The organism is Curtobacterium sp. MCSS17_006, assembly GCF_003234215.1.
Taxonomy (GTDB): Bacteria; Actinomycetota; Actinomycetes; order Actinomycetales; family Microbacteriaceae; genus Curtobacterium; species Curtobacterium flaccumfaciens.
On sequence record NZ_QKSO01000007.1, the window covers coordinates 109903 to 167573 of the forward strand.

Sequence of the window (57671 nt, forward strand, 5' to 3'; positions counted from 1 at the left end):
TGCGCCCGCGCGAGCGCCTCGAAGAACGGGCGCGTGGTGTCGTCGAGCGTCGCGATGTAGAACTCGACGTGCACGAACCGGCGGGACTGGTCGATCGCCCGGGTCATCTCGGCGATGGACTCCTCGGAGTCGGGGTAGAGCTCCGCGGAGTTGCCACCGACCAACGGCATCGCACCGAGTTCGCGGTTCAGCCGCGTGACGCTCTCGAGCCACGCGGGCCACGGGTGGTCACGGCGGACGCGCTCGATGCCCTCGGTCTGCTCGAGGATGTACGCGTTGATCTCGGTCTGCTTCTCGCGACGGGCGCGGGGGAGCTTCGTCGACCCGATGACCAGGAAGACGATGAAGCCGATGTAGGGGATGAGGAAGATCGCGAGCAGCCACGCCGTCGCGGTCTGCGGCTTCCGGTTGATCGGGACGTAGATGATCGAGAAGACGCGGATCGCCAGGTCCAGCAGGACGAGCAGGACGGTGATGACGACGCTGAGCCAGTGCTCCACGGGGTGCCGGTGTCGGGTGTCGTTCGCAGGGGCCGCTGGTCAGCGGAAGTTGATGAACTGCAACGGGACGTCGAACTCTTCACCCTTGAGGAGCTGGATCGTGTTCTGCAGGTCGTCACGACTCTTCGACGAGACCCGGAGCTCGTCGCCCTGGATCTGGCTCTTAACCGTCTTCGGGGCGTTGGCCCGCAGGAACGCGCCGATCTTCTTCGCCACGTCCTGCTCGATGCCGTTCTTGAACTTCACCTCGATGCGGTACTCCTTGCCCGAGGGGTACGGGTCGCCGGCGTCGAGGCTCTTCAGGCTGATGTTCCGCTTGATCGCCTTGCTCTGCAGCACGTCGAGAACGGCCTTGGCGCGCTCTTCCGAGTTCGCCTTGATGAGGACGTCCTCGCCGCTGAACGCGACCGAGGCGTCGGCGCCCTTGAAGTCGTACCGCTGCTCGATCTCCTTGGCCGCCTGGTTGAGGGCGTTCTCCGCCTCCATCTTGTCGACCTTGCTGACCACGTCGAAGGAACTGTCTGCCATGCGGAACAGCCTAACGGCGGACAGGAGGCGCGGTTCCGGTCGCGCGGATCGGCCCGCGGTGGTCACGACCACCGTCAGCCATCCGCTATGCTTTTGTGCGCGCCTTCGGTTGGTGATCACACCGGCTGGGTGCGCATGGCAAGTTACCCAAGCGGCCAAAGGGATCTGACTGTAAATCAGCCGGCGTAGCCTTCGGGGGTTCGAATCCCTCACTTGCCACCATCTGATCGGCCCCGTCCACTGCGGACGGGGCCGATGGTGTTTCCGGGAGGATGGGTGCATGGCATCCGACCTCACCCCGTCCCAGTTCGCCGACCTCGCCGAGTCGATCGCCCGTGATGCAGCGGCGCTGGCCGCACGGCGCCGCGCCGAGGGGGTCGAGGTCGCGGACCGGAAGTCGAGCATCGTCGACGTGGTCACGGCCGCCGACCGTGAGGTCGAGACACTCATCCGCGCCCGCATCGCCGAGGCCCGACCGGACGACGCCTTCCACGGTGAGGAGTCCGGGTCGGCCTCCGGCGCCTCGGGCATCACCTGGGTGGTGGACCCGATCGACGGCACGGTCAACTACCTGTACGGCAGCGCCGAGTACGGCGTGAGCATCGGCGTCGTGCGTGGAGCACCCGACCCGATGACCTGGGAGCCGATCGCGGGCGTCGTCGTGGCGCCGGCGACGGGCACCGTCTTCCGCGCGGCCGTCGGCCAGGGTGCGACCCGTGACGGGGAGCCGCTGTCCGTCGCCACGCCCGGTTCGCTCGCCGAGACGCTCGTCGCCACCGGGTTCGGGTACACGGCCGACCGTCGCCGCGAGCAGGTCGCGGTGCTCGCCGGGCTCATCGGCGAGGTGCGGGACATCCGCCGTGGGGGAGCGGCGTCGCTCGACTGCTGCGCCGTCGGGGCGGGCGTGGTGGACGCGTACTACGAGCGCGGGATCAACCCGTGGGACATGGCGGGCGGGGCCCTCGTCGCGCAGGAGGCCGGCGCGGCGATCCGCATCTGGGAGGCCGGGGGGACCCGCTCCTTCCTGTTCGCGAGCCCCGCCGTCGCCGACGAACTCGAGGCCCTCGTGCGTGGGCTCGAGGCCGGTGCACTCGGAGCCGTGCGGGCCTGAGGACGCGCCGAACCCCAGGTCCGGGGGTGCCGGGAGGACATGACCACGACTGGCGACCTGCGACGTCTCCTGCTAGCGTGCTCAGGTCCCGTTACCTGCTCGTTACCAACGAGTGAGCCCTTCTCTGATCAGGATCGCCACCGCACGCATGCCCCGTACTCCTCTGTCGTCCGCTCCCACCGACGGTTCCGTCGACGCCGCCACCCCGGTCGTCCACCAGACCCGACGCGCTCGGATCGAGGCAGAGCGAGCAGCGGCGAAGGGCGCGGTCGTGGTGCAGGAGGCGCCGGACTCGACGGGTCCGAGCTTCGACGACGTGATCGGTGCGGCCACGCCGGGAACCCCCGCGGCCCCCGTGTCACCGATCGACCTCGCACCGGCTTCGCCCGCGCGTCCGGCCTCCCGCATCGTGACGCCGCCGGCCCCCACCTCGCCCGTCGTGCACGCGCAGCCGGCCGCTCCCGCTCCTTCGGTGTCGCAGCCGCGGCGGGTCGCCGGGCAGGTCCCCGCGTCGCGTCGTCGCACCAGCCGTCCGGCGCCGAAGGCCCCGGTCGACCGAGCGACCCGGCACATCCGTTCCACCACCCCCGCCAGCGCACCGGCCCCGAAGCCTGGTGCGTCGTTCCGCCGGTCGGCCTCCCGTGTGACCGCGGTCGGTGCCCTGCTCTTCGCGGCCGGCCTGGTCGTCTCGACCTCGCTGCCGGCCCAGGCGCTCTGGGTGCCCGAGTCCGGCTCGACCGCGGCCCGTGCCAGCTCGGGTGCCACCCAGTCGATGCAGGTCGGTGCCGCTGCTGACGGGTCGACCGCGCGCGACCAGTTCACGGTCTCGGACGCCACGCAGTACGCGAACGTCGACTCCTCCAGCTTCACGAACGACCCGACCGGCACGATCCAGTGGCCGTTCCTGACGGGTGTCCCGATCACCTCGGGCTTCGGCGGACGCCAGGTCGCCGGGTGCTCGTTCTGCTCGACGAACCACATGGGCGTCGACTTCGCCCCGGGCGAGGGCACCCCGATCGGCGTCATCGCCGCCGGCACCGTCATCAAGGTGCAGGCGAACGACGGCGGCTTCGGCAACGACGTCTGGGTCGAGCACGACGTCGACGGCAAGCAGTTCGTCAGCGTGTACGGCCACATGGAGGACAACTCCTTCAAGGTGGTCACCGGCCAGCACGTCGAGGTCGGCGACATCCTCGGTCTCGTCGGCAGCACGGGCAACTCCACGGGCCCGCACCTGCACCTCGAGGTGCACGTCGACGGGGTCCCGGTGGACCCGCTGGCGTGGCTCAAGACCAACGCGAACTAGCGGCCCGCAACGCGGCACGCCCGGGCGTCTCGCCCGGTTCCGGAGCAGCGTCGGAGGTCTGCTATCCTCGTGTGGTGCCGTTCGCGGCACATCGCCCCGATAGCTCAGTGGTAGAGCACCTCCATGGTAAGGAGGGGGTCGTCAGTTCAATCCTGACTCGGGGCTCCGACCCGGTGCGCGTGCCGCTCCGGATCTCTGGCGGGGTAGCTCAGTTGGTTAGAGCACACGACTCATAATCGTGGGGTCGCGGGTTCAAGTCCCGCCCTCGCTACACGCAAGGCCCTCTCGTCCAGGATCCCCTGGGTCAGGGGGCCTTCTCTGTTGCCGGCCCCACTTCGACCGCTGGGCCCACCCGCCGCGCGTTCAGTCCGCCGCCTGCACATCGGCCGCGACGTTCTCCTGCGCGGCGAACTGGGTGCGGTGCAGCTCCTCGTACCGGCCACCCGCGGCCAGCAGCTCGTCGTGAGTGCCCCGCTCCACGATCGAGCCGTCCTCGACGACCAGGATCATGTCCGCGCTGCGGATCGTGGAGAGCCGGTGCGCGATCACCATCGCCGTCCGCCCCTCGAGCGCCTCGCCGAGCGCTGCCTGCACCGCGGCTTCGGACGTCGAGTCGAGTGCCGCCGTCGCCTCGTCGAGGATGACGACGCGCGGCTGGGCGAGCAGGAGCCGGGCGATCGTCATCCGCTGGCGCTCGCCCCCGGACAGCCGGTAGCCGCGTTCGCCCACCATCGTGTCGAGCTGGTCGGGAAGGGACCGGATGAGCGGCTCGAGCCGTGCGCGGCGGACGGCGTCCCACACCTCGTCGTCGGACGCCTCGGGCCGGGCGAAGCGCAGGTTGGCGCGGATGGTCTCGTGGAACAGGTGGCCGTCCTGCGTCACCATGCCCAGGGTGTGGCGCATCGAGGCGAAGGTGACGTCGCGAACGTCCGTCCCGGCCAGACGCACGGCACCGCTGTCGACGTCGTACAGGCGCGCGAGCAACTGCGCGACCGTCGACTTGCCGGCCCCGGACGATCCGACCAAGGCGACGGTCTGCCCCGGCTCGATCCGGAACGACAGGCCGTGCAGCACCTCCTCGCCGCCGCGGGTGTCCAGCGTGGCGACCTCCTCGAGCGAGGCGAGGGACACCTTGTCGGCCGACGGGTAGGCGAACCGGACGTCGTCGAACTCGACGGAGACGGGGCCGTCGGCGATGGTGACCGCGTCGGGCTGCTCCCGGATGAGCGGTTCGAGGTCGAGCACCTCGAAGACGCGCTCGAAGCTGACCACGGCGCTCATGATCTCCACCCGCGCGTTCGCCAGGCTCGTCAGCGGCGCGTACAGCCGGGTGAGCAGGAGCGCCAGGGTGACGACCTCGCCGGTGTCCAGCCGGCCGGCGAGCGCGAGGAAGCCGCCGAGCCCGTAGACCAGCGCGAGGGCGAGCGCGGAGACGAGCATCAGCGCGGTGAAGAAGACGAACTGCAGCATCGCGGTCCGGACACCGATGTCGCGGACCCGGGCAGCGCGGACGCGGAACTCCTCGGCTTCCTCGTCGGGCCGGCCGAACAGCTTGACGAGGGTGGCGCCGGGTGCCGAGAAGCGCTCGGTCATCTGGGTGCTCATCGCGGAGTTGTGGTCGGCGGCCTCGCGGCGCAGGGCGGCGAGGCGGCTGCCCATCCGGCGCGCGGGGACCAGGAAGACCGGGAGCATGACGACGGCGAGGACGGTCACGAGCCACGAGGTGCTGAGCATGACGATCAGGGTGAGGATCAGCGCCACGAGGTTCGTGACCACGCCGGACAGCGTGCCGCTGAAGGCCTGCTGGGCGCCGATCACGTCGTTGTTGAGGCGGCTCACGAGCGCACCGGTCCGGGTGCGGGTGAAGAACGCGATCGGCATCTTCTGCACGTGGTCGAAGACGGCGGTGCGGAGGTCCAGGATCACGCCCTCGCCGATCCGTGCCGAGTACCAGCGGGTGGTCAACGACACGGCGGCGTCGGCCACGGCCACCAGGGCGATGACCACGGCCAACCGGACGATCGTCGAGACCTCACCGCGGGCGACGATGACGTCGACGACCTGACCGGCGAGGACCGGCGTCGCGACCGCGAGGAAAGCACCGACGACGGACAGGCCGATGAACACCAGCAGCTTCGCCCGGTAGGGCACCGCGAACGTCAGGATCCGCCGGACGGACGCGCGGGAGAACCCGTGCTTGCCGCCCTGCGCGGACGAGATCTTGTACAGCGAGCTCCAGGCTGCGCTCTCCATGCTCATGGCGGTTCCTTTCCGGGCCCCGGGCCCAACCTAGATGGCTGGCCGGGTCCTCGGTGACCGCTCCCGTGATGGTGCGCCGCGCGGCCACCCGCCGGGAGGCCGTCGAACCCGTCTACTGCGTGCGGTGGGAGCCGGTGTCCGTCCGCGTCGCGAGCACCCCGGCCGCACGGAACGCGTCCTCGACCGCGGCGGTGACCTGCTGCCAGGCGGCCCGACGACGGTTCGCCCCGATGCTGCCGCCGGACACGGCCGTCCCGTGCCCGGCCCGGCGCAGGGTGATCGTGGTGGTGGCACCGTCCACGACGGTCGACAGCTCGTACCGGCGGTACTCCCGAGCCGGCTGCACGAGCGCACCGAGCAGGATCGTGAGCGTCCGGCTGCCCGCCGTCGCGGTCATCGTGCCACCCGTCGACTCGACGTGGTGGCCCGTGCGGCGCAGCGCAGCGGCCGCGACCTCCATGGCCGTGCACCGGTCTCCCGTGTGCACGGCGAACTCCGTCGTGGTGTCCATCGGCCCTCCCCGTCCCGAACGAACCCGTGCCGCACGGCACGCCCCGATTCCCCCGAATCGGTCTCAGACAGTCTAGCTGATGCGTTCTCATGGATCACAGGCCCCCGGACGGGCCTCGGTAGACTGCCGTGGTGTCAGTGAACCCCGAGCTCGTCGGCAGGACGTTCCCGCCGGCCCAGCCCTACCTGGTCGGCCGCGAGAAGGTGCGCGAGTTCTCGCGTGCGGTCTTCGCGACCAACCCCGTCCACCACGATCCGGACGCCGCACGCGCCGCCGGGTACGCCGACGTGGTCGCACCCCCGACGTTCGCCGTCGTCGTGCAGGAGGCCACGCTCGCGCAGCTCCTGAACGAGCCCGACGCCGGCATCGACTTCTCCCGCGTCGTCCACGGCGAGCAGTCCTTCACCTACGACCGGCCGATCGTCGCCGGTGACGAGCTCACCGCCACCCTGACGGTCACCAGCGTGAAGACCCTCGGCGGCAACGCGATGGTCACCGCCCAGAGCACCATGAACGACGCCGAGGGGGAGCACGTCGTCACGGCGACCTCCACCCTCGTGGTCCGAGGAGACGACGCATGACCGCCGCACCCGCCACCGCGCTCGAGGTCGGCACCGTCGTCGCCGAGCGCGACGTGCACATCACGCGCGACTCGCTCGTCCGGTACGCCGGCGCCTCGGGCGACTTCAACCCGATCCACTACCGCGACGACGTCGCCGCCTCGGTCGGCCTGCCCGGTGTCCTCGCCCACGGCATGCTCACGATGGGCATCGCCGTGCAGCCGGTCGCCGAGTGGCTCGGCGACAGCGGCTGGGTCGCGGGCTACGGCGTCCGCTTCACGCGCCCCGTCGTCGTCGACCCGGAGCAGGGTGCCACCGTCGGCATCGTCGCGAAGGTCGGCACCGTCGACGAGGACGGCCGGCCGAAGCGCATCGACCTCACCGTGACCGCCGCCGGGCAGACCGTGCTCGGCAAGGCGCAGGTCACGGTGATGTTCCGCTGACCGTGTCCGAGCCGGTGCTGGCCGACCTGACGACGCTCCGCGTCGGCGGGGCCGCCACCCGGCTGCTCACGGCCGAGACGACCGACGAGCTCGTCGCCCACGCGCTCGCCGCCTTCGACGACCACGAGTGGCTCGTCCTCGGCGGCGGCAGCAACCTGCTGGTCGCCGACCAGGGCTTCGACGGCACCGTCGTGCTGGTCCGGACGACGGGCGTCGACGCCGACCGCGACGCCGACGGCGTCACCGTCCGCGTCGCCGCGGGGGAACCGTGGGACCCGTTCGTCGCCACGACCGTCGCGAACGGCTGGACCGGCCTGGAGGCCCTCAGCGGCATCCCGGGCACCGTCGGTGCGTCCCCGGTGCAGAACATCGGCGCCTACGGGGTCGAACTCGCCGACGTGCTCACCCGCGTCGAGTTCCTCGATGCGGCCACGGGGGAGCGCGCGTGGGTCCCGGCAGCCGAGCTGGCGCTCGGCTACCGCACGTCGACCCTCAAACTCGGTCGGCGCGGTGTCGTGCTGACGGTCGAGTTCCGACTCGGACTCGCGGGCGAGCACGGCGTGCCCGTGCGGTACGCGCAGCTCGCCGGTTCGCTCGGGGTCGAGCTCGGTGCGCTCGTGCCACCCACGACCGTCCGCGACGAGGTCCTGCGGTTGCGTGGCTCGAAGGGCATGGTGCTCGACGGGGACGACCACGACACCTGGAGCGCCGGGTCGTTCTTCACGAACCCGATCGTCTCGCCGGCGTTCGCCGAGACCCTGCCGACGGATGCGCCCCGCTGGCCCGCGGGCGACAACGTCAAGCTCAGTGCCGCGTGGCTCATCGAGCACGCCGGCGTGCACCGCGGGTACGCGGTGCCGGGCTCCCGCGCGGCGATCTCGTCCAAGCACACCCTCGCGCTCACGAACCGCGGCGGGGCCACGGCCGCGCAGGTGGCCGAGCTCGCACGGTTCGTGCAGGTGACCGTCCTGAACCGCTTCGGTGTCTCGCTCGTCCCGGAACCCGTCGTGGTGGGGGACCTGCTCGGCTGATCGTCCGCGCGACGGGACGGACGAGCACGACGCGCCACGGGCCTCCCGGCACGCAGAACGGGCCACCTCGACGAGGTGGCCCGTTCTGTACCCCCGAGGTCTACGCGAAGAACGCCGCCAGCCGGGCGACGCCCTCGGCGATGTCGTCGTCGCCCAGGGCGTACGACAGGCGCAGGTAGCCGGAGGGGCCGAAGGCCTCACCCGGCACGACCGCGACCTCGGCGTGCTCGAGGATCAGGTCTGCCAGCTCGAGCGTGGTCGTCGGGGTGGTGCCGGCCCACTCGCGACCGAGCAGTGCGGTGACGTCCGGGTAGACGTAGAAGGCGCCCTGCGGGGTCGGCGTGCGGAATCCCGGGATCGCGTTGAGGCCGTCGACGATGGCCTTCCGTCGGCGGTCGAAGGCCTCACGCATGGCGGCGACGGGCTCCTGCGGACCGGTGAGGGCGGCGATCGCGGCGCGCTGCGACACGTTCGAGACGTTCGACGACAGGTGCGACTGCAGGTTCGACGCGGCCTTGACGGCGTCGGCCGGGCCGATGAACCACCCGACGCGCCAGCCGGTCATCGCGTAGGTCTTCGCGACGCCGTTCACCAGGATCGTGGTGTCGGCGAGGGCAGGGACCTCGGCCAGGATGCCGGCGAAACGGACCCCGTCGTAGACCAGGTCCTGGTAGATCTCGTCGCTGATGACCCAGATGCCGTGCTCGAGCGCCCACTCGCCGATGGCCCGGGTCTGCTCGGCGGAGTACACGGCGCCGGTGGGGTTCGATGGCGAGCAGAACAGCAGCGCCTTGGTCGCCGGGGTTCGGGCGGCCTCGAGCTGCTCGACGGTCACCAGGTAGTCCTGGTCGCTGCCGGCGAAGACCTCGACGGGCTCGCCGCCGGCCAACCGGATGGCCTCGGGGTAGGTGGTCCAGTACGGCGCGGGCAGCAGGACCTCGTCACCGGCGTCGACGATGGTCTGGAACGCCTGGTAGACCGCCTGCTTGCCACCGTTCGTGACGATGACCTGCGACGGCTCGACGGTGACGCCGGACACCCGGGCGGTCTTGTCGGCGATGGCCTGCTTGAGTTCGGGCAGGCCGGTCGCGGGCGTGTAGCGGTGGTTCTTCGGGTCCTGCGCGGCAGCGACGGCCGCGTCGACCACGTGCTGCGGGGTCGCGAAGTCGGGCTCGCCGGCAGCGAACGAGATCACCGGACGGCCGGCGGCCTTGAGCGCCTTGGCCTTCGCGTCGACCTTGAGCGTCGCGGATTCGGCGATGGCCGCGATGCGGGACGCGATGCGCGGACGATCGGCCGGTGCGGTGGCGAGGGTGTCGACGGACACGTGGGCGGTGGACTCGGGGCCTGGGGCTGCGGTGCTCACGGGGCCCAGCCTACCGGCGCGGCACGCCGTGGAAGGGGCCAAGTGGACACCGTGTGACGGACTCCCGTAGACTCGTCCACCGGAACGCGGATCGGTGACGAACCGTGTCCGAAGGGCGGTGGCTCAATTGGTAGAGCAGCGGTCTCCAAAACCGCAGGTTGCAGGTTCGAGTCCTGTCCGCCCTGCAACTCTGGAAGGGTAGAAGTTGGCGAGCAAAGACATGGAGACGACGGCGGACGACGTCGTCGCCAAGGCGAAGCAGGACCGGGCCGAGCGCCGCGGGCCCATCGCTGCCATCGTGCTCTTCATCCGCCAGGTGATCGGCGAACTGCGCAAGGTCGTGACGCCGACCCGCAAGGAACTCTTCAGCTACACGGGCGTCGTGCTCGTGTTCGTCGTCGTCATGATGATCCTGGTGTCGATCCTCGACTTCGTGTTCGGTCTCGGCGTCGGGTACGTCTTCGGCAACGGGCCCACGGCCTGACCCCGACCTCGACTGCCGTGTGCGGTCGTTCCGAGGAGTACGGTCGCCCGAGACGGCGTCGATCGTGACGGCGTCGCTCGTGACCATGAACGAACGCCACCCCGACCCGAACCACCGAACGGAAAGAATCGACTGTGTCTGACAACTCCCGCGATGACATCGACCTCGCGACGGCTGCCGAGCAGTCCTCCGAGGTCGAGGAGAACCAGGAAGGCGACGTCGAGACCGGCGAAGGACGCTCCGTCGAGTCCGCTGAAGAGCGTGCGATCTCGATCGAGGGCGACGACGACGAGTCCCTCGGCCTCAGCTCCGAGCCCGACGACGGCACCGTCGACGCCGGCCTCGACGAAGCACTGACGGCCCTGCAGGAAGCCCGCGACCCCGAGGCTGACGCCGTCGTGGACGACGCCCTCGAGATCGACTCCACCGACGAGGCCGAGGCCGCCGTCGAGGCCGTCGAGGACGAGGAAGAAGTCGAACTCGAGTCCGAGACCGCCGCCGAGGCGAACGAGACGCTCGCCGTCGACGAGGCACTCGACGCCGAGGACGAGGACGACGAGCCCGCCGAGGTCGACCCGTACGAGGCCTTCAAGGCCGAACTGCGGATGAAGCCGGGCAAGTGGTACGTCATCCACTCCTACGCGGGCTTCGAGCGCCGCGTGAAGTCGAACATCGAGAACCGCATGGTCTCGATGTCGATGGAGGACTACATCTACCAGGTCGAGGTCCCGATGGAGGACGTCGTCGAGATCAAGAACGGGCAGCGCAAGCTGGTCACCCGCGTCCGGATCCCCTCGTACGTGCTCGTCCGCATGGACCTCAACGAGGACTCGTGGTCCGTCGTCCGGCACACCCCGGGCGTCACCGGCTTCGTCGGCAACGCGCACAACCCGACGCCGCTCCGTTTCGACGAGGCGTTCGGCATGCTCAAGTCCCTGGTCCAGGTCGCCGAGGCTGCCCCGACCAAGGGTGGCGCGAAGGGCAGCGGCCTGCAAGCACAGCCCGCAGCCGAGGTCGACTTCGAGATCGGCGAGACGATCACCATCAAGGAAGGCTCGTTCGCGGGCCTGCCGGGTTCGATCTCCGAGATCAAGCCGGAGAGCGGCAAGCTCACCGTCCTCGTCTCGCTGTTCGAGCGCGAGACCCCGGTCGAGCTCAGCTTCGACCAGGTCACCAAGCTCTAACGACCACCCAGCTGTAGCGATCACCGAGATCGACTACACTGAACGGGTTTGGGCCCGCGCGCCTCGTGCGAGCGGGCCTTCACCGCTGTCCGGAACGGCCGGACCAGCGGGAGAGTGCACGGATCCCCGTGTGTTCGATTCCAGGAGGAAGACAAGTCATGGCACCGAAGAAGAAGGTCACGGGCCTGATCAAGCTGCAGATCAACGCGGGAGCCGCCAACCCGGCCCCCCCGATCGGTCCGGCGCTCGGTCAGCACGGCGTCAACATCATGGAGTTCTGCAAGGCGTACAACGCGGCGACCGAGTCGCAGCGTGGCAACGTCGTGCCGGTCGAGATCACCGTCTACGAGGACCGTTCGTTCACGTTCGTCCTGAAGACCCCGCCGGCCGCCGAGCTCATCAAGAAGGCTGCTGGTGTGCAGAAGGGGTCCTCGACCCCGCACACGGTCAAGGTCGCGAAGATCTCGATGGACCAGGTCCGTCAGATCGCCGAGACCAAGCAGGCCGACCTGAACGCCAACGACATCGAGCAGGCCGCGAAGATCATCGCCGGCACCGCACGCTCGATGGGCATCACGGTCGAGGCCTAAGCACCGATCGGGCTCCGGCCCACCACCAGACACCTTTCCGTGGGAGAGCCTCGCCGGCTCGCCAACCACGTATCTCGCAAGGAGACCACCATGGCGAAGAAGTCCAAGGCCTACCAGGCCGCGGCCGCGAAGATCGAGGCCGACAAGTTCTACACCCCGACCGAGGCCGTCGCCCTGGCCAAGGAGACCGGTTCCTCGAAGACCGACTCCACGGTCGAGGTCGCGCTGAAGCTCGGCGTGGACCCCCGCAAGGCCGACCAGATGGTCCGCGGCACGGTCATCCTGCCGCACGGCACGGGCAAGACCGCCCGCGTCATCGTCTTCGCGACGGGTGCGGCTGCTGAGGCCGCCATCGCCGCCGGTGCCGACGAGGTCGGTGGCGACGAGCTCATCGCGAAGGTCGCCGAGGGCTACACCTCGTTCGACTCCGCCGTCTCGACCCCGGAGCTCATGGGCAAGGTCGGTCGTCTCGGTAAGGTGCTCGGCCCGCGTGGCCTCATGCCGAACCCGAAGACCGGCACCGTGACCCCGAACGTGGCGCAGGCCGTCAACGACATCAAGGGCGGCAAGATCGAGTTCCGCGTCGACAAGCACGCCAACGTGCACTTCGTCGTCGGCAAGGCCTCGTTCACGCCGGAGCAGCTCGACGAGAACATCTCGACCGCGCTCGAGGAGATCAACCGCCTCAAGCCGTCGTCCTCGAAGGGCCGTTACGTCATGAAGGGCGCCGTCTCGACGACCTTCGGCCCCGGCATCCCGCTGGACGTCAACAGCATCTGAGTCCACTGACTCGTGAAAGGACCCGCACCGGCGACGGTGCGGGTCCTTTCCGCATGTGGGGCGCGTGTCCCGATAGCGTGGAGCCGTGCGCACCCTCGTGAACTCGCTCCGACTGATCGCCGTCATCGCCATCGTCGTCGCGGTCGTGGCGCAGTGGCTCGAGAGCTCGCAGACCCCGACCTACTCGTTCTGGAACTTCTTCGGCTACTTCACCATCCAGTCGAACCTGATCATCGCCGTGGCCCTCGCGGTGACGCTCGTCGCCGCAGCCCGTCGCAAGCGGGCGGACCTCGCCGTCTCGGTGCTCCGTGGCGCCGCGACGGTGTACATCGCGACGACCGGCATCGTCTACAACACGCTGCTCACGGGCGCGAACGTATCGGCCTCGGTGCCGTGGTCGAACGACATCGTGCACAAGATCATCCCGGTGTACGCGGTGCTCGACTGGTTGCTGTTCTCGGACCGCGCACGGCTGCTGCTCCGGCACGTGTGGTGGTTCCTGCTCTACCCGGCGGTCTGGACCACCGTGGTGCTCGTCCGCGGTGCGACCGACGGGTGGGTGCCGTACCCGTTCCTCGATCCGGCGCAGGGCTACGGCGTCGTCGCGATCTACGTGGTCGGGATCGCGGTCTCGATCACCCTGCTCGGTATCCTCGTCGTGGGGATGAGCCGACTGCGGCTGGTGAAGGTCTAGCCGGTGGCGGTCCGGCAGACGCTCTAGGAGCGGAAACCGCGGAGCTTGTCGAGCACCAGGTCGGCGAGCTGCACCAGCCCGCGGATCTGGTCGTCGTCGCGGTCGACCCAGCGGCACTCGGGTTCGTCGGCGACCGGCACGAACCCGTCGTGGCGTTCCCAGACGAACAGGGTGCGGTCGGCACCGAGCACGTACTGCTGCCACCAGATCTGCCGCAGGTAGTGCCGAGGGATGCTCCGCCACGCCTTGCCGGTGGTCTTGATCTCGGCGAGCACCACGCGGGACGACTCGTCGACCCCGACACCGTCCGGGGTGGCGAGGTGGGCGCGGTTCGCAGCGGCGTGGAACAGGTGCGCCGAGGGCTGGATGCCGTGGGTGGCGGCCACCCAGGCGGCGATGACCGGTTCGCGGTCCTTGCCGTGCTCGGTGAACGCGTTGCCGGAGAACCGGGAGCCGTAGCGCTTCTCGGTGACGACGGCCTCGACGGCGTGCAGTGAGGCGAGCCGGGCGACGTCGGTGGCGGTGATGCCCATGGCGCGGGCGCGGAGCCAGGCGACGCGGTCCGAGGAGTGCGCGACGATGCGCTCGGTGTGGCCACGCAGGGCGGTGAACGCATCACGCGCAGCCGGGACCGGCGTACCGGGGGCGGGATGCGCCTCCAGACCGGGGTCCAGGTCGCCCCACAGGGTGGGCTGCACGATCGTCACCCGACGATTGTCCCCCCGACCACCGGCAAGACCGAAACCGACGCGCTCACGCGACCGCGGGTGTGCGTCAGGAGACCAGTTCGCGCCCTTCGGCGAAGGCGACCAGCTCGTCGACCCCGGCGGGGGAGAGGGCGTAGCCGATGGCGAGGGCCGCAGCCCCCTGCAGCGCGGCGAGGGACCCGGCGCGGGATTGCACGATGACGAGGTGCTCACTGGCCAGGGGCATCGAGCGGGAGTAGACGACCTCGCGGACGCCGGCGAGCAGGTGCTCACCGGCCTGCGTGATCGATCCGCCGAGTGCGATGACGGACGGGTTGATGAGCGAGATGCAGGTCGCCAGGACCTCGCCGATGTCCCGACCGGCCTGTCGCACGGCGTAGATCGCGTCGAGGTCGGACCGGTTCACCAGGTCGATCACGTCCGCACCCGTGTGCGCGTCGTGCCCCTTCGCGCGGAGGGCGCGGGCGATGGCTGGACCGGAGGCCACGGCCTCCAGGCAGCCGGTGTTGCCGCAGTGGCAGGGGACGTCGCCGGCGCGGGAGACCCGCACGTGGCCGATGTCACCCGCGGTGCCCTGGGCGCCGCGCTGCAGCCGGCCCTCGGAGACGATGCCGGACCCGATGCCGGTGGCGACCTTCACGAACAGCAGGTGGTCGACGTCCGGCCAGCCGTGCTCCCGCTCGCCGAGGGCCGCGATGTTGACGTCGTTGTCGAGCAGGACGTGGGCGGCGATGTGCTGGCGGAGCCACGAGGGCACGTCGAAGCCGTCCCAACCGGGCATGATCGGCGGGTTGGCCGGGCGGCCCGTGGAGAACTCGACCGGTCCGGGGACGCCGATCCCGATCGCGATGACGTCCTGCCTGCTGCGCCCGACCTCGGCGAGCAGGTCGTCGATCGTCTCGACGAGCCAGGACAGCGTCGGTACCGGACCGGCGGCGATGTCGATCCGGGCCTCGCGGGTGGCGAGCGGTGCCGCGACCAGGTCGGTGACGGCGACGCGACCGTGCGAGGCGCCGAGGTCGGCGGCGATCACGAGGCGGGCGCGGGGCTTCAGCGCCACCTGGGCGGGCGGACGGCCGCCGGTGGAGACGGCGGTGTCCACGGCGCCGACCAGTCCGATGTCGATCAGGGAGTCGAGGCGCACGCCGATGGTGGAGCGTGCGAGTCCTGTCAGTGCGGCGAGCTCGGCCCTGGTGCGCGGCACGCCGTCGCGGAGGATCTGGAAGAGCTCGCTCGTCCCGACCGGAGGCGACGCTGCCGTCCGGTTCAAGTCGACCATGTGGGGAGTGAAGCACACATCGTTCGCGCCACGCAATGAAGTCCGTCGACATTCCTCGGACTTCTGCTTGACCGCCGACAAAAGTGCTCGTAGTGTGACGATCGGTCAGTGACGACCGCACCATCTCGACGAGGAGAACCCCTGGTGACCCAACCGCTCTCGGTCCAGCTCTACACGGTCCGCGATGCCCTCAGTGCCGATCTGCCCGGCACCCTGCAGCGCATCGCAGACATCGGCTACACGAACGTCGAGGCCTTCGGCTTCGTCGACAACGCCGACGAACTCGCCGCCGCCCTCCGCGACGCCGGCCTCGCCGCCCCGAGCGGCCACGCCCGTCTGCTGGACGCCGGCGAGCAGGACCTCGAGCGCATCTTCCACGCCTCCACCACCCTCGGCTTCGGGACCCTCATCGACCCGCACATCGACGAGTCCCGCTGGACCACCCGCGAGGACGTCGAGGCGATCGCCCGCGAACTCAGCGCCCTCGCCCCGCGTGCCGCCGACCACGGCCTGGTGCTCGGCTACCACAACCACGCGTTCGAGTTCTCGAACCGCATCGACGGCGTCAGCGCCTACGAGGTCTTCGCCGACGCCCTGTCCGACGACGTCGTGCTCGAGCTCGACACCTACTGGGTGCAGGTCGGCGGGGACGACCCGGTCGCGGTCATCGGCAAGTACGGCGACAAGGTCCAGTTCCTGCACGTCAAGGACGGCGACGGCTCGCACGACGACAAGCAGCAGGTCGCCGTCGGCAACGGCATCATGCCGATCCGCGACATCATCGCCGCCGCGCCCGACGCACTGCACGTCGTCGAGCTCGACGACCACGAGGGTGACGTCTTCCAGGCCGTCGCCGACTCCTACACGTTCCTCGAGGGGGCCCGCGCATGACCGACACAACCACCGCCGCTGCGACGGCGACCGACAGCACCACCCGCACCGGCCCGGTCGGCGTCGGCGTCATCGGCGCCGGGGTCATCTCGGACCAGTACCTGTCGAACCTCACCGTCTTCCCCGACGTGACGGTCCGCTTCATCGCCGACATCGACCTGCCGCGCGCCGCCGCCCAGGCCGAGAAGTGGGGCGTCCCCGGATCGGGCACCGTCGAGGAGCTCCTGGCCGACGACGACATCGAGATCGTCGTGAACCTGACGATCCCGGCCGCCCACGTCGAGGTCGCGCTGCAGGCCCTGGCCGCCGGCAAGCACGTCTGGGGCGAGAAGCCCTACGCCCTCGACCGTGCCAGCGCCGCGGAGCTCCGCGACGCCGCGGCCGCCGCGGGCAAGACCGTCAGCGTCGCCCCGGACACGTTCCTCGGCGCCGGCCTGCAGACCGCGCTCCGCACCATCCGCGACGGCCGCATCGGCACGCCCCTGAACGGCCTGACGCTCTTCCAGAGCCCCGGGCCCGAGTCGTGGCACCCGAGCCCCGAGTTCCTCTTCGCGTACGGTGCCGGTCCGCTGTTCGACATCGGCCCGTACTACATCACCACCCTCGTCCAGACGTTCGGACCGGTGAAGAAGGTCACGGCCACCGCGTCGAAGTCCCGCGCCACCCGCACCATCGGCTCCGGGCCGAAGGCCGGCTCCGAGTTCCCGGTGGACGTCCCGACGAACCACTCCGCGCTGATCGAGTTCGAGAACGGCGGGAGCGCGCAGAGCGTCTTCTCGTTCGAGTCCGACCGCGGCCGCACGGGCTTCGTGGAGATCGCGGGGGAGACCGGCACCGTCGTGTTCCCCGACCCGAACAACTTCGACGGCGACACCGAGCTGTACGCCCTCGGTTCCGAGGAGCCCGAGACGATCCCCGCGGTCGGCTCCACCTACTCGCGCGGCACCGGCGTGGTCGACCTGGCCCGCTCGCTGCGGGCCGGCGACGAGAACCGCGTCCCCGGTGCGCTCGCCTTCCACGTCCTCGACGTGATGGTCTCCATCGCCGAGGCGGCAGAACGTGGCGAGGCGGTGCTCGTCGAGAGCACCGTGTCGCCCTCCCCGACCCTCCCCGAGGGCTGGGACCCCGCGGAACGCACCCTGGCCTGACCGCCAGGGCGCTGCCCGCAACCCACAGCAGCACCCGACCAGCACCATCCGCAGCACCAGCTCCACCTCTGCACCATCCCCTGCACCATCTCAACGACGAGAAAGTAGAGAGTCATGCGCACTGCCATCCGCGCACTGGCCATCACCGCGGCCGCCGCACTCACCGTGTCCGGCCTCGCAGCCTGCTCCTCCGGATCGTCCGGCGACTCCGGCGACTCCAAGACGCTCACTTACTGGGCGTCCAACCAGGGCACGTCCCTGCAGAACGACAAGGAGGTGCTGACCCCCGTCCTCAAGAAGTTCACCAAGGAGACCGGGATCAAGGTCGACCTCCAGGTCATCGGCTGGAACGACCTGCAGAACAAGATCCAGACCGCCGTCACCTCGGGCCAGGGCCCGGACGTCGTCAACATCGGCAACACCTGGGCGACCTCGCTCCAGGCCACCGGCGCCTTCCAGGAGTTCGGCGACGCCGAGATGAAGGCGATCGGCGGTGAGGACAAGTTCGGCAAGGTCGCCCTGTCCACCGGTGGCGCGCCCGACAAGACGGTCACGAGCGTCCCGCTCTACGGCCTCGCCTACGGCCTGTACTACAACAAGAAGATGCTGTCGGACGCCGGCATCACCCCGCCCACCACGTGGGAGGAGATGGTCTCGGCCGCCGAGAAGCTGACCAAGGGTGACACCTACGGCTTCAGCCTCGCGGGCGGTTCGTACACCGAGAACTCGCACTTCGCGTTCATCAACTCGGCGCAGAACGGTGGCGAGTGGTTCGACAAGGACGGCAAGCCGACCTTCACCTCGAAGGCCAACGTCGACGGCATCAAGCGCTACCTCGACCTCATGCAGGACGCGAAGGTCGCCAACCCGTCGAACGCGCAGTACGACAACGCGACGCAGTCCACCACGGACTTCGCGAAGAAGAAGGCCGCGTTCATCCTCAACCAGAACAACGCGAACGCGACCATCGAGTCCCTCGGCATGAAGTCGTCCGAGTACGGCGTCGTGGCGCTGCCCGCCCCGAGCGGTGGCGAGCAGATCGCGTCGTTCCCGGCCGGCATCAACCTGTCGGTGTTCAAGAACACGAAGAACAAGGACGGCGCGCTCAAGTTCGTCAAGTACATGACGAGCATGGACACGCAGACGACGCTGGACAAGCCGTACTCGGCTCTGCCGGTGCTCGCCGAGGCTGCTGACTCCGTCACGGACGAGCAGACGAAGACGTTCCTCGACATCTACAACAACAAGGCGAAGCCGCTCCCGCTGGTGCCCGCCGAGGACCAGTTCGAGTCCACGGTCGGCAAGGCGATGAACGACATGTTCGCCAAGATCGCGACCGGTTCCAAGGTCTCCGAGGCCGACATCAAGTCGGCACTGCAGACCGCCCAGGACCAGGTGTCCCAGGCCGCCGGTTGATCCACGCTGGAGGCCCGGGTCGCGTCCGACGGACGCGCCCGGGCCTCCGCCCCTGACGTTCCAGGGCCGACCACCCGTCGGCCGTGAGGCACACGCCCCGGAGCCGACCACCCGTCGGCCGTGCGGCTGACGCCCCACGCACCCCGCGCCTCCCGGCCGCTGCCACGGCCGCGCGGACCGCACCTGCACGCCCCTCCTGCCGAAAGGCCCCACCAGATGTCCACGACGGTCCTGCCCGACTCGGAGCGCATCGACCTGACGCACACGAAGGCCCCGACGATGTCGGGCCGTCCGCCAGGTCGCAAGCGCAAGACCCACTGGCTGCCCTACGCGCTCGTCGCGCCGGCCATCCTGTTCGAGCTGCTCATCCACATCGTCCCGATGCTCACCGGCATCTGGATCTCGTTCATCCAGCTCACCAAGTACTTCATCGCGAACTGGGGTGCCGCGCCCTTCGCCGGGTTCCGGAACTACCAGGTCGTCGTCGACTTCGACCAGGCGATCGGCCGCGGGGTCCTCAACTCGTTCCTCATCACGTGCGCCTTCACGGTCCTCGTGGTCGGGCTCTCCTGGACCTTCGGCATGGCCGCAGCCGTCGCGCTGCAGAAGCCGTTCGCCGGACGCGGGCTCTTCCGCACCCTGTTCCTCGTGCCCTACGCGCTGCCGATGTACGCCGGCGTCATCACCTGGAAGTTCATGTTCCAGCGTGACTCGGGGGCCCTGAACCACCTGCTCGTCGACCAACTCGGGCTGTTCGGCGGCAACGCCCCGTTCTGGCTCATCGGCAACAACGCGTTCGTGGCCGTCGTCGTCGTGGCGATCTGGAAGACCTGGCCGTTCGCGTTCCTGATGCTCATGGCCGGCCTGCAGTCTGTCCCGAACGACGTGTACGAGGCCGCCTCGGTCGACGGCGCCAAGCCGTTCCGCCAGTGGCGCTCGATCACGCTGCCGATGGTCCGCCCCGTCAACGTGACGCTCGTGCTCGTGATGTTCCTGTGGACGTTCAACGACTTCAACACGCCGTTCGTGCTGTTCGGCTCGACCGCGCAGCCACCCGCCGCGGACCTGCTGAGCTTCCACATCTACAACGCGTCGTTCATCACCTGGAACTTCGGTTCCGGTGCCGCGATGAGCGTCCTGCTCCTGCTCTTCCTGCTCGTCGTCACCGGCATCTACCTCGCCGTGACCAACCGGAGGTCCGTCCGTGCGTGAGACAACTGGCGCCAAGTCCTTCAAGATCATCACCCTGGTCGTCCTGACGCTGTTCACGGTCGTGCCGCTCTACGTGATGATCACCACGGCCATCAAGCCCCTCGGCGACGTGCAGGACAACTTCACGTGGATCCCGTCGCGGATCACCTTCCAGCCGTTCATCGACATGTGGTCGACGGTGCCGCTCGGCCGGTACTTCATCAACTCGCTCGTGGTGTGCACGGTGGCGACGGTGTTCTCGCTGATCATCGCGACGTTCGCCGCCTACGGTGTCTCGCGCTGGAACTTCAAGGGCAAGAGCACCTTCACCACCGCGGTGCTCTCCACGCAGATGTTCCCCGGCGTGCTGTTCCTGCTGCCGCTGTTCCTGATCTTCACGAACCTCGGCAACACCCTGGGCATCCAGCTCGTCGGGTCGTGGCTCGGTCTGATCATCACGTACCTGACGTTCACGCTCCCGTTCTCGATCTGGATGCTGGCCGGGTACTTCGAGACCATCCCGCGCGAACTCGACGAGGCCGCGATGGTCGACGGTTCGGGCCCGATGGGCGCGCTGTTCCGGGTCATCCTGCCGTCGGCCCGTCCGGGTCTGGTGGCGGTCGGGATCTACTCGTTCATGACGGCCTGGGGTGAGGTCCTCTTCGCCTCGGTCATGACGAACGGCCTCGGCTCGACCCTGGCGGTCGGTCTGCAGCAGTACTCGACGCAGACGAACGTGTACTGGAACCAGGTCATGGCGGCGTCGCTCGTCGTGTCGATCCCGGTCGTGGCCGCGTTCCTCGTGGTCCAGCGCCAGTTCGTCGCCGGCCTGACCGCGGGTGCCGTGAAGTAGGCGGAGGCCCCCTTCCGCAAGACACCGGTGTTCGCGCTCGACGCCCCCGCATGACGCGGTGCGCAGCGTGGACACCGGTGTTTTGCCGTTCCCCACCCGACGACCCACCGACCCCGACCACCCGACGACCGACAGGATGGGACCATGAGCGACGAGACCCGCGGGCGGCAGCTGCTGCCCGGACAGACCAGCCGCGTGCACGTGTACGACGTCGAGTCCCGGACCTCGCGGCTCGTGTTCGAGTCGGCGACGGTGCTCGTCGAGGCGCCGAACGTCCTGGACGCCGAGACCCTGGTGCTCAACGGCGACGGCGACCTGTGGCTGCTGCGACTGCCGTCGGCCGACAGCGGCACCGTGCTCGACGAGACGGCGCTCATGCCGGTGCCGATGGACGGCGTCGACGAGATCAACAACGACCACGTGCTCGACCCGTCCGGCAGCTCCGTCGTGGTGAGTGCCCGCGACGGCGAGCTGTACCGCGTCCCGCTGCCCGAGGGTGGTCCCGCTACCCGGATCACCGACGTCGCCGCCGCTCTGCCCACCAAGCGGAAGTTCTACCTGCACGGCATCGCCCCCGACGGCAGCGCCCTCGCCGCGATCGTGGGGGAGCTGTCCGAGGACGGCGTCTGGACGACTGACGTCGCGATGGTCGACCCGGAGACCGGCGAGCCGACGTTCGTCACGCGGGACGAGCACCCCGACGACGGCTGCACCATCAGTCCGGCCGGCGGGATCCTGCTCTGGAACACGGAGCGGTTCACCCCCGGCACCGCGCAGCTGGCCGTGCGCTGGCCCGGGCACGACAGCCCCGTCCGCCTGACGAACGACGATCGGGTGAACTGGTTCCCGCACCTGTCGCCGGACGCCGCACACCTGCTCTACCTGTCGTACGAGCCCGGCGTGCAGGGCCACCCGGCCGACCACCGCGTCGAGCTCCGACTGCTGCCGGGGTCGCTCGTCCGGGGTGCCCGGATCGCGGTCCAGCCGGAGACCCTGGTGGCCCTCGACGGTGGGCAGGGGACGGTCAACGTGCCGCCGTGGGCCCCGGACTCGACGTGGTTCGCGTACTGCGACTACCCGGTGGCGGGGTAGCGGGAGCGGCACCGGTGGCGGGGCCCGGCGGCGTCCTCACGCGCTGAGCGACAGTCCACGCGCTCCTGGAGGCGTGGACTGTCGCTCAGCGCGAAACGTGAGCGGAGGCCCCGCCCGCGCCCGCCCCGCCGCCCCGCTAGACCTCGCGGACCTGCCCCTGCTTGATGTGCAGGCGCCGCTCGGCACGCTTCGCGACCCACGAGTCGTGCGTGACGATGACGACGGTCAGCCCGCGCTCCCGCCACTGCTTCTCGATGAGCGCCATGATCTCGTCGCGGGTCGACTCGTCGAGCGCACCCGTCGGCTCGTCGGCGAGCAGCACGCTCGGGTTCTTCACCAGCGCCCGGGCGATCGCCACGCGCTGCTGCTGACCGCCGGACAGCTCGGCCGGCAGGTGCTCCATCCGCTCACCCAGACCGACCTCGCGGAGGGCAGCGACCGCACGCTCGCGGACCTCGCTCCGCGACCGGTTCGCGAGCGACCCCGCGAACGCCGTCTCGACGTTCTCGAGCGCCGTCAGCGTCGGGATCAGGTTGAAGCTCTGGAACACGAAGCCGATCTCGGTCGCCCGCAGGTCGGTCAGCGCGCCGTCGCCGAGCTTCGCCACGTCGCGGTCGCCACCGAGGTGGATCGACCCGGCACTCGGCCGGTCGAGCGCTCCGAGCATCTGCAGCAGGGTCGACTTCCCGCCGCCGGTCGGCCCCTGGACGGCCACGAGTTGCCCCTGCGGGATCGTCAGGTGGACGTTCGTCAGGGCGGTGACGGTCCGGTTCTTCTGCTGGTAGGTCTTGCTGACGTTCGTCAGCCGGTACATCGGACTGGAGGCACGGCTCGCCTCCGCCTCGCCGGTCGCGGTGTCGGTGCTGGTCACGGTTGCTCCTGTCGTCGGTTCGGTCGTGTCGGTGCGGCCGGGCATCAGGCCACGCTCCGGAGCGCCTCGGCGGGACGGAGCCGGCTCGCACGCCAGCCGCCGAGCGCGCCGGCGATGAGGCCGCCGAGGATCGCGAGGCCGATCGCCAGCAGGATGATCTCGACGGTCACCGGGGCGTGCAGGACCACGTCGGTCGTCGACGCGGTGCTCGCGCCGCCGCCGAAGCCCCCGGCCGGTGCACCGCCCGTCGTGCCGCTGCCCGCGGCCGCGGTCGCCGCGCCGCCGGGCATGCCACCACCGCCACCGGCGCCGGCGCCGCCCCCGGTCGTGCTCGAGGCGCTCGCCGAGATCGTCGGACTGATGACGTTCACGACGAGGATGCCGATCAGGCCGGCCGCGGCGCCGAGCACGCCGCCGATCAGGCCCTGCACCAGGGACTCGCCGGCCACCTGTCGGGTGATGCGGCCGTTCGACCAGCCGATCGCCTTGAGGGTCCCGAACTCGCGGGTGCGGCGGGTCACGCCGGAGATCGTGAAGAGGATCGCGATGAGGAACGCCGCGGCGAGCACCACGATCGACAGCCACTTGCCGAGGTTCGAGACCAGGCTCGACGCGGTGCTGAGCGACCCGGACACGCTCGAGGCCAGGTCGGCCTCGGTGGAGACGGTGGCGCTCGTCAGCTTCGCCTGCAGTGCGGACTTGATCGTGCTGACGTCGGACGAGGACTCGGCGGAGACGTAGATCGAGGTGACCTTGCCGTCGAGGTCGGCCAGCGCCTGCGCGGTGTCGAGCGGGATGTAGGTGTTCGAGCCCGTGGTCGAGGCCGAGCCGGTGGAGCTGACGATGCCGATGACGGTGAAGTCGGTGCCGCCGATGTCGACGGTGTCGCCGACCGCCTTCGACTCGCTCTTCGCGTACGACGCATCGAGCACGGCGACGTCCTTGCCCGCGTCCTTCGCGGCGAAGGTGCGCCCCTTCGTGAGCTCGGTGCTCGTGAGCGGACCGACCGTCGCGCCGGACACCGGGATGCCGGTCACCGTGAACGAGTCGACGCTGAACGACCCACCGCCGAACCCGCCGCCACCGCCGGTGTCCCCGCTCGGCGGCCCCTGCTGGGTGGCGCTGTCGCTGCTGGAGTCGCTGCTGCTGTCCGTGCTGCTGTCGTCGGTCGACTGCTGCTGGACCTGGCCGGAGAACGTGCTGTTCTCGAGGGTCAGGACACCCGTCGCGGCCTTGACACCGTCGGTGCTCGTGATCGTGGACAGGTTCGCGGCGTTCAGGGTGCTCGTGCCGCGGGCGACCGCCAGTCGCGACTGCGACAGGTCGGTCGAGCCGCTATCGTCGTCGCTGTCGCCCTGGCTGCCGAAGTCGAAGCTCGGACGCCCGCCGTTCGTCGACGTCGTCGCGGTCTTGGTGACGGTGATGTCGGTGCCGACGCCGTAGACGGACTGCAGGACGCTCGACTGCGCTGCCTGCACGCCACCCGAGATCGACGACACGATCACCACGAGGGCGATGGCCAGGGCCATCCCGATCGCGATGATGACCGTCTGCTTCTTGCGGTTCGTGAGCTCGCGCCTGAGGTAGGTCAGGAACATGGTTCTCCTCGGTGGTGGCCGGCTGGGGTCACCGGCCGCGCAGAGCACGCGGCGGGGCCGACGGAGGAGAAGCTAGGCACGCTGTCGATGACCGACCCATCGCCCACCTATGAGACGACTAAGGCCGGGTCAGCCGACGTCGCCGTACCGCTGGCGCAGGTGCTCCGCGTAGCCGCCGGGGGTCCGGCCGGCGAAACGCCCGCTCGTCACCACCGGCAGGTCGACGGTGACGTCCACCCGGTAACCGAGCGCCCGCGCCCGGGCCACCAGCCGCGCGTCCTCGTGCTCGGGCACGGGGTCGAACCCGCCGAGGCTGACGTACGCCGCGGCGAGCACGCCGAGGTTCGCGCCGTGCACGTGGCCGAGGGCAGCACCGGGCGGGTGCGCCCGCGTCCAGCGGTCGAGCACCGCGGGCGCCAGGTCGTCCGGGTCGGGGACGACGGCACCGACGAGCACCTGCGCACCAGCGGCGAGGGCGTCGGACTGCTGGACGAGCCACCGTTCGTGCACGCGCGAATCGGCGTCGGTGTGGGCGAGCCACCGGGCAGCCGGGTCGCCGTCGTGCGCACGGAGTGCGTGCGTCGCCCCGATGGTCCGTGCCCGACCGACCCCGACGCGGTCCGTGGTCAGGACGTCGACCGCGTACCGATCGACCACCGAAGCGGTGCCGTCCGTGCAGCCGTCGAGCACCACCGTGACGGCCGCGTCGACCCCGGGTCGCTCCGTGCCGAGCCGGTCGACGGCCACCAGGAGCGCGTCGAGGCACGCGGCGATCCGGTCCGCCTCGTCGTGCGCGGGGACGACGACGTCGATGCGTGCACGCGGTTCCGGTCGGGTCACCGGATGATCCCCTCGGCCCGGGCCACCGAGGTGACCGCCGGGCCGGGCAGGACGCTCAGGACGAAGTCCTCCTCCACGTGCCGGAGCAGAGCGGGACGCGGCCACCGTTCGGTCAGCCGCGCGTCCACCGCGTCACCGCTCGACACGGCCTCGTCGTCGGGGTGCCGCCAGTGACAGGCAACGAGCACGCCGTCGTCGTCGAGTGACCCGAGCACCCGGTCGATCGTCGCGTCGAGGTCGGCTGGTGACAGGTAGTACCCGACCTCGGACATCACCACCAGGTCCCAGCGCCCGTCCGGCCACTCCGCCGGAAGGGCGGCCTGCACGAACCGCGCGGTCGGGGCGCGCCGGGCAGCGCGCTCCAGCGGCGCCGCCGAGATGTCGGTGCCGAGGACGTCGTCCGCGCGGTCGGCGAGGGCAGCGGTCAGGACTCCGGTCGCACAGCCGAGCTCGAGCGCCGACCGGAAGCGCGGGCGGGGGAGCGCCGCCAGCGTCACGGCCCGCTTGCGCTGCTCGTACCAGGACCCGTCGAAGTCCCACCCCTCGGGCTTCCGGTCGTAGTGGGCGTCGAACGACTCGCGCGACCGCGACGCGGCGGACCCCGGCGCGAAGAACCACTCCGTCGTCCGCAGGTGGTGGGCGGCGTGCCGGTCGTCGACGATCGCCTCGTCTCCCGGCGCGTCCGACAGGGGCCGGGTCTGCGACGGGTAGGCATCGAGGGCGGCACGCTTCCGGGCGACGAGGTCGTCGGGCAGCGACAGGGCCCGGACGTCGTCCCACGGGGCGAGGGAGTGGTCCGGGTCGTCCCAGTGCCAGGCCCAGATCGGGTACGCGAGCAGGTCGACGTCGGGGGCGCTCGCCGCAGTGGCCTGGGCGACCTCGCCCGCGATGCGGTGGTCGCGGTGCCCGTCCCCTCGCCACGGCGCGACGAGCAGCACGGGGCGGGCGGCGCCGGCGAGCACGGTGTCCAGGCTCTCGACGACACGGTCTCGGTGTTCGCGGGTCGCGCCGTCCGGGATCCCCACCGAGGTCGACGTCACGTCGGGGTGCAGGGTGCGCAGGGCCGCCACGAACTCCGCGTCACGGGCGGTGGCGAGTGCCTCCGGGGTCGTCGTGGGGGAGTCCGGGTGGGAGCGCTCGCCGCGGGTGAGGAGCAGCACGTGCACGGGGATGCCGACCGCTGCAGCGGCCGCGATCAGCCCACCGGCGCCGAGGGTCTCGTCGTCGGGGTGGGGCGCGACGACCACCACCGACCCGGTGCCGGACAGTTCGATCGCCGGTGTGTCCAGGCCGTCGAGGAACCCCGTCCACGCCGACGGGTCGGTGCCCGGCTCGCGGTGGTCGAAGCTCACCACGCGACGCCGCCCCGCTCGAGCACCATCCGGCCGATGCGGGCGAGGTCCCGCGCGCCGTGGTCCTGCAGGACGTAGAGCTCGAGGTCGGCGACCCGCGCGGCGACTGCGGGGTCGGCGGTCAGCGGTGCCGGGCCGATCGTCGAGACCACCCGCTCGCGCACGGCGTCGACCGAACGGCGCACCCGCGACCGGACGGTCTGGGCGAGCAGCCGCCAGTCGGTGTCGTCGGAGGCCGGGTCGGAGTCGTCGATCCGGGCGGCGGCGTCGGCGAGGGCGTCCTCGGCGTCGGCGAGGTCGGCCACGGTGGCGCCGAGTGCCGCCTGCAGCAGCTCGGACTCCGGGTGCGCCGCCGCGGTGTCACGCAGCACCCGGGCGAGCCCGACGGCACCGCCCCACCAGCAGGCAGCGACGCCGATGCCACCCCAGGCGAAGCCCGGACGCCGGAGGTACCAACCGGGTGCGCCGACGGACCAAGCGCGCACCCCCGCGAAGTCGACCGGACCGCTCGGCACGTCGGGCATGCCGCGTGCGATCCAGGCGTCGTCGTGCACGGTGACGCCGGGCTGTCGCAGGTCCACGGCGACGAGGACCCGCTCGTCGCCCAGGTGCGCGGTGACCAGGGCGTGCGAGAGCGTCGAGGCGAGCGAGCACCACGGCTTCGTACCGTGCAGCAGGACCGCGCCGTCGTCCTGCGGCGCGGCGTCGAGCCGGAGGCCCGGCCCCTCGGCGGCGAAGACGCCCCAGGTCGAGTCCACGGGGACCTCCGCTCCGGCCAGTGCGAGGATCCCGAGCGCGTCCAGGTGCGGTTCGACTGTGCGCGCGGTGGCGACGTCCGCGGCCGCGATCGCGGCGAGGGTCCCGAAGAACCCGCCGGCCGTCCCGGCGGACAGGGGTGGGGTGGTGGCGGCGACCGCCCGCGCGACCGTCAGGCGGTCCGTCGGTGGCGAGCCGGGCCTCCCGGTCGTCCGTTCGATCCGCGCGGTGTCCAGGTGCCGGGCCGACGGGGGCCAGGCTGCAGATCGCAACATGCTCCCAACGTACGGAGCGGCAGACGTGGACGTGTCCTCGATCCACAGAACGCACTGGGCCGCGCCACAGACGACTCATAGGAACTTCTCGATACTCGAAGACGTGACCATCTCCCAGCCCGCAGCAGCCCCGCGCCTCACGCGTGCCGACGGAACCCCGTTGCGCATCCTGGTCGTCGACGACGAAGCCAGCCTCACCGACCTGTTGTCCATGGCGCTCCGCTACGAGGGCTGGGACGTCAAGAGCGCGAACGGCGGGCAGGACGCCCTGACGACCGCGCGGGAGTTCAAGCCCGACGCGATGGTGCTCGACGTGATGATGCCGGACCTCGACGGGCTGCAGGTGCTGAGCCGGCTGCGGCAGAACAACGACGACACCCCGGTGCTGTTCCTCACCGCGAAGGACTCCGTCGAGGACCGCGTGACCGGGCTCACCGCGGGCGGCGACGACTACGTCACCAAGCCGTTCTCCCTCGAGGAGGTCGTGGCGCGGCTGCGTGGGCTCATCCGCCGCTCGCAGATCTCGATCTCCGAGGCCGGGGACTCCCGCATCGTGGTCGGCGACCTGGTGCTCGACGAGGAGTCGTACGAGGTGCACCGCGCCGGCCGCCCGGTCGAACTGACCGCCACCGAGTTCGAGCTGCTCCGCTTCCTGATGCGGAACCCCCGTCGCGTGCTCTCGAAGGCGCAGATCCTGGACCGGGTGTGGTCGTACGACTTCGGCGGCAAGTCGTCGGTCGTCGAGATCTACATCTCCTACCTGCGCAAGAAGATCGACGCCGGTGAGACCCCGATGATCCACACGGTGCGCGGCGTCGGGTACGTCATCAAGCCGACCTCGTGACCCTGCGGCGCCGGCTCGTCCTGAGCATCGTCGCCCTCGTCGTCGCCGTCAGCGCGGTGATCGGCGGGGCGAGCCTCATCGCGCTCTTCTCGATCCAGACCAGCGCGATCGACAAGCAGATCACGAGCGCCACCCACCGGGCGCAGCGGTACCTGCAGCAGAACCAGTCGGGGCAGCCGAGCATCGACCTGTCCCGGCCGTCCGGGCAAGCTGCCGGCACCCTGACGGCGTACTTCGTCGACGGGCAGGTCGTCATCGCGAACGTGCTCGACGACTACGGCCGCCCGAGCGGGATCCCGCAGGCCAGCGCCGAGGCACTGGGGTCCGTCCGTGTGGACGCCGACCCGGAGACGATCGACCTCGGCTCGGACGTCGGGCGGTACCGCCTCGCCGCCGTCAACGTCGGCCCGGCCGTCCTGGTCGTCGGGCTCCCGATGGCCCCCGTCTACGACAGCGTCTGGAAGCTCTTCGCCGGGGTCCTCTCGGTCCTGGCAGCCGCACTGGTCGCCGGTTCGGTCGTCGCCGCGTTCGTGGTCCGGCAGTCGCTCCGGCCGCTCGAGCGCGTCGCCGAGACCGCGTCCACCGTCGCGCGCATGCCGCTCGACCGCAGCGACGCCCTCGACGGTGTCCGCGTGCCCGACACCGACCCCCGCACCGAGGTCGGCCGGGTCGGCAGCGCGTTCAACCGCATGCTCGGGCACATCGGCAGTGCGATGCAGGCGCGGGAACGCTCGGAGCAGAAGGTGCGGCAATTCGTCGCCGACGCCTCGCACGAGCTCCGGACCCCGCTCGCCTCGGTGCGCGGGTACGCCGAACTCACCCGGCGCATGGGCGGCGACCTGCCGAAGGACGTCGTCTACGCCATGAGCCGCATCGAGTCCGAATCCATCCGGATGACCTCGATGGTGGAGGACCTGCTGCTCCTCGCCCGGCTCGACGAGGGCCGCGAGATCCAGTTCGCCGAGGTCGACCTGACCGGCCTGGTGCTCGACGCCGTGAACGACGCCCACGCCGCCTCGCCCGAACACCCCATCGAGGTCGACGTCCCGCCGGAGCCGGTCACCATCACGGGGGACGCCGCACGCCTGCACCAGGTCATCGTCAACCTCGTCACGAACGCCCGGACCCACACACCCGAGGGGACCCGCATCACGGTCGGCCTCGCCCCGGTCGACGGTGGCGTGGACCTGACCGTGCGCGACACCGGTCAGGGGATCGACCCGGAGTTCCTCCCGAAGCTGTTCGAGCGCTTCGCCCGGGCGGACAGTTCGCGGTCCCGCACGGTCGGGTCGACCGGCCTGGGGCTCGCCATCGTGGACGCGGTCGTGCAGGCGCACGGCGGCCGGGTCGAGGTCACGAGCGAGCCGGGGGACACCGTGTTCACGGTGCACCTGCCCCGCGACCCGGCTGCGGTTGCCGCCGCGGCCGGGGCCGGGGCCGTGGCTGTCGCGTCGTCGTCGGCTGACCCTGCCGGGTCCGCGGACTGGTCGGCGACACCCGCTGCGGTGGACCGCACCCACTGACGGTCGGGAGGCGCGGTGCGGGCCCGCACCGCGCCTCCCGACCGCTGTTTGGTGACGCCCACGGCGTCTGGTACAGTTCTCGAAGCCAAAGACCGCCGGATGTCGTGCTGCTCGCAACGTGTTTGTGAACATCGTGACCGAAGGTCCTCACTCGTGAGGCATCCCGCGCAGGTGTTCCGAACCACTCCCACCATCTGGTGAGAGCAGCTCCGAGCCTCTGCGCCGGAGCTTTTTTCGTTCGTGGACCTGGGGCTGCCGGCAAGACCCCCAAGGAGAACCATGGCGAACAAGGAAGCTGCGGTCGCCGAGCTCACGGAGTCCTTCCGTAGCTCGAACGCCGTTCTGCTCACCGAGTACCGCGGTCTCACGGTCGCGCAGCTCAAGGAGCTCCGCAACTCGATCCGTGAGCACGCCACGTACGCCGTGGTGAAGAACACGCTGACCAAGATCGCGGCGAACAACGCCGGCATCTCGTCGTTCGACGACGAGCTCGCCGGTCCGTCCGCTCTCGCCTTCGTCCACGGTGACACCGTCGCCGTCGCGAAGTCGCTGCGTGCATTCGCCAAGGCGAACCCCGAGCTCGTGGTGAAGGGCGGTTACTTCGACGGTAACCCGCTCACCGCGACCGAGGTGGACAAGCTCGCCGACCTCGAGTCCCGTGAAGTGCTGCTCGGCAAGCTCGCCGGCGCACTCAAGGCCTCGCTGTTCGGTGCTGCGTACCTGTTCCAGGCACCCCTCTCGCAGGCCGTCCGCACCGTGGACGCCCTTCGCGAGAAGCAGGAGTCCGCGGCCTGATCAGGCTCGCGTTCATCAACCACACGTACTAGCTAGTAGTAGGAGAAAATCATGGCGAAGCTTTCGCAGGACGAGCTCATCGAGGCCTTCAAGGAGCTCACGCTCATCGAGCTCTCGGACTTCGTGAAGAAGTTCGAAGAGGTCTTCGAGGTCACCGCGGCCGCCCCGGTCGCCGCTGCCGCCCCCGCCGGCGCAGCTGCTCCGGCCGAGGCCGCTGAGGAGAAGACCGAGTTCGACGTCATCCTCAAGTCCGCTGGTGACAAGAAGATCCAGGTCATCAAGGAGGTCCGTGGCCTGACGTCGCTCGGCCTCGGTGAGGCCAAGGCGCTCGTCGAGACCGCCGACGCCAAGATCCTCGAGGGTGCGAACAAGGAGACCGCCGACAAGGCGAAGGCGACCCTCGAGGCCGCTGGCGCCACGATCGAGCTCGCGTAGTCTCGACCGTTCGGTCACGAAGGCCGCTGCCCCTCGGGGCGGCGGCCTTCGTCGTGTGCGGGGGGTGTGCGGCGGCGCTGGCGGCGGCGCGCGGCGACGTTTCGCGCTGACCGACACTTCACGCGCGCACCAGTCCGTGAAGTGTCTGCCAGCGCGTGAGCTCGTACAGCTCAGATGAGGACGCCATGCGAGCGGAAGAGCGCAACGAGGCGGTCGGGCTCGATGAGGTGCCACCACGTCACACGGATGACGGCCCGCACTGCCGGGAGCGCGCGGAGCCGATCCTCACGACGTTTCTCCGCCCAGAGGACGTCCGCGGGATCGCGCCCCTGCAGCATCGACGGGTCGACGTACTTCTGCCGGCCGTCGAACTCGACGACGACGCCGAGCGACGGAAACCAGAAGTCGACGCGGTCGACCGTGCCGTCGGGGTGCCGGAACTCGACCTGCGGCTCACACGAAGGGAGCCCGACCTGCACGAACCGGATCGCCGCGAACGATTCGCCGACGGACTCGTGCCGTGCATCGAGCGCCGAGAGGACCATCTCGGCGTGCACTGAGCCGCGTGCAGGACGGACGGGGACCACGCCGCGGAGGTCGTCCAGCGCCAGCACCCCCTGACGGATGCCAGCATCGACGGCCACGGCGGCGACGTGGGGCGACCCTGTCGTGATGAGCGCCGTCGCGGTGTCCAGGGGAGCCGTGACCGGTACGCCGTCGAAGGCCGTGGTAGCGGTCCGCGGCGTCGGACCGCTCGGATGTCGGACGAGACCGGCTCGGTGCTGGATGACCGGGACAGCCGGGTCGATCACGTGGACTCGATCGGGTGCGTCCCCGACCAGTGGCCAGCCGTGGATCAGCGCAGCGGTGACGTGGGAGAACACCGAGCCACGACGCAGCCGTGGCGCGATCGCCCGTGCACGGGCGAGGTGCTGGCCGACGGAGCTCAGCGCGTCCCACTCCTCGGTCCCGATGTACACGCCCGCGAGCAGGCGGACCATCGCCCCAGAGGCGTGCCGACGTTGCAGGAGTCGCGCGTTGGTCGGGTCCTGTGCCGTGGCACGGAGCAGGCGCGGACGGTGGGTGCTCTCGTTCATGCCGTGATGTTCGTCGTCGTCCGCCGCCGACGGTGTCGCGACGGGACATCTGTGGACGACGTGGTCTCGACGTGGCAGCTGTGGACGAGGAACCGCGTCGCGGGTTCACGCGCTCAGCGACTGTTCACGGGGGACGGCGCGCGTGAAGTGTCGGTGAGCGCGCGAGGGCGAGGTCGGGGCGGGGCGGGGGCGGGGCGGCGGGGGCGTCAGCGCAGGGTGCTGTGGCGGCGGCCGTAGGCCAGGTAGAGCAGGGCGCCGGCGACCATCCAGATGCCGAAGGCGATCCAGGTGGTGGCGCCGAGGAACACCGCGAGCAGCACGCAGCTCAGGGTGCCGAGGATCGGCACGACGGGGAACAGCGGCACCCGGTACGAGCGCTCCAGGTCGGGCTGCGAACGGCGGAGCACGATGACGGACACGTTCACCAGGGCGAAGGCGACGAGGGTGCCGATGCTCGTGGCGTCGGCGAGCTCCCCGAGGGGCACGAGCGCGGCGACGATCGTCACGGCGATGCCGATGATGAGCGTGTTCGCGATCGGGGTGCTGGTGCGACGGGAGACCCGGCCGAAGACCTTCGGTACCAGGCCGTCGCGGGACATCGTGAGCAGGATGCGGGTCTGGCCGTACAGGACGGTGAGCACGACGCTGGCGATGGCGACGACGGCGCCGATCGAGAACACGAGGGCGACGAGCGGCTGCCCCGTGACGTCGACGACGATGCGGACGAGCGACGCCTCGGACGACGAGAACGCGGTCCACGAGCGGGCCCCGACGGCGGCGATCGCGACGAGGATGTACAGCGCGGTGATGAGCGCGATCGAGCCGATGATCGCCCGGGGCAGGTCGCGGCGGGGGTTCTTCGCCTCTTCACCGGCGGTCGAAGCGGCGTCGAAGCCGATGTACGAGAAGAAGAGCCGTGACGCGGCGGCGGTGACCCCGGCGGCACCCATCGGGGCGAGCGGTTCGAAGTTCTGCGCCCGGAACGCCGTGAACGCCACGACGACGAAGAAGACCAGCAGAGCGATCTTCACGATCACCATGACCGTGTTCACCCAGGCGCTCTCGCGGGCACCGGGCAGCAGCACGGCGGTGGCGAGCAGGACCAGGACCGCCGCGGGCAGGTTGACCACGCCGCCGTCGACCGGGGGAGCGGAGAGTGCGGTGGGCAGGTGCAGTCCGAACACGCGCAGGGTCTCGTCGACGTACTCGCTGGCACCCACGGCGACCGCGGCCACCGAGACGGCGTACTCGAGCACGAGGCACCAGCCGCAGATCCAGGCGATGCCCTCGCCCATCGTGGCGTAGGTGTACGAGTAGCTGGACCCCGAGGTCGGGACGGCGCCCGCCATCTCGGCGTACGACAGCGCGGACAGCAGCGCGGCGATCCCCGCGACGACGAACGAGATCCAGACGGCGGGACCGGCGAGCGGGACCGCGGTGCCGAGGACCACCAGGATGCCGGTGCCGAGCGTGGCCCCGACGCTGATCATCGTCAGCTGCCAGACCCCGAGCGACCGACGGAGCGGTTCCCCGTTCACACCGCGGGAGGCTTCGGCCTGCAGCTGCTCGATCGGCTTGCGGCGGGCGAGCTGCGCCCCCAGGGACGTGGGACGTGACGGCGCGGACGACATGGGACCTCGGTGGTGCGGGGACGGGGACGGCACATGCTCGCACGCCCCCTGAACGGGGTCAAATACTGCGGGGCTGTGGACAGGGCGGTCGATGTCCGAGCGCGGGGCTACGGTGGCTCCATGAGCATGGGACACGGCGGGCGAGGCGGCGGTCCGCGCGGGGGTGGGCGCATCTCGAGCGGCGACTTCCGCGCGCAGAAGGCCGCCAACGCCGAGGCGCCGAGGATCCCGCACCTGGTCCGGCGCATCGCCGCACTGTTCGAGCCGCACCGCCGGGCGATCCTGCTCACGGTCGTCCTCGTGCTGGTCGGCGCGGCCATCTCGGTCGTGCCGCCACTGCTCACCCAGCAGGCGTTCGACCGGGGGCTGTTCCCGCCGTCGGGTCGCCCGGACGTCCCGGTGCTGGTCGAGCTCGTGTCCGCGATGGTCCTGCTCTGGATCGCGAGCGCCGGGGTCGGCGTCTGGCAGACGTACCTGACCGCGACGGTCGGCAACAAGGTCATGGGTGCGATGCGGATGCGCCTGTTCGCGCACCTGCAGCGGATGGAGCTCGCGTTCTTCACCCGCACCAAGACCGGCGTCATCCAGTCGCGCCTGCAGAACGACGTCGGCGGCGTGGCGAGCGTGCTGAACAACACGATCTCGTCGGTGCTCGGCAACACCGTGACCGTGATCGCCGCCGTGGTCGCGATGCTCCTGCTGAGCTGGCAGATGACACTGGTCGCCGTGGTCCTGCTGCCGCTCCTCGTGATCGCGCAGCGCCGCGTCGGCCAGGTCCGGGCCCGCATCGCCGCGCAGACGCAGGAGTCGCTGTCCGACATGACGGCCATCACCCAAGAGGCGCTGAGCGTCTCGGGCATCCTGCTCGCGAAGAGCTTCAACCAGCAGGCCAGCGAGACCCGCCGCTACGGGGACGAGAACCGCAACCAGATCACCCTGCAGGTCCGGCAGCAGATGTCCGGGCAGTGGTTCTTCGCGATCGTGCAGATCTTCCTGTCGATCATCCCGGCGATCATCTACGTCGTCGCCGCGTACCTGATCATCGGCGACGTCCCGATCACGGCCGGCACGATCGTCGCGTTCACGACGGTGCAGTCCCGGCTGCTGTTCCCGACGGTCGGGCTGCTGCGCGTGGTCCTCGACCTGCAGACCTCCGGTGCGCTCTTCGCCCGCATCTTCGAGTACTTCGACCTCAAGCCGGCCATCACGGACTCGCCGACCGCACGGCCCGTGGACGAGTCGAAGGTCGGCCACGTCGCCTTCGAGGACGTCGTCTTCACCTACCCCGACGGCGAAGCGGACAAGCCGACCCTGCGCGGGGTGTCGTTCGAGCTCCGCCCCGGGCAGTTCGCGGCCTTCGTCGGCCCCTCCGGCGCGGGCAAGACGACGGTGTCCTACCTGGTGCCCCGGCTGTACGAGGCGACCGAGGGATCGGTGCGGTTCGCCGGGCAGGACGTCCGCGACCTGGTGCACGAGGACCTGATGCGGCACGTCGGCATCGTCAGCCAGGAGACCTACCTGTTCCACGCCACGATCGGCGAGAACCTGCGGTACGCCAAGCCCGACGCCACCGACGACGAGCTCGAGCGTGCGGCCCGTGCGGCGAACATCCACGACACGATCGCGTCGTTCCCGGACGGCTACGACACCGTCGTGGGGGAGCGCGGCTACCGCCTGTCCGGTGGCGAGAAGCAGCGCATCGCCATCGCCCGGGTCATGCTGAAGGACCCGCCGGTGCTCGTCCTCGACGAGGCCACCAGCGCACTCGACTCCATCTCGGAACACGTCGTGCAGACGGCGCTCGACACGGCGGCGGCCGGCCGGACCACCATCTCGATCGCGCACCGGCTGTCGACGATCCGCGACGCCGACGTCATCTTCGTCCTCGACCACGGGCAGATCGTCGAGCAGGGCACGCACGACGAACTCCTCGCCCTCGACGGCACGTACGCGCAGCTGCACCGGCAGCAGAACACCTCGGCGGACGTCGTCCGCCCCTGACGGTCGTGGTCGCGACCGGGCGCCGGACTGGAGGCCCGTGGCGGCGTCCGCACGGGCCTCCCGTCCGGCGCGCAGCGCGACCAGGGCGCGCCGCCCGCCGCGGGATCCCCGTGCGTTGTCCGCGCACGACACATCCCAGCGGGACGCGGGGACCGCGTCCTAGACTCGACGCCGTGCGTTACGCGAACTCCGTCGTCGACCTCGTCGGCGACACCCCGCTCGTCAAGCTCAACCGGGTGACCGAGGGGGTGCGGGCGACCATCCTGGTGAAGGTCGAGTACCTGAACCCCGGTGGGTCGTCCAAGGACCGCATCGCCACCCGGATCATCGACGCGGCCGAGGCCTCCGGCGACCTGCGCCCCGGCGGCACCATCGTCGAACCGACCTCCGGCAACACCGGCGTCGGCCTGGCCCTGGTCGCACAGCAGCGCGGCTACCGGTGCGTCTTCGTGCTGCCCGACAAGGTCGGCGAGGACAAGCGCAACGTGCTGACGGCGTACGGCGCCGAGATCGTCGTGACCCCGACCGCGGTCGCGCCGGAGCACCCGGAGTCCTACTACTCGGTGTCGGACCGGCTCGTGCAGGAGATCCCCGGCGCCTACAAGCCGAACCAGTACGCGAACCCGAACGGTCCCCGAAGCCACTACGAGACCACCGGTCCGGAGATCTGGCGCGACACGGAGGGGCAGATCACCCACTTCGTCGCGGGCGTCGGCACCGGCGGCACGATCTCGGGCACCGGACGGTACCTGAAGGAGGCGTCCGATGGCGGCGTCCGCATCGTCGGGGCCGACCCCGAGGGCTCCGTGTACTCCGGCGGCACCGGTCGCCCGTACCTGGTCGAGGGCGTCGGCGAGGACTTCTGGCCGAGCGCGTACGATGCCGGCGTGCCGGACGAGATCATCGCGGTGTCGGACGCCGACTCCTTCGCGATGACCCGGCGCCTGGCGCGCGAAGAAGGACTGCTCGTCGGCGGTTCGAGCGGCATGGCCGTCGTCGCGGCGCTCCGCGCGGCCCGTGACCTGACCGAGGACGACGTCGTCGTCGTGCTGCTGCCGGACGGGGGCCGCGGCTACCTCGGCAAGATCTTCAACGACCGGTGGATGCGCTCCTACGGCTTCGCCGAGACCGACGACGAGCGCACCGTCGGCTCGCTCATCGCCGGCAAGGACGGCCGCCTGCCCGACCTCGTGCACGCGCACCCGGCGGACACCGTGCGCGACGTCGTCGACATCATGACCAAGTACGGCGTCTCGCAGATGCCCGTGCTCAGCGCGGAGCCGCCCGTCGTCATCGGCGAGGTCGTCGGCGCCGTCGAGGAGAAAGCACTGCTCGAGCAGGTCTTCACCGGCACCGCGAAGATGTCGGACGCGCTCACCGGCTTCGTCGGCGACCCGCTGCCGCTCATCGGCGTCGGCGAATCGGTCTCCGCGGCGCGTCGTGCGCTCGAGTCGGCCGACGCGCTCCTCGTCGTCGCGGACGGCAAGCCCGTCACCGTGCTGACCCGGCACGACCTCCTCACCTACCTCTCCGAGTAAGGAACCACCGAGCATGACCGAGTTCAGCACCCGGGCCGTCCACGCCGGCCAGGAGCCCGACGAGACCACCGGCGCCGTCATCCCGCCGATCCACCTGACGTCGACGTACGTGCAGGACGGCGTCGGCGGCATGCGCAACGGCTACGAGTACTCGCGCGCCGGCAACCCGACGCGTGACTCGCTGCAGGTGCTCCTGGCCGACCTCGACGGCGGCGTCGCGGCGTCGTCGTTCGCGTCCGGGCTCGCCGCCGAGGACGCCCTGCTCCGCGCCGCGCTGGTCCCCGGTGGCCGCGTCGTGATGGGCAACGACGTGTACGGCGGGACGCACCGCCTGGTGAGCCGGCTGCACGTGCCGTGGGGCGTCGAGCTCGTCGTCGTCGACATGAGCGACCTGGACCAGGTCCGCGCTGCCCTGCAGGGCGCGCCGGCCACCACCGTGCTGTGGGTCGAGACGCCGACGAACCCGCTCATGAAGATCGCCGACATCGCCGCGCTCGCGACCCTCGGGCACGAGTCGGGCGCACTGGTGGTCGTCGACAACACGTTCGCGTCGCCGTACCTGCAGCAGCCGCTGTCGCTCGGCGCCGACGTCGTCGTGTACTCGACCACGAAGTACCTCGGCGGACACTCCGACGTCGTCGGCGGAGCCGTCGTGCTGGCGGACGAGGAGCTCGCGGCGAAGGTGCAGTTCCTGCAGTTCGGCGCGGGTGCGATCTCGTCGCCGTTCGACGCCTACCTGACCACCCGCGGCATCAAGACGCTCGCGGTGCGCATGGAGCGGCACTCGCGGAACGCGCAGGCCGTCGCCGAGGCGCTCGTCGTCGCGCCCGGTGTCGAGCGCGTCTACTACCCGGGCCTGCCCGACCACCCGGGGCACGACGTCGCCGCACGCCAGATGCGCGGCTTCGGCGGGATGCTCTCGGTCGCGCTGTCCGGGGGCGCCGAGGCAGCGAAGCGCTTCGCGGAGTCGACGGAGCTGTTCGCCCTGGCCGAGTCGCTCGGTGGTGTGGAGTCGCTCATCGGGTACCCGAGCGAGATGACCCACGCGTCCGTGAAGGGCACCGAGCTGGCCGTGCCGGAGAACGTCGTGCGGCTGTCGGTGGGCATCGAGGACTCCGGCGACCTGGTGGCGGACCTGGAGCAGGCGCTGGCGCGCTGAAGCGGGCCCTGCTGCCCTGCTGACGCGGGCCCTGCTGACGCGGGACTCGGGACTCGGGACTCGGGACTCGGGGCGCTGGACGGGGGTCGCGGGATGCGGGACGCGGGACGCGGGACGCGCCACCGTGTCGTCGGCGCCCGCCCCTACGATGATCGGGTGAGCACAACGGCGTCGCGGACCAGCCTGCTGAGCGGGCCGTACGCCCTCGCGACGATCGGCATGGTCGCGATCGTCGGCGTCGCGGCGTTCCAGAACCTCGCGATGACGACGATCATGCCGGTGATCAGCCGCGACCTCGACGGCGAGACCCTGTACGCCCTCGCCTTCGCCGCCCCGCTCGCCGCCGGGGTGCCCGGCATGGTGCTCGCCGGCAACTGGGCCGACCGTGCGGGCGGACGGATCGTTGCCTGGGTGTCGGCGGTGTTCTTCGCCGTGGGGACCGCCGTGGTGATGCTCGCGCCGACCATGGAGGTGTTCCTGGCGGGGCGGCTCATCGAGGGGTTCGGCGCCGGGGCGATCGACGTGGTGCTGTACGTGCTGGTCGCCCGGATCTTCCCCGCCGAGCTGCACGGACCGGTGTTCGCCGGGTTCGCCGCGGCCTGGGTCGTCCCCGCGCTGATCGGTCCCGCGCTGGCCGGCATCGTCACCGACACCTGGAACTGGCACTGGGTCTTCGCCGGGGCCCTGGTGATCGCGCTGGCCGCGTTCGTCCTGCTCGTGCCGACGCTCGGCCGGTTGCACGCCCCGGCCGCGTCGCTCCGCCCGCCGTGGCAGCGGGTCCGGATCGGGTGGTCGGTGGCGGCGGCCGTGTCGATCCTGCTGCTCAACGTGGCGCCGGACCTGACCCCGTGGGGCATGGTCGCGGCCGTCGTCGTCGGGCTGGTGGGCACCTGGTTCGCCCTGCGGCCGCTGCTGCCGACCGGGACGTTCCGGGCCGCGGCCGGGCTGCCGTCGGTCGTGCTGCTGCGCGGGCTCGTCGCTGCGTCGTTCTTCGGGAGCGAGGCGTACGTGCCGTTCCTGCTGCAGGCCGAACACGGGCTGTCGCCGTCGGCCGCCGGGCTCGCCCTGACGGTGGCGGCACTCAGCTGGGCCGCGTCGAGCTGGGCGCACGGCCGTCTGGGGGAGCGGCGGCTCAGTGCCCGGCGCACCTTCGGGGTGGGCCTCGCGCTGGTGCTCGTCAGCCTGGTGACCGCGCTCGCGGTCGCGACGTTCGACCTGTCGTGGTGGGTGCTGGTCGCCGGCTGGTTCGTCGGCGGTGCGGGCATGGGCGCGATCTACCCGCGCGCCTCGATGCTGACCCTGCGGTTCTCCGGCGAGGGCGACGACGGGTTCGCGAGCTCGGCCCTGACGATCGCTGATGCCGCGGGCAGCGTGATCGGTCTGGCGGTGACCGGCCTGCTCTTCACCGCGACCGGTGGCGCCGACGGCACGGTGTCGTTCCCCCTGGTGTTCGCGGCGATGATCGGTTTCGCCGCGCTGGCGATCGCGGCCGTCCGACGGCTCGGCCCCGTGCCTGCGCCGGCGACGACAGCCCCGGCAAGCCCGGGCGGAACAGTCCCGTCGCGGACTCCGTCGTCGCACGGCCCGGCCGCCGGGTAGCGTGGCAGACCGGACCGAAGAGGAGACCACCGTGCTGCGCATCGTCGCCGTGACCGTCGCCCTGGCGGCGGCCCTGACCCTGGCCGGGTGCCAGGGCACGACGTCGGCTGCCCCCACACCCGTGCAGAGCACCGACCTGACGAGCTCCGACGGGGGTTTCGACCAGCAGGCCGTGATCGGTGTCGTCCTGGTGCACGACGACGCGGCCCTCGCCGACCGGCTCCGAACCGACCTGACCGATGCCGGGTTCCGGCCGGACGTCCGGGTCGCTCCGGCATCGGGTGCAGCGGCGTCCCAGCGGACCGCGGTCGCCCAGCTCGTGCGGAAGGGGGCCAAGGCCCTGCTCGTGCACGCCGCCCGACCGTCCGCGCTGACCGGCGTGATCCAGACCGCCCACGACGCCGGGGTCGTCGTGGTGTCCCTCGGCGATCCGCTGCCCGCGACCGGCACCGGTGGCGACGGGGTGTCCGCCGACTACCGCGTGCCGTCGGAGGGCGACGACGCCGACACCGCGGCGACGGCGGTCGACGTCGTGCAGTCCCTGCAGCGCGGCGAGAAGCCGGAGAGCGACCCGACGGACGGCGACACGACGGACGCCGAGTAGGAACGGTCCGCTCAGCTCCACCACGCGGGGAACGACAGCGTGATCGTCTCGACCAGCGCCTTCCGCGACCGCCGGGGCCCGGCGAGCCAGGCCTCGATCGCCCCGACGAAGCCCTGCGCCACGAACCCCGCGGCGACGTCGTCGAGCAGGTCGGGCCGGTGGGCGGGGTCGAGCTCGCGGATGTGCAGGGCGCTCGACACCGTGAAGTGCTCGACGAGCAGCCGGTGCAGCGAGGCGTCGTTCGGGTCCGGCAGCGCCTTGCCGTAGATGTCACGGTGCGTCGTCACGTGCTCGACGACGGCGTTGATGCCGCGCCGGGTGATGGCCACGAGCTCATCGGCCCCGGCGCCCCGGTCGGCGGCGGCCCGGCGCTCGTCGGCGTCGTCCTGCCGGATGCGGTCGAGTTCCGGCGTCAGGACGTCGGCGAGCAGCGACCCGGGGGAGACGGCGTGCGAGTAGAACGTGGCCCGGTTGATGCCGGCGGCACGCGTGACGTCGGCGACGGTGATCTCCGAGACCGGTCGGTCCGCGGCGAGTCGCAGGATCGCCTCGCGCAGCGCTGCAGTGGTGTGCAGGATCCGGGCATCCACCATGACGCCCACCCCCTTCTGATCCGCTTCACCCGGAAGGCCCCCGAGCAACCCGACGCTACCGCATGGTCCGCGCCGGGCCGAGGGGCAGCACGAGCCGCTTCACGCGGGCGGCCGGCACCGGCGGCGCCGAGCAGGCACCGGCGACCGTAGGATGGTTCCGCGGACGAATCGATTCGATCGACCCGCGATCACCCCCCGCCCCCTCATCGTCGAAGGACTCCTGTCTCGTGACCGCGCCCGCCACCACCGGTTCGCTCCGGGTCGTCCTGCACCCGGGAGACTCGCTCTCCCGCGGGCAGCGACTCGTCTACGTCTTCGTCCTGGGCGCCCTCACGGCGCTCGGTCCGTTCACGATCGACCTGTACCTGCCGGCGTTCCCGGCGATCAAGGACCAGTTCAGCGTCACCGACGGCGCGGTCCAGCTGACGCTCACCGCGACGACGCTCGGCTTCGCCATCGGGCAGCTCCTCGTCGGCCCGTGGAGCGACAAGGTGGGCCGCCGACTGCCGCTGATCATCGCGACGACGGTGCACATCGCCGCCTCGATCGGTGCGGCGACCGCGCCGGACATCGAGCTGCTCGCGGTGTTCCGCGTGCTGCAGGGCATGGGCGCCGCAGCCGGTGGTGTCGTCGCGATGGCGACGGTGCGTGACCTGTTCGGCGGCAAGCCGCTGGTGCGCATGTTGTCCCGCCTGGCGATGGTGAACGGCCTCGCACCGATCCTCGCGCCGCTCATCGGTTCGCAGATGCTGCAGTTCACCAGCTGGCGCGGCATCTTCGTCTTCCTCGCCTGCTACGGCCTGGCGGTGGTCATCGCCTCGATCCTGCTCATCGTCGAGACCCTGCCCCCGGCCCGCCGGCACGAGGCCGGGCACTCCACCATCGGCCAGCGCTACAAGGCGCTGTTCTCCGACCGGATCTTCGTCGGCGTCGCGCTCATCGGCGCCATGGTGTTCAGCGGACTGTTCTCGTACCTCAGCGCGTCTCCGTTCCTGTTCCAGCAGGTCTACGGGCTCGATGCGCAGCAGTACGGGCTGCTCTTCGCCGTCAACTCCGTCGGGGTCGTCCTCGGCGTGCAGATCTCGTCGCGGCTCGCCCAGCGGGTCGGTCCGCAGTGGATCCTGGCGTGCTCGACCGCGACCCTGCTGCTGGCGTCGATCGCGATCATCGTCCTCGACCAGCTCGGGGCCGGTCTGGTCGGCGTGCTCGTCCCGCTGTGGTTCTTCATCGCCGCGTGCGGGTTCTCGTTCCCGCTCGTGCAGGTCATCGGTCTCGCCGCCCACGGGAAAGAGGCCGGGACCGCCGCCTCGGTGCTCGGCGCCCTGAACTTCGGCGTCGCCGGGCTCATCTCGCCGGTGGTCGGCTGGCTCGGCATCACGACGGCCACCCCGATGGCGATGGTGATGGCGTCGACCGCCGCCGTCGCGATCCTGATGCTCTGGTTCGTGGTCCGCCCGCGGACGGTCCCCGCGCTGACGCACTGACGACCCGGGCCGCCGCGGGCTCCGGTCCCTAGGCTGTGCCCATGAGCGACGCGACGGAGCGGGCACGGGCGGCTGCCGAGGCAGCGAGGCAGGCTGCGGACGAGGCACGTCGGCTCGCCGACGAAGCGGCGCGGCGAGCCGAGGAGCTCGCCGCCGCACTGGCGGCGGAGGAGCAGGCGGGCCGCACCGCGGACGCGGAACCCGCGGTCGTCGGGTCCCCGCCACCCACCGGCCTGGAGGCGCGGCTCACGCCCGACGCGGAGCCCGCCCCTGCGGCCGCACCGGCTCCCACCACCCCTGCCGCGGCGGTCGACGCGACCGCCGCGGATCCGGTGGCGACGGCGGCGACCGGCACCGTGCCTCCCGTCCGCGCAGAAGCCGGCCCGCTCGGACCGGACGCGGTCGCGGCCATCTGTGACGGCTACGCCGTCGACGGCGGCGCGATCGAACTCGGTGCCCTGGTCAACGGCGCAGCGGTGCCCGACGTGCAGGTCCGGATCCCGCTCGCGATGCTGAACCGGCACGGACTGGTGGCCGGGGCGACCGGCACCGGCAAGACCCGCACGCTGCAGGTGCTCGCCGAGCAGATCGCGGCGAACGGGGTGCCGGTGTTCGCCGCCGACGTGAAGGGCGACCTGTCGGGTCTGGCCGTCGCGGGGCAGGCGACCGACAAGCTGCTCGACCGCACCGTGGGCATCGGCCAGCAGTGGCAGGGTGTCGCGAGCCAGGCTGAGCTGTTCTCGCTGGGCGGGCAGGGCACCGGCGTGCCGATCCGCGCCACCGTCTCCGGGTTCGGGCCGCTGCTGCTGTCGAAGGTGCTCGGCCTGAACGACACGCAGGAGTCCTCGCTCGGTCTGGTGTTCCACTACGCCACGCAGCAGGGCCTGGCGCTGGTGGACCTCGACGACCTGCGGAGCGTGCTGACGTTCCTGGTGAGCGAGCAGGGCAAGGGCGAACTCGCCGAGCTCGGGGGCCTGTCGAAGCAGACCGCCGGGGTGATCCTGCGGGAGCTCGTCACCTTCGCCGACCAGGGTGCCGACCAGTTCTTCGGCGAGCCCGAGATCGACACGCAGGTGTTCCTGCGGACGGCGGCGGACGGGCGGGGGATCGTCAGCTTGCTCGAGGTGCCCGGTGTGCAGGACCGGCCTGAGGTCTTCTCGACGTTCCTGATGTGGTTGCTGGCGGACCTGTTCAACGAGCTGCCTGAGGTGGGCGACCAGGACGAGCCGAAGCTGGTGTTCTTCCTGGACGAGGCGCACCTGCTGTTCACCGGGGCGTCGAAGGACTTCACCGAGCAGATCGTGCGGACCGTGCGGCTCATCCGGTCGAAGGGCGTCGGGGTCTTCTTCGTGACGCAGACCCCGAAGGACGTGCCGAACGACGTGCTGGCGCAGCTCGGGTCGCGCATCCAGCACCAGCTGCGCGCCCACACGCCGGACGACGCGAAGGCGCTCCGGGCGACGGTGTCGACCTACCCGACGAGCGACTACGACCTGGGCGAGGTGCTCACGTCGCTCGCGACCGGCGAGGCCGTCGTCACGGTGATGAACGAGCGGGGCGCGCCGACCCCCGTCGCGTGGACCCGGCTGCGCGCACCCCAGGGGTCGATGGACCCGATGCCGGCCGACGAGATGGCCGCACGGGTGCAGGCCTCACCGCTCCTGGCGACCTACGGCACCCGCGTCGACCCGGACTCGGCGCGCGAGGTGCTCGCGCGCCGGATGGAGGCGGCGGCCGCTGCGGCCGACGCCGCTGCCGCAGCCGACGAGGCCGCTGCTACCGCGGCGGACGCGTCGGCGGATGCCCAGCAGGAGTACGAGCGGCAGCAGCGGGAGTTCGAGCGGGCCGAGCGAGCGTCGGAGGCGCGGCGGTCCGGTCGGTCCGGCTCCGGTCGGTCGGGCGGGACACGGCGGTCCGGGACGCAGCGGTCCGGGACGCAGCGGTCCGGGACGCGGCGAACTGCGGGGGACCCGCTGTCAGACCTGCTCGGCTCCGGGCTGGGCGGGACCATCGCGAAGGAAGTGGTGCGCGGGATCTTCTCGACGCTGCGGCGGCGGCGCTGACCGGTCCGCCGGTGGGTCAGCGGGCGTCGAGACCGGCGAACTCGACGGCGAGCAGCCCGCCGACGACCAGCACGACGAGGCCGCCGACGAGCAGGAACGCCGACCGCTGCTCGTACCAGGCGCGGCTCGTCGGGTAGCGCTTCGCGAAGGTGCGGGCGGAGACCGGTCGAGCATCCTCGACGACCTGCACGCCGAGCGCGTCGACGACCCGGTCGAGCCCGTCGTCCCCCCACACGTCGGCGCGGAGCCGGAAGAGGTGGGTGCCGGTCCGGTCGAAGGCGACGAGTTCCCGGACGGTCCGGTCCACCGACGAGCCGAAGGTCGTGGCGAGCACCAGGCTGTGCACGCGCTCGCGGGGGATCCGCCGGTGCGCCGTGAGGACCCCGCGGATCGTCAGGCCGTCGTCGTCGATCCCGATGAACGCGGTGTGCAGTCGGACGAACACGATGCCGACGGCCGCGGCCATCGCGACGACGATCCCGGCGAACACGGCCCACGTGCGGAACGGGAACGAGACCCAGACCAGGGCGACGGCGAGCGGCACGGCCGAGAAGGCGATGCTCAGCGCGGTGGAGCGGACGAGGGACCGGCGCGGACGGAGGACCGTGTCGAAGACGGCGGGCCGCACGGGTACTGCGGGCACGGTGGTGTCCCCCATGGCGCGTCTCCTCGTCCCCTCGGGTGTTCCGGGCACGCTGATCAGCACGCCCTCCGAACGACGCCCCTGCCGCTCGATGCACCGCGGTCGGCTCGTCCCGGAGCCGTTCGCTCGGCCAGCATAGGCGACCGACGGGTACCGGGGACAGCCCGTTCCACCCCTGGTCAGCGTTTCCCGGCCAACCGAGGGGGAACAGGGCACGCGCTCGTCCGCAGGGTGGGGGACCGCACGGTCGTGGAACGACGAAGGACCCGCACCGATCGGTGCGGGTCCTTCGTGGTTGTTCGGCCTTGCTCGCTGCGGAGAATGGGGGATTCGAACCCCCGAGGGCTTGCACCCAACACGCTTTCCAAGCGTGCGCCATAGGCCACTAGGCGAATTCTCCTGACACCGTCTCGCGACGGCGACACCCAATGGTACAGGTTCTCCGCGGTGCTCACGACCGCGTGTCGTCGGTGCCGGTGCTCCCAGATGTCGTGACATGTGCGGCGACTACCCTGGGCGTCGTGTCGACCCGCATCTACATCACGTCAGCAGAAGGGCACACGGGCAAGAGCACCGTCGCCCTCGGTGTCCTCGAGACCCTCGCCCGGTCCGTCGGCCGCGTCGGCGTGTTCCGGCCCGTCGCCCGCTCGGTCGTCGAACCCGACTACGTGCTCGAGCTGCTCCTGCAGCACACGGCCGTCGGCATCTCGTACGACGACGCGGTCGGGGTCACCTACGACGACGTGCACGCCGACCCCGAGGCGGCGCTCGGCACCATCGTCAACCGGTTCGCCCAGGTCGAGCGGCAGTGCGACGCCGTCGTGGTGCTCGGGTCCGACTACACGGACGTGGGCAGCCCCACCGAGCTGTCCTTCAACGCGAAGGTCGCCGCGAACCTCGGCGCCCCGGTGCTCCTCGTGCTGGGTGGCCGGGACGCCGCCGAACGTGCGGCCCGCACCCCCGAGGGCATGGCGCAGGTGGCGGACGTCACGACGAGCGAGCTGCGGGCGGCACACGCGCAGCTGTTCGGCGTCGTGGTGAACCGTGCCGACCCGGACGTGCTCGCCGCCATCGTGACGAGCGTCGAGCAGGCCGTGCACGACGACCACCCCGACGTCCCGGTGTGGGTGATCCCCGAGGACCGCGTGCTCGTCGCCCCGACGGTCCGCGCCCTGCTGCAGGCCACTGGCGCCACCCTGGTGCGCGGTGACGACGCCCTGCTCGACCGCGAGGCCCTCGGCACCGTCGTCGCGGGCATGAGCATGGAGAACGTGCTGCCCCGGCTGATCGAGGGCGGCATCGTCGTCGTCCCCGGTGACCGGAGCGACGTCCTCATCGCCACGCTGCTCGCCAACCAGTCCGAGACGTTCCCGAGCCTGGCCGGCGTCATCCTGAACGGCGGGTTCGAGATCGCCCCGCAGGTGTCGCGGCTGCTCGAGGGCCTGTCGAGCTCGCTGCCGATCGCGCAGAACGACCTCGGCACGTACGACACCGCACTCCGGATCACCCAGACCCGTGGCCGCCTGGCCGCCGACTCGCCACGGAAGGCCGACCTCGCGCTCGCCCTGTTCGAGCAGCACGTCGACGCCGAGGCACTGCGCGACCGCCTGCAGCTCGCCCCGTCCGGGGTCGTCACCCCGCTCATGTTCGAGCACGGCCTGCTCGACCGGGCGCGCAGCTACGGCAAGCGCATCGTCCTGCCCGAGGGCGAGGACGACCGCATCCTCCGCGCCGCCTCCACCCTGCTGCAGCGCCAGGTCTGCGAGCTGACGATCCTCGGCGACCCCGCGGCCATCCGCACGCGGGCGACCGAGCTCGGCCTCGACCTCGAGGCCGCGCAGCTCGTCTCGCCGTTCGACCCCGAGCTGCGTGAGCGCTTCGCCGAGGAGTACACCCGGCTCCGCGCCCACAAGGGGATGTCGATCGAGCTCGCCCGTGACACCGTCACCGACGTCTCGTACTTCGGCACGATGATGGTGCAGCTCGGGCTCGCCGACGGCATGGTCTCCGGCGCGAAGCACACCACCGCGCACACCATCCGGCCGTCGTTCGAGATCATCAAGACCCGTCCGGACACCTCGATCGTGTCGAGCGTGTTCCTGATGGCGCTCGCCGACCGTGTGCTCGTCTACGGCGACTGCGCGGTGATCCCGGACCCGACGAGCGAACAGCTCGCCGACATCGCGATCTCGTCCGCCGAGACCGCGACCCAGTTCGGCATCGACCCCCGCGTCGCGATGCTCAGCTACTCCACCGGCGACAGCGGCTCCGGCGCCGACGTCGACAAGGTGCGCGCCGGCACCGCGTTCGTGCGGGAACGCCGGCCCGACCTGCTCGTCGAGGGCCCGATCCAGTACGACGCCGCAGCCGACCCCACGGTCGCGTCGACGAAGATGCCGGACTCCCCGGTCGCCGGCCGCGCAACGGTGTTCATCTTCCCGGACCTCAACACCGGCAACAACACGTACAAGGCCGTGCAGCGCTCGGCCGGCGCCGTGGCGATCGGCCCGGTCCTGCAGGGCCTGCGCAAGCCGATCAACGACCTGTCGCGCGGCGCCCTGGTGGGCGACATCGTGAACACCGTCGCGATCACCGCGATCCAGGCCGGCACCGCGACCGACGCGGCCTGACCGCCCGACCCGCACCGCGCCTCCAGGCCCGACAGAAAGTGACCACCCCGTGACCGCAGCCCTCGTCGTCAACTCCGGCTCGAGTTCGTTCAAGTACCAGCTCATCGAACTCGAGGACGAGCGCACGCTCGCCTCCGGGCTCGTCGAGCGCATCGGCGAGTCCGCCGGGGCCTGGAAGCACACCAATGCGCTGACGGGGGAGTCGTCGTCGAACGACGCCGCGTCGGTGCCCGACCACGCCGCCGGGTTCCAGGCGATGATCGACGCGTTCGCGAAGGTCGGGCCGTCGTTCGACGAGCACCCGCCCGCCGTCGTCGGCCACCGCGTCGTGCACGGCGGCACCACCTTCGACCGTGCGACGGTCGTCACGGACCAGGTCGAGCAGCAGATCGAGGACCTCAACAGCCTCGCACCGCTGCACAACCCCGCGAACCTCGAGGGGATCCGGGCCGCGAAGCAGGTCTTCTCGGACGTCCCGCACGTCGCCGTGTTCGACACCGCGTTCCACCAGACGATGCCGCCGCACGCGTACACGTACGCGATCCCAGCCGACCTGGCCGCCGAGTACGGGATCCGCCGCTACGGCATGCACGGCACCAGCCACAAGTACGTCTCCGAGCAGGCCGCGGCGTTCCTCGACCGGCCACTCGCCGAGCTCAAGACGATCGTGCTGCACCTGGGCAACGGCGCCTCGGTCGCGGCGATCGACGGCGGCAAGTCCATCGAGACCTCGATGGGGCTCACCCCGCTCGAGGGGCTCGTCATGGGCACCCGCTCCGGTGACCTCGACCCCGCGGTGCTCATCCACCTGCACCGCGAGGCCGGGATGACCTTCGACGAGCTCGACACCATGCTCAACAAGCGGTCCGGTCTGCTCGGACTGACCGGCAACGGCGACATGCGCGACGTGCAGGACGCCGCGACCAAGGGCGACGAGCAGGCGGAGGCGGCGCTCGCCGTGTACCGCCACCGCATCCGTCGATACGTGGGTGCCTACACGGCGCAGCTCGGCGGGCTCGACGCGGTCGTGTTCACCGCGGGGGTCGGCGAGAACAACGCGCTGCTGCGGCGGCGCGTGCTCGCGGGGCTCGAGCACCTGGGCATCGAGATCGATCCGGACCGGAACGAGCTGGCATCGCGGGACGCCCGCCGCATCTCCACCGACGGCTCACGGGTCGCAGTGCTCGTGATCCCGACGAACGAGGAGCTCGAGATCGCCCGGCAGTCGGCTGCGGTCGCGCTCTGACGCGTGGCGTCGTGCCGCCGCGCGGCGCGGCGGTGCGGGGGCACGGTGCGGTGTTCGTGGGCTGGTGCGGGGTTGCCTGGTGGGTGCGCGCTTGCAGCGCGGCACGGGGCGCGGAAGTCCGCACGGGGTGAGTAGGTGCGCACGGTGCGGACGGGAGGCGCGGGGCGGGCTGGTTCCGTGCCTCCCGTCCGTCCGTGGGTCGCGTCCGGTGCACAGTGCGGGGATCGTCGGTGGGTGCGCGCTTGTGGCGCGGCACGGGGTGCGGAAGCTCGCACGGGGTGAGCAGGTGCGCACGGTGCGCGGCCCGGCACCTTCGGCGAGGAACTCGCACGGAGTGACGAAGCGCGCACGGTGCGCGCCGCGCGGGCGGGTCAGGTGAGCGCGTTCAGCGCCGCCGGGATCGGGGTGTCGCCGCTGGTGACCTCGAACTGCACGCCGACCGCGGCGTCGTCGAGCAGGGCGTGCAGGACGACGGTCGCGACGTCCGCGCGGGGGATCGATCCGCGCGGGACCGTCCGGCCGACGTGCACGGTGCCCTGCGGCGGCGTGTCGAGCAGGCCGCCGGGACGCACGATCGTCCAGCGGAGGCGTCGGGCCCGCAGGTTCGCGTCCGCCTCGGCCTTCGCCCGCAGGTAGACCTGGAACACCGCGGCGTCGTCCTGCGCGGGCACGACGGCGAGCTCGGGGTCGTAGGTGTCGGCCGCCATCGCGGAGATCATCACGTACCGCTGGATGCCGGCACGCTCGGCGGCGTCGGCGAGCAGGATCGCACCGTCACGGTCGACGGTGAGCTTCCGCTCGGCGCCGCTGTTCGGCCCGGCACCGGCGGCGAACACCACGGCATCCACACCGCGCAGGCGGAGCGCCAGGTCGTCGTCGCCGAGCTGCTCCAGGTCGGCGACGATCGCACGCGCCCCCTGTTGCTCGACGTCGGCCACGTGCGCGGGGTTGCGGACGATCGCGACGGCGTCGTGGCCGGCGTCGGTGATCTGGCGGGCGAGGAGCAGGGCGATCTGGCCGTGTCCTCCGGCGATGGCGATCTTCATGTGTTCGAGTCTGCCCGTTGCGTCCGGTAGACTTCTCGGCGGCTCCTCACGTGACGCCATCCAGGCCAACTCCCCCAGGGCGGAAACGCAGCAAGGGTAACCAGGCTCTGGCGGGTGCGTGAGGAGTCTTCTTCGTTCCGGGTCGAGTCGGCTCCCCGGTGTCCGCCCCCCGTTCGGGAGGTCTCGCGTCCTTTTTCGTCGATGCTTGCGGACAGCTTCCTGATCATGTGTAAAGATCTGCCTCAGGAATCCCCAACCAGGATTCCGACCCTCCACCGCCTCACCAGCGGTGGATTCCGAGGATCAGGTGGCGGGCGCGCCCGCCAGGAAAAGAGACACGCATGCGCAGGCACGCGTCGCTGCCCGGTACCCCCGTACCCTCCGCAGCGGACGAACGGACACGACGGATCACCCGCGCCGGCGGCCGAGCTCGAGGACGAGCGACGGACGACCGGCGGCTCCTCCTGCGCGGCGGCGTCATCGCCACGGTGACGGCGCTCATCGCCGCCACCGTGGCGATCCAACCCGCTGCGGCCGCCCAGACCGACGTCGCCGAGGCCGAGGGGCTGCTTCTGAGCGGCTCCGGCATCGTCAACGCCGACGCGGTCGCCCAGCTCGGCGGCGCGTACTCCGCGCGCGGCGCGACCTCGGGCGGCGGCACCACGAACCAGCCGCTCAACCTGACGGCGCTCAACGCGGTCGGGGTGAACCTCGGCAACGACGTCAACCTGCTCGGCCCGAACGGCATCCTGACCCTCGGCGTCGACGGTCAGTACGCCACGACCTCGGCCACGGGCGCGACCGCGTCGTCGGGGCTCCTGACGAACGACGGTGGCATCGGGGTCGGCACGGGGTCCGGCACCGGCGCGGCCACCGTGAACCTCAACCCGCTGTTCTCGCGCGTCGGCGCCGACACCACGGTGCTGTCGAACGCGCAGCTGCGGGTCGGGGCCCTGGCGTCCCGGATCCAGGCGACGCGCGGCACCACGGTCGGGACGACGACCGATTACCGGATCGCCGGCGCCGACCTGAACCTGACGAGCCCGGCGGTCGCCGGACTCAGCACCGCGCTGCGGAACGACCTGCGCACCCTGTCGGGCACGGTGAACTCCGCGGTCGGGGCGGGCGGCGCGCTGTCCGGCACGACCACGGCGCTGACGAGCGAGCTGCAGCGGCTCCTCCGCACGACGAGCCTCGGACTCGTGAACCTCAACGGCACGGCGGTCACCGCGACCGTCGACCTGAACCTCGACGACACCCTGACCCGCGTGCTGCAGCAGCCGCTCACGGACGGTGCGGTGACGATCACCCCCTCGACCGGTGCGATCACCGTCGACCTCGACCGGCTCACCACCCTGAACGGTCAGCCCGCGAACACGTCGGTGCTGACCGAAGCGGCCGTGAGCTCGATCAACCGGAGCATCACGACGATCCTCGGCACCCAGCTGCCGACGGCACTGCAGACCGCGGTCGTGAACACGATCAACTCGACCGCCGTGCGGGTGAACGTCACCGCGAACGTCAACCTCGCGGGCATCCCGCTCACCGCACTGGCCCTCCGCGCGGACACCACGCTCGGTGCCCTCGCCGGTACGTCGCCCGCCACCGCCACGGTGACGGCGACGGGCGGGCCCCTCGGCCTGAACGTGCTCGGCACCCTGCTCGCCCCGGCGGTCAACACCGTCGTCATCCCGGCGCTGCAGACCATCGTGCGTCCCCTGGTGACGGGCACGGCCCTGACGAACCTCGGCACGACGCTCACGGCGACGACCTCGGCCGTCTCCACCCTGCTGAGCCCCGTCGTGCTGCTGCTCCGTCAGGTCGTCGACCTCACCGTGAACGCGCAGGACACCACGGGCTTCCGCGACCCCCGCGGGTACGACACCGGATCGCGGAGCGTGCACGCCCTGCGGCTCTCCGTGCTCCCCGGGGCGAACGTCGCCACCGTTGATCTCGCCACCTCGACGGTGCGCGCCACGGCGTTCGCGGCTCCGACCATCACGGCACCCACGGCCGGACAGCAGTTCACCGTGCCGTCGGCGAGCTCGACCCGCAGCGTCGTCGTGAGCGGGGCCGGCGAGCCCGGTGCCGCCGTGGCCGTCAGCCTCGGCGGGGACCTGACCGGCACCGCGACCGTCGCTGCCGACGGGACCTGGACGACGACCATCGCGGACGTCCCCACCGGTGCGTACACCGCGACCGCGACCCAGACGGTCGGCGGCACCGCGGCCGGCACCGCGACGCAGGAGTTCTCCGTCGTCGCACAGCGCGCACTGACGATCACCACCCCGACGGCCGGTCAGACCTTCACCACCACGGGGGAGACCGCCCCGGTCACCCTGACGGGCACCGCGACGGCGAACGCGCGCATCGACGTCGACCTCGGCGGCGGCGTGACCGCGACGGGCACGGCGGACGACGCCGGCGCCTGGAGCATCACCGTTCCCGAGGTCCCGGTCGGCGAGCAGACGGCGAGCGTCACGCAGACCGTCGGCGACACGACCTCGGCACCCGTGACCCGGTCCTTCCGGGTCGTGGCCGCAGCCGGCCTGACCGTCGACACCCCCACGGCGGACCAGGACTTCCCGCTCGCTGGCGACACCCGGTCCGTCCCGTTCTCCGGCAGCGCACAGGCCGGTGCCCGCGTCGACGTCGACCTCGGTGACGGCCTGACCGCCACCACCCGCGCGAACGCCGACGGCACCTGGTCGACGAGCATCACGGACGTCCCGGCCGGGGAGTACTCCGCCGAGGTCACCCAGACCGTCGGCGGCACCACGAGCGCCCCGGTCACCCGGGACTTCACCGTGACGGCCGCCCCCGCGCTCACCATCGACGAGCCGGCCGACGGCAGCACCATCACCGTCGCCGACGAGCGCTCGACCACCCCGGTGACGGTGTCCGGCTCGGCCGCCCCGAACGCCCGGGTCACCGTCGGCATCGGTGGTTCCTTCACCGCCGCGGTCACCGCGGACGAGGACGGCGCCTGGACGACGACCTTCGCCGACGTCCCGGTCGGCGACCGCACCGCCACGGCGCGTCAGACCGTCGACGGCACCACGTCCGGCCCGGTCGAGACCACCTTCACCATCGAGGCGGGCGACCCGCTCGCGATCACCGCGCCCGACGACGGCGACATCGTCACCGTCCTCGACGCCGACACCACCACCGACCTCGACCTGGCCGGCACGGCCGAGGCCGGCGCCGAGGTGCGGGTCTCGCTCGGCGACGGGCTGACCGCCACCACGACGGCCGACGACGACGGCACCTGGACGCTGACCGTCACCGACGTCCCGGTCGGTCGGTACACGATCTCGGCGACGCAGACCGTCGGCGGGACCACCTCGCCGGCCGTCCGCCAGGTCGTCACGGTGCAGGCGGGCGCCCCGCTCGCCGTCACCGCTCCGGCGCAGGACTCCACCGTCACGGTCGCGACCGACGACTCCGTCGTCGACGTCACCGTGCGGGGTACCGCGCAGCCCGGCGCCCGCGTCGAGGTCGTCCTGGACGACGGTGACGCGGTGTCCACGACGGCGAACCCGCAGGGCACCTGGTCGGTGGTCCTCACCGACGTCGGCACCGGCGACCACACCGCGACGGTCACCCAGACCGTCGACGGTGCGACCTCGGCACCGGTCGACCGTGACTTCGCGGTCGAGGCCGGCGACGAGCTCGTCATCGTGGCACCGGGCGACGCCCAGCAGGTCCCCGCCGGCACCGGCGGCCAGGCCAACGTGGTCGTCCGCGGCACCGCGGAGCCCGGCGCGACCGTCGCCGTCACGATCGACGAGGGCGACCCCGTCGAGGTCGTCACGGACACGGCCGGCAACTGGGAGCTCCCGACCACGCAGCTCGGCATCGGCGAGCACACCGTCGAGGCCGTGCAGACCGTGAACGGCACCGACGGCCCGGTGGTCAAGCGTGACTTCACCGTGGTCCCTGGCAACGCCATCGTCATCGACACCCCGGCGAGCGGCGCACGCTTCGTCGTGGTCGACGCCGACGCCACCGCGACCGTCCGGATCACCGGCACGGCCGAGCCCGGCGCCGCGGTGACCGTCTCGGTCGGACCCGGCACCCGGTTCACCACCACGGCCGACGACGACGGGCGGTGGGCGGTCGACGCGACCGGTCTCGCCCCGACCGGCCTGTACACGGCGTCGGCCAGCCAGGAGGTCGAGGACGTCGTGACGAGCGCCGTCCCGATCACCTTCGAGGTCGTCACTGCCAACGCGCTGACGATCACCGGTCCCGACACGGACCCGATCACGGTCGCCGGACCGGACGTCGTGCGCGACGTCACGGTCCCCGGCACCGGCCAGCCCGGCGCCGCCGTCACGGCGACCCTCGCCGGCTCCGAGGACCAGGAGACGACGGTCGGTGCCGACGGCACGTGGTCGGTCACGTTCCCCGACCTCGGCGTCGACGAGCACCAGGTCGCGGTCACCCAGACCTTGGCCGGCGCCGTCTCCGACCCGCGCACCTCCGACCCGGTCGAGCGCACGGTCACGATCGAGGCAGCCGATGCCGTCACGATCACCGGCCCGGGGACCGACGCGGTCCTGCTCGTGCCGGACGCGGACTCGACGCGCGACGTCGTCGTCACGGGTTCGGCGGAGCCGGGCGCGCCGGTGACGGTGCGACTCGGCGACGACGAGGCGACCACCACCGCGGACGCGGACGGCGACTGGACGGTCACGTTCGGCGGGGTCGGTGTCGGCACCCCGACGCTCACCGCCAGCCAGACGGTCGGCGGGACCACCGCCTCCAGTCCGGACCAGACCGTCACGGTGCGGGCCGGGACCGCGCTCGCCATCGTGACCCCGGAGGACGGCGACGTCCTGACGGTCGCCGACACGTCCGGCACCGCCGACGTCGAGGTGACCGGTCGCGCGCAGCCCGACGCCGAGGTGACGGTCCGGCTCTCGACCGGCGAGACCGAGACGGTGACCGCGGACGAGGACGGCCGGTGGGAGACCACCTTCCAGGACGTCCCGGTCGGTGACCACCGCGTCACCGCGACGCAGGTCGTCGGCGGGCAGACCTCGACGCCGGTGACGGCGGCGGTGTCGGTCCGTGCCGGCGCCCCGCTCGTCGTGTCCACCCCGCGGGGTGCCACCACCGTCACGGTGGCGGACGACGACGCCACCACCGGGGTCGACTTCGCGGGCACCGGTGAGCCGGGCGCGACCGTCACGGTCGACCTCGGCGACGGCGGGACCGCCACGGCGACCGTGGACGAGGACGGCCGCTGGGCGACCACGGTCGAGGACGTGCCGACCGGTTCGTTCACGGCCTCGGTCACGCAGGCCCTGAACGGCACCACGAGTGCGGCGGTCGAACGACCGGTGTCCGTGGTCGCCGCCGCGGACCTCACGATCCGTGAGCCCGGCGACGACCCGATCACGGTGGCCGACGGCGACGCGACGACGACCGTGACGGTCGCCGGTGACGCCCAGCCCGGCGCCACGGTGACGGTCACCGTCGACGACCGCGACCCCGTCGAGGTCACCGCCGGTGACGACGGCTCGTGGAGCGTCGACGTGCCGGACCTCGGTGTCGGCGAGCACACCGTCGACGTGACGCAGACCGTGGACGGCTCGACCTCGACCACCCCGGTCGAGACGACGTTCGAGATCGAGGCGGGCGCGCCCGTCGTCATCACCGAGCCGACGGCCGACCAGGAGTACACGGTCGCCGACGGGGACGGCACGACGACGGTCGACGTCGCCGGCACCGCCGAGCCGGGCGCGACCGTCGTGGTCGACCTGGGCGACGGTCGCACCGAGTCGACCACCGCGGACGACGACGGCGCGTGGAGCGTCTCGGTCCCCGGTGTGCCGGCCGGCACCACGACGGTCAGCGTCACGCAGCGCATCGACGGCACCGAGTCCGCGCCGGTGACGGTGGACGTCCGCGTCCTCGTCGCCGACCCGATCACGATCGCCACCCCGGCGGACGGGACCACGATCCGGGTCGCCCAGCGCGACTCGGTCGTGACCCTCACCGCCGCGGGGGCCGCCGAGCCCGGTGCCGAGGTCCGTGTCACGATCGACGGCGGCGACGCCCGGACCGTGACGGCGACCGACGCCGGCACCTGGAGCGTCGAACTGCCGGACACCGCCGTCGGCGAGCACACGATCCGTGCGACCCAGACGGTCGACGGCTCGACGTCCGCGGCGGTGCGCAGCACCTTCACCGTGGCACCCGGTGCCGCGCTGACGGTCACCGCCCCGGCGGACGACACCACGTTCACCGTGCCGAGCACCGACCCCACCGCGACCGTCCCGGTCGGCGGCGAGGGCCAGCCCGGCGCGACGGTCCGCGTCGTCCTCGACGACGCCGACCCGGTCGTGGTCCGTGTCGGCACCGACGGACGGTGGGAGACCGCGCTGGTCGATGTCCCGGCGGGCGAGCACACGCTCGTCGTCACCCAGGTCGAGAACGACACGACGTCCGACCCGATCGAACGCGACGTGACCGTCGCGGTCGCCGCCGCGGACGCGATCGTCGTGACCAGCCCGGCCGACGGCACCGACTACCGGGTGCTCGGCGGTTCGACCGACGTCCGCGTGACGGGTACCTCGGCACCGAACGCCACGGTCTCGGTCCGCATCGACGACGGCACCGCGGTCACCACGACCGCGGACGACGACGGTGCGTGGTCCGTGACGGTGCGGGACGTCGCTGAGGGGTCCCACACGATCGCCGCCAGCCAGACGGTCGACGGAGCAAGCACCGACGCCCCGCAGGTCGGCTTCACCGTGACGGCCGCGACGCCGGTCGTCATCTCGAGCCCGACCGACGGCCAGGCGTTCCCGACCACGGGGTCGACGAGGTCGGTCCCGGTGAGCGGCACCGCCGAGCCGGGTGCGACCGTCACGGTCGACGTCGACGGCCGGACCGCCACGACGACCGCCGGCGACGACGGCTCGTGGACGGTCACGATCGGTGGCGTCCCCGTCGGGGAGCACACGGTGTCGGTGACGCAGACGGTCGGCGGTCGGACCTCCGACCCGGTGACCGCCGACGTCACGGTCGTGGCCGCGCAGGAGACGGGCATCGTCATCACGAGCCCCGACCCCGGGCAGCTGATCACGGCGGACGGGTTCGGTGACACCGGC

47 protein-coding genes, 5 tRNA genes and 1 other RNA gene (2 of these 53 only partly in view) are annotated in these 57671 nt (G+C 71.4%); 35 read left to right on the forward strand and 18 right to left on the reverse strand.

Going from position 1 to position 57671, the window contains the following annotated elements:
- Both cls and DEJ21_RS08800 read right to left on the reverse strand, forming a co-directional pair.
- Positions 1-500, reverse strand: partial view of a cardiolipin synthase gene (gene cls, locus DEJ21_RS08795; protein ID WP_111224346.1) — the start only. It extends 961 nt beyond the left edge of the window; 500 of the gene's 1461 nt are visible here — the first part of the coding sequence; it begins with the start codon at positions 498-500; its stop codon lies beyond the left edge, outside the window.
- Positions 501-539: 39 nt separating this feature from the next.
- Positions 540-1028, reverse strand: coding sequence for a YajQ family cyclic di-GMP-binding protein (locus DEJ21_RS08800; RefSeq protein ID WP_017888627.1), 489 nt, complete (start codon positions 1026-1028; stop codon positions 540-542).
- 137 nt (positions 1029-1165) lie between these two features.
- Between DEJ21_RS08800 and DEJ21_RS08805 the strand changes: the two genes are divergently transcribed.
- The 5 genes from DEJ21_RS08805 to DEJ21_RS08825 all read left to right on the forward strand — a co-directional run bounded on the left by DEJ21_RS08805 (position 1166) and on the right by DEJ21_RS08825 (position 3716).
- A tRNA-Tyr gene (locus DEJ21_RS08805) sits at positions 1166-1250 on the forward strand.
- 58 nt (positions 1251-1308) lie between these two features.
- Positions 1309-2139 carry an inositol monophosphatase family protein gene (locus tag DEJ21_RS08810; protein ID WP_111224347.1) on the forward strand — a complete coding sequence of 277 codons (831 nt, stop codon included), beginning with the start codon at positions 1309-1311 and terminating at the stop codon, positions 2137-2139.
- 148 nt (positions 2140-2287) lie between these two features.
- On the forward strand, positions 2288-3445 hold the full coding sequence (locus DEJ21_RS08815) for a M23 family metallopeptidase (RefSeq protein ID WP_111224348.1): 1158 nt from the start codon (positions 2288-2290) through the stop codon (positions 3443-3445).
- Between the two features lie 93 nt (positions 3446-3538).
- Positions 3539-3610: transfer RNA gene (locus DEJ21_RS08820), tRNA-Thr, on the forward strand.
- Positions 3611-3642: 32 nt separating this feature from the next.
- Positions 3643-3716, forward strand: a tRNA-Met gene (locus tag DEJ21_RS08825).
- 92 nt (positions 3717-3808) lie between these two features.
- Here the strand turns inward: DEJ21_RS08825 and DEJ21_RS08830 are convergent.
- Both DEJ21_RS08830 and DEJ21_RS08835 read right to left on the reverse strand, forming a co-directional pair.
- A complete protein-coding gene (locus DEJ21_RS08830) occupies positions 3809-5704 on the reverse strand; it encodes an ABC transporter ATP-binding protein (RefSeq protein WP_111224349.1) in 1896 nt (631 codons plus the stop codon).
- 112 nt (positions 5705-5816) lie between these two features.
- Positions 5817-6215, reverse strand: a complete 399-nt coding sequence (locus DEJ21_RS08835) for a hypothetical protein (RefSeq protein WP_071406316.1) — start codon at positions 6213-6215, stop codon at positions 5817-5819.
- 131 nt (positions 6216-6346) lie between these two features.
- On the opposite strand from DEJ21_RS08835, the gene DEJ21_RS08840 reads away from it, so the two are divergent.
- From DEJ21_RS08840 to DEJ21_RS08850, 3 genes are read left to right on the forward strand one after another with little or no spacing between them, the layout of a single operon-like run.
- A complete protein-coding gene (locus tag DEJ21_RS08840; protein WP_082047026.1) occupies positions 6347-6796 on the forward strand; it encodes a MaoC family dehydratase N-terminal domain-containing protein in 450 nt (149 codons plus the stop codon).
- A complete protein-coding gene (locus DEJ21_RS08845; RefSeq protein WP_111224350.1) occupies positions 6793-7218 on the forward strand; it encodes a MaoC/PaaZ C-terminal domain-containing protein in 426 nt (141 codons plus the stop codon). Before DEJ21_RS08840 ends, DEJ21_RS08845 begins: the two co-directional genes overlap by 4 nt.
- Positions 7219-7220: 2 nt before the next feature.
- Positions 7221-8249, forward strand: coding sequence for a UDP-N-acetylmuramate dehydrogenase (locus tag DEJ21_RS08850; protein WP_111224351.1), 1029 nt, complete (start codon positions 7221-7223; stop codon positions 8247-8249).
- A gap of 100 nt (positions 8250-8349) precedes the next feature.
- On the opposite strand, the gene DEJ21_RS08855 is transcribed toward DEJ21_RS08850, so the two are convergent.
- The gene (locus DEJ21_RS08855; protein WP_111224352.1) at positions 8350-9576 is read right to left on the reverse strand and encodes a pyridoxal phosphate-dependent aminotransferase; all 1227 of its coding nucleotides are present in this window, start codon (positions 9574-9576) and stop codon (positions 8350-8352) included.
- A 151-nt stretch (positions 9577-9727) separates the two neighbouring features.
- On the opposite strand from DEJ21_RS08855, the gene DEJ21_RS08860 reads away from it, so the two are divergent.
- The 6 genes from DEJ21_RS08860 (at position 9728) to DEJ21_RS08885 (ending at position 13347) form a co-directional block, all read left to right on the forward strand.
- Positions 9728-9800, forward strand: a tRNA-Trp gene (locus DEJ21_RS08860).
- A gap of 35 nt (positions 9801-9835) precedes the next feature.
- Positions 9836-10099 carry a preprotein translocase subunit SecE gene (secE, locus tag DEJ21_RS08865; protein ID WP_371830607.1) on the forward strand — a complete coding sequence of 88 codons (264 nt, stop codon included), beginning with the start codon at positions 9836-9838 and terminating at the stop codon, positions 10097-10099.
- Between the two features lie 134 nt (positions 10100-10233).
- The gene (gene nusG / locus DEJ21_RS08870) at positions 10234-11283 is read left to right on the forward strand and encodes a transcription termination/antitermination protein NusG (protein ID WP_111224353.1); all 1050 of its coding nucleotides are present in this window, start codon (positions 10234-10236) and stop codon (positions 11281-11283) included.
- Positions 11284-11441: 158 nt separating this feature from the next.
- On the forward strand, positions 11442-11873 hold the full coding sequence (gene rplK / locus DEJ21_RS08875) for a 50S ribosomal protein L11 (protein ID WP_017888638.1): 432 nt from the start codon (positions 11442-11444) through the stop codon (positions 11871-11873).
- Positions 11874-11963: 90 nt separating this feature from the next.
- The gene (gene rplA / locus DEJ21_RS08880) at positions 11964-12653 is read left to right on the forward strand and encodes a 50S ribosomal protein L1 (protein WP_017888639.1); all 690 of its coding nucleotides are present in this window, start codon (positions 11964-11966) and stop codon (positions 12651-12653) included.
- Between the two features lie 85 nt (positions 12654-12738).
- A complete protein-coding gene (locus DEJ21_RS08885; protein WP_071406320.1) occupies positions 12739-13347 on the forward strand; it encodes a Pr6Pr family membrane protein in 609 nt (202 codons plus the stop codon).
- A 23-nt stretch (positions 13348-13370) separates the two neighbouring features.
- Here DEJ21_RS08885 and DEJ21_RS08890 read toward each other — a convergent pair whose 3' ends face one another.
- Positions 13371-14054 carry a YqaJ viral recombinase family protein gene (locus tag DEJ21_RS08890; protein ID WP_111031990.1) on the reverse strand — a complete coding sequence of 228 codons (684 nt, stop codon included), beginning with the start codon at positions 14052-14054 and terminating at the stop codon, positions 13371-13373.
- Positions 14055-14121: 67 nt separating this feature from the next.
- Positions 14122-15333, reverse strand: a complete 1212-nt coding sequence (locus DEJ21_RS08895; protein WP_027466368.1) for an ROK family transcriptional regulator — start codon at positions 15331-15333, stop codon at positions 14122-14124.
- A 144-nt stretch (positions 15334-15477) separates the two neighbouring features.
- Between DEJ21_RS08895 and DEJ21_RS08900 the strand changes: the two genes are divergently transcribed.
- The 6 genes from DEJ21_RS08900 to DEJ21_RS08925 all read left to right on the forward strand — a co-directional run bounded on the left by DEJ21_RS08900 (position 15478) and on the right by DEJ21_RS08925 (position 21924).
- Positions 15478-16224: a sugar phosphate isomerase/epimerase gene (locus tag DEJ21_RS08900; RefSeq protein WP_071406322.1), complete on the forward strand. Its 747-nt coding sequence runs from the start codon at positions 15478-15480 to the stop codon at positions 16222-16224.
- Positions 16221-17372 carry a Gfo/Idh/MocA family protein gene (locus tag DEJ21_RS08905; protein ID WP_111224354.1) on the forward strand — a complete coding sequence of 384 codons (1152 nt, stop codon included), beginning with the start codon at positions 16221-16223 and terminating at the stop codon, positions 17370-17372. The genes DEJ21_RS08900 and DEJ21_RS08905 overlap by 4 nt, the downstream gene beginning before the upstream one ends.
- 114 nt (positions 17373-17486) lie before the next feature.
- Entirely contained in the window at positions 17487-18788 is a 1302-nt protein-coding gene (locus tag DEJ21_RS08910; RefSeq protein WP_111038092.1) for a sugar ABC transporter substrate-binding protein, read from the forward strand.
- A gap of 216 nt (positions 18789-19004) precedes the next feature.
- Positions 19005-20000: a carbohydrate ABC transporter permease gene (locus tag DEJ21_RS08915; RefSeq protein WP_017888646.1), complete on the forward strand. Its 996-nt coding sequence runs from the start codon at positions 19005-19007 to the stop codon at positions 19998-20000.
- Positions 19993-20832, forward strand: a complete 840-nt coding sequence (locus DEJ21_RS08920) for a carbohydrate ABC transporter permease (RefSeq protein WP_017888647.1) — start codon at positions 19993-19995, stop codon at positions 20830-20832. Before DEJ21_RS08915 ends, DEJ21_RS08920 begins: the two co-directional genes overlap by 8 nt.
- A 144-nt stretch (positions 20833-20976) precedes the next feature.
- A complete protein-coding gene (locus DEJ21_RS08925; RefSeq protein ID WP_111224355.1) occupies positions 20977-21924 on the forward strand; it encodes a biopolymer transporter Tol in 948 nt (315 codons plus the stop codon).
- A gap of 136 nt (positions 21925-22060) precedes the next feature.
- Here DEJ21_RS08925 and DEJ21_RS08930 read toward each other — a convergent pair whose 3' ends face one another.
- From DEJ21_RS08930 to DEJ21_RS08950, 5 genes are all read right to left on the reverse strand, one after another.
- Positions 22061-22738 (reverse strand): ABC transporter ATP-binding protein, encoded by a 678-nt coding sequence (locus DEJ21_RS08930; RefSeq protein ID WP_071406345.1) that lies wholly within the window; start codon positions 22736-22738, stop codon positions 22061-22063.
- Between the two features lie 101 nt (positions 22739-22839).
- Positions 22840-24393, reverse strand: coding sequence for an ABC transporter permease (locus DEJ21_RS08935; protein ID WP_111224356.1), 1554 nt, complete (start codon positions 24391-24393; stop codon positions 22840-22842).
- Positions 24394-24522: 129 nt separating this feature from the next.
- Positions 24523-25233: a glycosyltransferase family 2 protein gene (locus DEJ21_RS08940; RefSeq protein ID WP_181435833.1), complete on the reverse strand. Its 711-nt coding sequence runs from the start codon at positions 25231-25233 to the stop codon at positions 24523-24525.
- Positions 25230-26585 carry a bifunctional PIG-L family deacetylase/class I SAM-dependent methyltransferase gene (locus DEJ21_RS08945; RefSeq protein ID WP_258374982.1) on the reverse strand — a complete coding sequence of 452 codons (1356 nt, stop codon included), beginning with the start codon at positions 26583-26585 and terminating at the stop codon, positions 25230-25232. Before DEJ21_RS08945 ends, DEJ21_RS08940 begins: the two co-directional genes overlap by 4 nt.
- The gene (locus DEJ21_RS08950; RefSeq protein WP_111224359.1) at positions 26582-27616 is read right to left on the reverse strand and encodes an acyl-CoA dehydrogenase family protein; all 1035 of its coding nucleotides are present in this window, start codon (positions 27614-27616) and stop codon (positions 26582-26584) included. Before DEJ21_RS08950 ends, DEJ21_RS08945 begins: the two co-directional genes overlap by 4 nt.
- A gap of 103 nt (positions 27617-27719) precedes the next feature.
- Here DEJ21_RS08950 and DEJ21_RS08955 point away from each other — a divergent pair, with 103 nt between their 5' ends.
- The 4 genes from DEJ21_RS08955 (at position 27720) to rplL (ending at position 31213) form a co-directional block, all read left to right on the forward strand.
- Positions 27720-28460, forward strand: coding sequence for a response regulator transcription factor (locus DEJ21_RS08955; RefSeq protein ID WP_110863388.1), 741 nt, complete (start codon positions 27720-27722; stop codon positions 28458-28460).
- Entirely contained in the window at positions 28457-29983 is a 1527-nt protein-coding gene (locus DEJ21_RS08960) for a cell wall metabolism sensor histidine kinase WalK (protein WP_111224360.1), read from the forward strand. The genes DEJ21_RS08955 and DEJ21_RS08960 overlap by 4 nt, the downstream gene beginning before the upstream one ends.
- Positions 29984-30262: 279 nt before the next feature.
- On the forward strand, positions 30263-30778 hold the full coding sequence (gene rplJ / locus DEJ21_RS08965; RefSeq protein WP_017888663.1) for a 50S ribosomal protein L10: 516 nt from the start codon (positions 30263-30265) through the stop codon (positions 30776-30778).
- A gap of 51 nt (positions 30779-30829) precedes the next feature.
- Positions 30830-31213, forward strand: a complete 384-nt coding sequence (gene rplL, locus DEJ21_RS08970; protein ID WP_027466380.1) for a 50S ribosomal protein L7/L12 — start codon at positions 30830-30832, stop codon at positions 31211-31213.
- Positions 31214-31383: 170 nt separating this feature from the next.
- Here rplL and DEJ21_RS08975 read toward each other — a convergent pair whose 3' ends face one another.
- A complete protein-coding gene (locus tag DEJ21_RS08975) occupies positions 31384-32310 on the reverse strand; it encodes a hypothetical protein (RefSeq protein ID WP_111224361.1) in 927 nt (308 codons plus the stop codon).
- A 206-nt stretch (positions 32311-32516) separates the two neighbouring features.
- On the reverse strand, positions 32517-33941 hold the full coding sequence (locus DEJ21_RS08980; RefSeq protein ID WP_111224362.1) for an amino acid permease: 1425 nt from the start codon (positions 33939-33941) through the stop codon (positions 32517-32519).
- A 126-nt stretch (positions 33942-34067) separates the two neighbouring features.
- Here DEJ21_RS08980 and DEJ21_RS08985 point away from each other — a divergent pair, with 126 nt between their 5' ends.
- The 5 genes from DEJ21_RS08985 to DEJ21_RS09005 all read left to right on the forward strand — a co-directional run bounded on the left by DEJ21_RS08985 (position 34068) and on the right by DEJ21_RS09005 (position 40842).
- The gene (locus DEJ21_RS08985; RefSeq protein WP_111224363.1) at positions 34068-35942 is read left to right on the forward strand and encodes an ABC transporter ATP-binding protein; all 1875 of its coding nucleotides are present in this window, start codon (positions 34068-34070) and stop codon (positions 35940-35942) included.
- Positions 35943-36115: 173 nt separating this feature from the next.
- Complete coding sequence (locus DEJ21_RS08990; RefSeq protein WP_110863383.1) at positions 36116-37480, forward strand: cystathionine beta-synthase; 1365 nt, start codon at positions 36116-36118, stop codon at positions 37478-37480.
- 13 nt (positions 37481-37493) lie between these two features.
- Complete coding sequence (locus DEJ21_RS08995) at positions 37494-38639, forward strand: cystathionine gamma-synthase (RefSeq protein WP_111224364.1); 1146 nt, start codon at positions 37494-37496, stop codon at positions 38637-38639.
- Positions 38640-38795: 156 nt separating this feature from the next.
- Positions 38796-40238: an MFS transporter gene (locus DEJ21_RS09000; protein WP_181435834.1), complete on the forward strand. Its 1443-nt coding sequence runs from the start codon at positions 38796-38798 to the stop codon at positions 40236-40238.
- Between the two features lies 1 nt (position 40239).
- Positions 40240-40842, forward strand: a complete 603-nt coding sequence (locus DEJ21_RS09005) for a substrate-binding domain-containing protein (protein ID WP_111224366.1) — start codon at positions 40240-40242, stop codon at positions 40840-40842.
- Positions 40843-40853: 11 nt separating this feature from the next.
- On the opposite strand, the gene DEJ21_RS09010 is transcribed toward DEJ21_RS09005, so the two are convergent.
- Positions 40854-41435, reverse strand: coding sequence for a TetR/AcrR family transcriptional regulator (locus tag DEJ21_RS09010; protein WP_128781007.1), 582 nt, complete (start codon positions 41433-41435; stop codon positions 40854-40856).
- A 227-nt stretch (positions 41436-41662) separates the two neighbouring features.
- Here DEJ21_RS09010 and DEJ21_RS09020 point away from each other — a divergent pair, with 227 nt between their 5' ends.
- Both DEJ21_RS09020 and DEJ21_RS09025 read left to right on the forward strand, forming a co-directional pair.
- Positions 41663-42919: a multidrug effflux MFS transporter gene (locus tag DEJ21_RS09020; RefSeq protein ID WP_111031976.1), complete on the forward strand. Its 1257-nt coding sequence runs from the start codon at positions 41663-41665 to the stop codon at positions 42917-42919.
- Between the two features lie 41 nt (positions 42920-42960).
- The gene (locus DEJ21_RS09025; protein ID WP_111224368.1) at positions 42961-44982 is read left to right on the forward strand and encodes a helicase HerA-like domain-containing protein; all 2022 of its coding nucleotides are present in this window, start codon (positions 42961-42963) and stop codon (positions 44980-44982) included.
- Between the two features lie 16 nt (positions 44983-44998).
- Here DEJ21_RS09025 and DEJ21_RS09030 read toward each other — a convergent pair whose 3' ends face one another.
- Together DEJ21_RS09030 and DEJ21_RS09035 are read right to left on the reverse strand one after the other, a co-directional pair.
- Complete coding sequence (locus DEJ21_RS09030; protein WP_111031974.1) at positions 44999-45640, reverse strand: hypothetical protein; 642 nt, start codon at positions 45638-45640, stop codon at positions 44999-45001.
- Between the two features lie 300 nt (positions 45641-45940).
- Positions 45941-46025: transfer RNA gene (locus DEJ21_RS09035), tRNA-Ser, on the reverse strand.
- A 121-nt stretch (positions 46026-46146) separates the two neighbouring features.
- Here DEJ21_RS09035 and pta point away from each other — a divergent pair.
- A complete protein-coding gene (pta, locus tag DEJ21_RS09040; RefSeq protein WP_111224369.1) occupies positions 46147-48255 on the forward strand; it encodes a phosphate acetyltransferase in 2109 nt (702 codons plus the stop codon).
- 49 nt (positions 48256-48304) lie between these two features.
- On the forward strand, positions 48305-49501 hold the full coding sequence (locus DEJ21_RS09045) for an acetate/propionate family kinase (RefSeq protein WP_111224370.1): 1197 nt from the start codon (positions 48305-48307) through the stop codon (positions 49499-49501).
- 371 nt (positions 49502-49872) lie between these two features.
- Here DEJ21_RS09045 and DEJ21_RS09050 read toward each other — a convergent pair whose 3' ends face one another.
- Entirely contained in the window at positions 49873-50547 is a 675-nt protein-coding gene (locus tag DEJ21_RS09050; protein WP_111224371.1) for an SDR family oxidoreductase, read from the reverse strand.
- A 37-nt stretch (positions 50548-50584) separates the two neighbouring features.
- Between DEJ21_RS09050 and ffs the strand changes: the two genes are divergently transcribed.
- An RNA gene (ffs, locus tag DEJ21_RS09055) (signal recognition particle sRNA small type) lies at positions 50585-50681 on the forward strand.
- Between the two features lie 207 nt (positions 50682-50888).
- Positions 50889-57671 carry the 5' portion of a choice-of-anchor G family protein gene (locus DEJ21_RS09060; protein WP_111224372.1) on the forward strand. The gene runs 831 nt beyond the window's last position, so the window shows 6783 of its 7614 coding nt (coding positions 1-6783); it begins with the start codon at positions 50889-50891; the stop codon falls past the right edge of the window.

Coding starts and splice junctions, on each gene's coding strand:
- DEJ21_RS08800 (WP_017888627.1), bottom strand. CDS start 1,028: ATGGCAGACAGTTCCTTCGACGTGGTCAGCAAGGTCGACAAGATGGAG.
- DEJ21_RS08810 (WP_111224347.1), top strand. CDS start 1,309: ATGGCATCCGACCTCACCCCGTCCCAGTTCGCCGACCTCGCCGAGTCG.
- DEJ21_RS08815 (WP_111224348.1), top strand. CDS start 2,288: ATGCCCCGTACTCCTCTGTCGTCCGCTCCCACCGACGGTTCCGTCGAC.
- DEJ21_RS08830 (WP_111224349.1), bottom strand. CDS start 5,704: ATGAGCATGGAGAGCGCAGCCTGGAGCTCGCTGTACAAGATCTCGTCC.
- DEJ21_RS08835 (WP_071406316.1), bottom strand. CDS start 6,215: ATGGACACCACGACGGAGTTCGCCGTGCACACGGGAGACCGGTGCACG.
- DEJ21_RS08845 (WP_111224350.1), top strand. CDS start 6,793: ATGACCGCCGCACCCGCCACCGCGCTCGAGGTCGGCACCGTCGTCGCC.
- secE (WP_371830607.1), top strand. CDS start 9,836: ATGGAGACGACGGCGGACGACGTCGTCGCCAAGGCGAAGCAGGACCGG.
- rplK (WP_017888638.1), top strand. CDS start 11,442: ATGGCACCGAAGAAGAAGGTCACGGGCCTGATCAAGCTGCAGATCAAC.
- rplA (WP_017888639.1), top strand. CDS start 11,964: ATGGCGAAGAAGTCCAAGGCCTACCAGGCCGCGGCCGCGAAGATCGAG.
- DEJ21_RS08895 (WP_027466368.1), bottom strand. CDS start 15,333: ATGGTCGACTTGAACCGGACGGCAGCGTCGCCTCCGGTCGGGACGAGC.
- DEJ21_RS08905 (WP_111224354.1), top strand. CDS start 16,221: ATGACCGACACAACCACCGCCGCTGCGACGGCGACCGACAGCACCACC.
- DEJ21_RS08910 (WP_111038092.1), top strand. CDS start 17,487: ATGCGCACTGCCATCCGCGCACTGGCCATCACCGCGGCCGCCGCACTC.
- DEJ21_RS08915 (WP_017888646.1), top strand. CDS start 19,005: ATGTCCACGACGGTCCTGCCCGACTCGGAGCGCATCGACCTGACGCAC.
- DEJ21_RS08925 (WP_111224355.1), top strand. CDS start 20,977: ATGAGCGACGAGACCCGCGGGCGGCAGCTGCTGCCCGGACAGACCAGC.
- DEJ21_RS08930 (WP_071406345.1), bottom strand. CDS start 22,738: ATGTACCGGCTGACGAACGTCAGCAAGACCTACCAGCAGAAGAACCGG.
- DEJ21_RS08935 (WP_111224356.1), bottom strand. CDS start 24,393: ATGTTCCTGACCTACCTCAGGCGCGAGCTCACGAACCGCAAGAAGCAG.
- DEJ21_RS08950 (WP_111224359.1), bottom strand. CDS start 27,616: ATGTTGCGATCTGCAGCCTGGCCCCCGTCGGCCCGGCACCTGGACACC.
- rplJ (WP_017888663.1), top strand. CDS start 30,263: ATGGCGAACAAGGAAGCTGCGGTCGCCGAGCTCACGGAGTCCTTCCGT.
- rplL (WP_027466380.1), top strand. CDS start 30,830: ATGGCGAAGCTTTCGCAGGACGAGCTCATCGAGGCCTTCAAGGAGCTC.
- DEJ21_RS08975 (WP_111224361.1), bottom strand. CDS start 32,310: ATGAACGAGAGCACCCACCGTCCGCGCCTGCTCCGTGCCACGGCACAG.
- DEJ21_RS08980 (WP_111224362.1), bottom strand. CDS start 33,941: ATGTCGTCCGCGCCGTCACGTCCCACGTCCCTGGGGGCGCAGCTCGCC.
- DEJ21_RS08985 (WP_111224363.1), top strand. CDS start 34,068: ATGGGACACGGCGGGCGAGGCGGCGGTCCGCGCGGGGGTGGGCGCATC.
- DEJ21_RS08995 (WP_111224364.1), top strand. CDS start 37,494: ATGACCGAGTTCAGCACCCGGGCCGTCCACGCCGGCCAGGAGCCCGAC.
- DEJ21_RS09010 (WP_128781007.1), bottom strand. CDS start 41,435: ATGGTGGATGCCCGGATCCTGCACACCACTGCAGCGCTGCGCGAGGCG.
- DEJ21_RS09025 (WP_111224368.1), top strand. CDS start 42,961: ATGAGCGACGCGACGGAGCGGGCACGGGCGGCTGCCGAGGCAGCGAGG.
- DEJ21_RS09030 (WP_111031974.1), bottom strand. CDS start 45,640: ATGGGGGACACCACCGTGCCCGCAGTACCCGTGCGGCCCGCCGTCTTC.
- DEJ21_RS09050 (WP_111224371.1), bottom strand. CDS start 50,547: ATGAAGATCGCCATCGCCGGAGGACACGGCCAGATCGCCCTGCTCCTC.